At 60.4% G+C, this 50,489-nt stretch carries 33 protein-coding genes; 22 read left to right on the plus strand and 11 right to left on the minus strand.

Annotated features, from left to right (window positions below):
* On the minus strand, positions 1-494 hold a 494-nt coding region (locus P5540_15310; protein HRT66184.1), incomplete at its 3' end, for a hypothetical protein.
* 173 nt (positions 495-667) lie between these two features.
* Between P5540_15310 and P5540_15315 the strand changes: the two genes are divergently transcribed.
* The 9 genes from P5540_15315 (at position 668) to P5540_15355 (ending at position 16,428) form a co-directional block, all read left to right on the plus strand.
* Positions 668-2,947, plus strand: a complete 2,280-nt coding sequence (locus P5540_15315) for a carboxypeptidase regulatory-like domain-containing protein (protein ID HRT66185.1) — start codon at positions 668-670, stop codon at positions 2,945-2,947.
* 67 nt (positions 2,948-3,014) lie between these two features.
* Positions 3,015-4,361, plus strand: a complete 1,347-nt coding sequence (locus P5540_15320) for a Gfo/Idh/MocA family oxidoreductase (protein HRT66186.1) — start codon at positions 3,015-3,017, stop codon at positions 4,359-4,361.
* A 276-nt stretch (positions 4,362-4,637) separates the two neighbouring features.
* On the plus strand, positions 4,638-6,182 hold the full coding sequence (locus P5540_15325) for a hypothetical protein (protein HRT66187.1): 1,545 nt from the start codon (positions 4,638-4,640) through the stop codon (positions 6,180-6,182).
* A 9-nt stretch (positions 6,183-6,191) separates the two neighbouring features.
* Positions 6,192-7,439, plus strand: coding sequence for a beta-ketoacyl-[acyl-carrier-protein] synthase family protein (locus P5540_15330; GenBank protein ID HRT66188.1), 1,248 nt, complete (start codon positions 6,192-6,194; stop codon positions 7,437-7,439).
* A gap of 62 nt (positions 7,440-7,501) precedes the next feature.
* Positions 7,502-10,015 carry an ATP-binding protein gene (locus P5540_15335; protein ID HRT66189.1) on the plus strand — a complete coding sequence of 838 codons (2,514 nt, stop codon included), beginning with the start codon at positions 7,502-7,504 and terminating at the stop codon, positions 10,013-10,015.
* Positions 10,012-11,931: an ATP-binding protein gene (locus P5540_15340; protein ID HRT66190.1), complete on the plus strand. Its 1,920-nt coding sequence runs from the start codon at positions 10,012-10,014 to the stop codon at positions 11,929-11,931. The genes P5540_15335 and P5540_15340 overlap by 4 nt, the downstream gene beginning before the upstream one ends.
* A 139-nt stretch (positions 11,932-12,070) precedes the next feature.
* Positions 12,071-13,444, plus strand: a complete 1,374-nt coding sequence (locus P5540_15345) for a sigma-54 dependent transcriptional regulator (protein ID HRT66191.1) — start codon at positions 12,071-12,073, stop codon at positions 13,442-13,444.
* 86 nt (positions 13,445-13,530) lie between these two features.
* Positions 13,531-14,427, plus strand: coding sequence for a PfkB family carbohydrate kinase (locus tag P5540_15350; GenBank protein HRT66192.1), 897 nt, complete (start codon positions 13,531-13,533; stop codon positions 14,425-14,427).
* Between the two features lie 75 nt (positions 14,428-14,502).
* Entirely contained in the window at positions 14,503-16,428 is a 1,926-nt protein-coding gene (locus P5540_15355) for an ATPase, T2SS/T4P/T4SS family (GenBank protein ID HRT66193.1), read from the plus strand.
* A gap of 86 nt (positions 16,429-16,514) precedes the next feature.
* Here P5540_15355 and P5540_15360 read toward each other — a convergent pair whose 3' ends face one another.
* From P5540_15360 to P5540_15370, 3 genes are all read right to left on the minus strand, one after another.
* Positions 16,515-18,290: a sodium/solute symporter gene (locus P5540_15360; protein HRT66194.1), complete on the minus strand. Its 1,776-nt coding sequence runs from the start codon at positions 18,288-18,290 to the stop codon at positions 16,515-16,517.
* 252 nt (positions 18,291-18,542) lie between these two features.
* On the minus strand, positions 18,543-19,385 hold the full coding sequence (locus tag P5540_15365; protein ID HRT66195.1) for a sugar phosphate isomerase/epimerase family protein: 843 nt from the start codon (positions 19,383-19,385) through the stop codon (positions 18,543-18,545).
* 115 nt (positions 19,386-19,500) lie between these two features.
* Entirely contained in the window at positions 19,501-20,805 is a 1,305-nt protein-coding gene (locus tag P5540_15370; GenBank protein HRT66196.1) for an aminotransferase class I/II-fold pyridoxal phosphate-dependent enzyme, read from the minus strand.
* A gap of 92 nt (positions 20,806-20,897) precedes the next feature.
* Between P5540_15370 and P5540_15375 the strand changes: the two genes are divergently transcribed.
* On the plus strand, positions 20,898-21,296 hold the full coding sequence (locus tag P5540_15375; protein HRT66197.1) for a peptide chain release factor-like protein: 399 nt from the start codon (positions 20,898-20,900) through the stop codon (positions 21,294-21,296).
* Here P5540_15375 and P5540_15380 read toward each other — a convergent pair.
* The 3 genes from P5540_15380 to P5540_15390 all read right to left on the minus strand — a co-directional run bounded on the left by P5540_15380 (position 21,285) and on the right by P5540_15390 (position 24,608).
* Complete coding sequence (locus P5540_15380; protein ID HRT66198.1) at positions 21,285-22,658, minus strand: MATE family efflux transporter; 1,374 nt, start codon at positions 22,656-22,658, stop codon at positions 21,285-21,287. The two genes, P5540_15375 and P5540_15380, sit on opposite strands and share 12 nt — an antisense overlap.
* A 246-nt stretch (positions 22,659-22,904) precedes the next feature.
* On the minus strand, positions 22,905-23,348 hold the full coding sequence (locus P5540_15385) for a thioesterase family protein (GenBank protein ID HRT66199.1): 444 nt from the start codon (positions 23,346-23,348) through the stop codon (positions 22,905-22,907).
* Between the two features lie 9 nt (positions 23,349-23,357).
* Complete coding sequence (locus P5540_15390; GenBank protein HRT66200.1) at positions 23,358-24,608, minus strand: glucuronate isomerase; 1,251 nt, start codon at positions 24,606-24,608, stop codon at positions 23,358-23,360.
* A 184-nt stretch (positions 24,609-24,792) separates the two neighbouring features.
* Here P5540_15390 and P5540_15395 point away from each other — a divergent pair, with 184 nt between their 5' ends.
* The 5 genes from P5540_15395 to P5540_15415 all read left to right on the plus strand — a co-directional run bounded on the left by P5540_15395 (position 24,793) and on the right by P5540_15415 (position 35,401).
* The gene (locus P5540_15395) at positions 24,793-26,613 is read left to right on the plus strand and encodes a M6 family metalloprotease domain-containing protein (GenBank protein ID HRT66201.1); all 1,821 of its coding nucleotides are present in this window, start codon (positions 24,793-24,795) and stop codon (positions 26,611-26,613) included.
* A gap of 70 nt (positions 26,614-26,683) precedes the next feature.
* Entirely contained in the window at positions 26,684-30,349 is a 3,666-nt protein-coding gene (locus tag P5540_15400) for a carbohydrate binding domain-containing protein (GenBank protein ID HRT66202.1), read from the plus strand.
* Between the two features lie 90 nt (positions 30,350-30,439).
* Complete coding sequence (locus P5540_15405; GenBank protein HRT66203.1) at positions 30,440-32,752, plus strand: glycoside hydrolase family 127 protein; 2,313 nt, start codon at positions 30,440-30,442, stop codon at positions 32,750-32,752.
* A 44-nt stretch (positions 32,753-32,796) separates the two neighbouring features.
* Complete coding sequence (locus tag P5540_15410) at positions 32,797-33,978, plus strand: sialidase family protein (protein ID HRT66204.1); 1,182 nt, start codon at positions 32,797-32,799, stop codon at positions 33,976-33,978.
* A gap of 73 nt (positions 33,979-34,051) precedes the next feature.
* Positions 34,052-35,401, plus strand: coding sequence for a hypothetical protein (locus tag P5540_15415; protein ID HRT66205.1), 1,350 nt, complete (start codon positions 34,052-34,054; stop codon positions 35,399-35,401).
* A gap of 14 nt (positions 35,402-35,415) precedes the next feature.
* On the opposite strand, the gene P5540_15420 is transcribed toward P5540_15415, so the two are convergent.
* Positions 35,416-35,745 (minus strand): HU family DNA-binding protein, encoded by a 330-nt coding sequence (locus P5540_15420; GenBank protein HRT66206.1) that lies wholly within the window; start codon positions 35,743-35,745, stop codon positions 35,416-35,418.
* 57 nt (positions 35,746-35,802) lie between these two features.
* Entirely contained in the window at positions 35,803-36,384 is a 582-nt protein-coding gene (locus P5540_15425) for a hypothetical protein (GenBank protein ID HRT66207.1), read from the minus strand.
* A gap of 232 nt (positions 36,385-36,616) precedes the next feature.
* Here P5540_15425 and P5540_15430 point away from each other — a divergent pair, with 232 nt between their 5' ends.
* Together P5540_15430 and P5540_15435 are read left to right on the plus strand one after the other, a co-directional pair.
* Positions 36,617-36,955, plus strand: a complete 339-nt coding sequence (locus P5540_15430; protein HRT66208.1) for a ferredoxin family protein — start codon at positions 36,617-36,619, stop codon at positions 36,953-36,955.
* A 209-nt stretch (positions 36,956-37,164) separates the two neighbouring features.
* On the plus strand, positions 37,165-42,108 hold the full coding sequence (locus P5540_15435) for a leucine-rich repeat domain-containing protein (protein ID HRT66209.1): 4,944 nt from the start codon (positions 37,165-37,167) through the stop codon (positions 42,106-42,108).
* 78 nt (positions 42,109-42,186) lie between these two features.
* On the opposite strand, the gene P5540_15440 is transcribed toward P5540_15435, so the two are convergent.
* Both P5540_15440 and P5540_15445 read right to left on the minus strand, forming a co-directional pair.
* On the minus strand, positions 42,187-43,098 hold the full coding sequence (locus P5540_15440; protein ID HRT66210.1) for a hypothetical protein: 912 nt from the start codon (positions 43,096-43,098) through the stop codon (positions 42,187-42,189).
* A gap of 327 nt (positions 43,099-43,425) precedes the next feature.
* The gene (locus P5540_15445; protein HRT66211.1) at positions 43,426-44,559 is read right to left on the minus strand and encodes an aldo/keto reductase; all 1,134 of its coding nucleotides are present in this window, start codon (positions 44,557-44,559) and stop codon (positions 43,426-43,428) included.
* A gap of 638 nt (positions 44,560-45,197) precedes the next feature.
* On the opposite strand from P5540_15445, the gene P5540_15450 reads away from it, so the two are divergent.
* The 5 genes from P5540_15450 (at position 45,198) to fusA (ending at position 50,352) form a co-directional block, all read left to right on the plus strand.
* A complete protein-coding gene (locus P5540_15450; protein ID HRT66212.1) occupies positions 45,198-45,926 on the plus strand; it encodes an NYN domain-containing protein in 729 nt (242 codons plus the stop codon).
* Positions 45,927-46,160: 234 nt separating this feature from the next.
* Entirely contained in the window at positions 46,161-46,946 is a 786-nt protein-coding gene (locus P5540_15455) for a sugar phosphate isomerase/epimerase family protein (protein ID HRT66213.1), read from the plus strand.
* Between the two features lie 167 nt (positions 46,947-47,113).
* Positions 47,114-47,539, plus strand: coding sequence for a 30S ribosomal protein S12 (gene rpsL / locus P5540_15460; GenBank protein ID HRT66214.1), 426 nt, complete (start codon positions 47,114-47,116; stop codon positions 47,537-47,539).
* Between the two features lie 25 nt (positions 47,540-47,564).
* Positions 47,565-48,038 carry a 30S ribosomal protein S7 gene (gene rpsG / locus P5540_15465; GenBank protein ID HRT66215.1) on the plus strand — a complete coding sequence of 158 codons (474 nt, stop codon included), beginning with the start codon at positions 47,565-47,567 and terminating at the stop codon, positions 48,036-48,038.
* 217 nt (positions 48,039-48,255) lie between these two features.
* Positions 48,256-50,352: an elongation factor G gene (fusA, locus tag P5540_15470; protein ID HRT66216.1), complete on the plus strand. Its 2,097-nt coding sequence runs from the start codon at positions 48,256-48,258 to the stop codon at positions 50,350-50,352.
* Positions 50,353-50,489: the final 137 nt, after the last annotated feature.

The following is a 50,489-nucleotide window of genomic DNA, read 5'->3' on the forward strand; positions in this document are numbered from 1 at the left end:
ACGATGAACGATATGTGTGGGATTGATTCATTGTCGCGCCCTTTCAGGGCGCATGTTGCGCGGTACATTTTTCCCAGTACACCAATGTCGCGCCCTTTCAGGGCTGGCGACGGGAGGATCCGTTCACGTCCCAGGGCGTTGCCCTGGGCTACGATGTCGCGCCCTTTCAGGGCGCATGACGGTGACGGATTTCCGTTTCCCAGGGCGTTACCCTGGGCTACGATGTCGCGCCCTTTCAGGGCGCATGTTGCGCGGTACATTTTACCCAATACACCAATGTCGCGCCCTTTCAGGGCGCATGTTGCGCGGTACATTTTTCCCAGTACACCAATGTCGCGCCCTTTCAGGGCTGGCGACGGGAGGATCCGTTCACGTCCCAGGGCGTTGCCCTGGGCTTTGATGTGTTGGCCTTTCAGGCCAAAATCCGCGTCAATACCGGGAATGGCCGGGCAATGGCGAGTCACAATGTGTTGGTCCTTCAGGCCAAAACCCATGTCAACATGGAGAATGGCGGGGCGATGTTTTGGAAACATGGTAGATGGTTCCGAAGAGCGCCCTAAAAGGGCGCGACCGCATAGCGCAAGGCAAATGCGAACATGGCGAAAAGCCTCTAAGCGAGGAGACGGACAACGGGATGTTTCGCGTTAGACGCGCGAGAGGAGGGGTTATGACTCGCAGACGATGTGAAATGGTCTTGATGATGGCGGCGTTGACGTTGGCCGGGGCTGGATACGCCCAGGACGGCATCTCGAATGCGTTCGAATTGAACATGCGCCCGTATGAAGGAATCTCGAATGCCTTCGACGTGACCATGCTGGCGGGGGACGGCATTTCGGGTCCCTTCGATTTCAACACGTTGCAAAGCGCCGGCGAAGGGGAAGGGGAAGGGGAAAGCGAAGGCGAGGGTGAAGGTGAGGGTGAAGGCGAAGGCGAAGGATCGTTCATTGTTGACGGCACGGTGATGGATGCGCGCAACGGCCAATCGCTGTCCGGCGCGAACGTAACGCTGTTCGATTTCGCGTCGGGCGCGACGCGGGATTCGGCGCAGACCGGCGCCAGCGGCGCGTTCATGTTGTACGCGCCGAACACGACGTTCTACTTGTCGCTGCGCGTCGAGAAGCCCGGTTACGACAGTTTCGACTGGTCTCATTTTCTTGCGCCGGCGTACGTGGACGTTGAACTCTCGCCCGCGGCGCCGCCCGGGCCCGGGAACCTTCGCGCGTTGTCCGGCGCGAACGATATCTTGCTGCTCTGGGACGCGGTTCCCGTATCGGACCTCATGGGCTACCGCGTGTACCGGGCCACGTCCGCGGGCGGGCCGTATACGACGCTGACGCCCGGTTTCGTGGCGGGAACGCGCTACAACGACGCGACGGCGGTCGCGGGGCGCGACTACTGGTATTACGTGACGGCGCTCGACATGCAGACCCACGAGAGCGAGCCGTCTGAGGTGGTTACGGCGCGTGCGGGACTGATCCGGGTATGGATGCCCGGCGTAAACGGCGCGGCCGGCGAACGGATCCGCATTCCGATCAACATCGCGAATACAGCGGGGATCGGTCCGGCCCATCTGCGCATCGTGGTCTCGTACGATGCAAGCCTGATCGAAACGTCGAACATCACGGTCGCGCGCACGCCAATCACGGCGGACGTCGCGCTGAACGCGGACACCGCGACGGCGGGGCGCGTCGTCATCGAAACGTCGGGCGGGACGGCGTTCGCGGGCGAAGGCCGCGTGTTCGATCTGTATGCGACCATCCGGGCGGACGCGCCGAACGGGGCCTGCGGCTTGCTGCGTTTCACGGAAGCATCGTTCCAAAACGCCCTAGGGCAGGCCATTGCGGCGGACATTTCCGCCACGGCGCAGGCGTGTGTGTCGGGCCAGTGCAAACTGGGCGACGTGGACGCCAACGGCGCGGTGCAAATGGCCGACGCGTCGCTTGTGCTCAAGATCGTGGTGAAAAAAGTCGTGCCGCAGGGCTGCCAGACGACGTCGGGCGACATGAACGGCGACGAGCTGGTGGACAGCGCCGACGCGGTGATGATCATGCGCGTGGCGGAGGATCGCCCGATCAATCCGGCCCCGGGCGAGTTGCCGGTCCGCGGGCGCACGGTGCGGGTGTACATTCCGGAAGGGCTTTCGGCGACTCCCGGCGGGAGCATCGCCGTGCCGGTCATGATAGACGACGCGACGGGCTTGAGCGGCTGCGAACTGCTGGTGAGTTTCCCGCCGCAAACCGCGTCGCTCGTGCTCGACTCGGTCGAACCGGGGACGGCGGCGCTGGATTTCGCGTTCGACTACAATGCCGGGCCGGGCTTTGTGCGCATCGCGATGAGCCGCGACCTCGCGCTGGCGGGCGCGAAGACCGATCAAACGCTGGCTGTGCTCCATTTTACGGTGCCGGATACCGCACCGAAGAACGCGGAACTGCCGATCGCGCTCAACGAGGTCAAGCTGGCCGGACCGTTCGGCGAGAATTTTGCCTGGAACAACGACGTGCGCGGCACGGGGGGCGCGATTGCCGTGAACAGCCTCGTGTGCGGCGCGGTGGTCGTGGCGGTCGTGGACGACAAGACCTCGGCGCCCATCACGAATGCGTTCGTGCAGTTGAATCCCGGCCCGCCCTTCGCGATCACCCAAAACACGGGCGGCCTGTACGTGTTCGCCTGCGTCAATCCCGGCGCATGCCGCGCAATCGCGAACGCGCCCGATTACCAGACGGGCGAGGCCGATGTGGTAATCCAGGGCGGCGGCGTTTCGACCGTGACCGTCCGGTTGAAGCAGGGCGGCGGTGGCGGCTGTTTCGGCGGTACGCTCGAAAACGCGGCGTCCCCGTGCGGCGGCGATTGGCTTGTCCCCGTTTGTGCATTGATGGGCCTTGCGGCCATGGCCGCCGCGCGCCGCCAGCGCCTTTTCTCTTGTTTTGGCAGAAGCCCGTTGATATAAAAGTGGAGGATTGTTTGCGGTTGTTGCGCATTTTGTGCCTTGTTTCTTGCCGATAAGGAGCCACGTCATGAATGAATCGAAAACCTCCCGCCGTCGTTTTCTTGCCGCCGCCGCGACCGCCGGCGCCTTCACCATCGTGCCCCGGCACGTTCTTGCGCGACCGGGGACCATCCCGCCGAGTGAAAAGATGAACATCGCGGGAATCGGGCTTGGCAACATGGGACCGCACAACCTTGCGGAATGCGAAACCGAAAACATCGTGGCCCTGTGCGATGTGGATCGCGAGTGCGCCGCCAAGGCGATCGCCAAATATCCGAACGCGAAGTTCTACACCGATTTCCGCCAGATGTTCGACAAGGAAAAGAGTCTCGACGGCGTTGTCATCGCCACGCCCGACCATACCCATGCCGTCATCACCATGGCCGCGATTCAGTCGGGCCTGCACGTTTACACGCAGAAACCGCTGACGCACGACATCCACGAGGCGCGCATGGTGGCCAGAGCCGCGAAAGAAGCCGGCATCACGTCGCAAATGGGCAATCAGGGCCACTCGAAGGAAGGCATCCGGTTGATCTGCGAATGGATCTGGGGGGGCGTGATCGGCGACGTCCGTGAAGTGCAGGCGTGGTGCAGCCTGTCCTATTACCCCTTCGGGCACGCGCCTTGGAGTTCGAAATGGGACCATCGTCCGGCGGACACGCCGCCCGTGCCCGATTCGCTCGATTGGGATCTTTGGATCGGTCCGGCTCCGATGCGTCCGTATCATCCCGCCTACCATCCGATGGTCTGGCGGTGCTGGTGGGATTTCGGTTGCGGCATGATGGGCGACCGGGGCGTCCATACGCTCGACTGCGTCTATATGGCGCTCAAACTCGGCGCGCCGGAAACTGTCGAAGCCTCGGTGATGGGTGGCAACGAGGAAACCCATCCGCTCGCGGCCATTGTGACATTTGGATTCGGCGCGCGCCAAAACATGCCGCCCATCAAAATTACATGGTACGAGGGACTCGAACCGCCGCGTCCGCCTGAACTCGAAGAAAACCGAAAGTTGCCACCGGAAGGCGGGGTCCTGTTCCGGGGCGACAAGGGCACGATCATGTGCGGCGTTTACGGCGACAGTCCGAGGCTTATCCCCGAGTCCGCCATGCAGTCGGCCGATCTGCCGCCGAAAACGATTCCGCGTATTCAGGGATCGCATGAACAAAATTGGATTCAGTCCGCGAAGGAACGCAAACCGGCCTCGTCCGATTTCAGCTATTCCGGACCCCTGACTGAATTCGCCCTGCTCGGCAACCTCGCCCGGCGTTTTCCCGGCCGCATCCTCAAATGGGATGCCCCGTCCATGCAGGTCGTGAACCTGCCCGAAGCCAACGCATGGGTCAAACGTCCCTATCGCGCGGGATGGACGTTGTAACTCCTTTCCAGGGCGTCCGTTTCGTCTGATCCCACCACAGGCGAGTCATGCCGACAAGGCCAACCCAAGATATGCGCCCATCTATGCACAAAGGCCTTGAAAACACAATATATGGTATCAAATCTTTTTTCTTGCATATATATGGGAAATATGCTAGATTTCAAGTCGAAATATAGTGTGTGGTTGATTTGGGAACCTCAATATTTTGTGGTCATTGGGTGTGGCTAGGCATGCGCGGGAAGGCGTAAACAACCTTACCGGCGGCGAGGAGCGACCATGAAGACATGCAGTCTGCTTGTGTCTTTTCCAGCAATTCCGTTTACCTGGCGCACGTTGATGCCCCATCGTCGTCTTGCGGGTCTTGCGGCCGCGTTGGAGTCCGAGGGGCATGAAACGGGCATTTGCGATTACGGTACGCTGGAGACGCTGGAGCGTCTGTATCCCGGCGGTTGTCGTTCTTCCGTGCATGACATGGCAGACCCTTTTTTTCTTCATGCCCCGGCCGCGCCCTTGAAGGCTTTCGCGGCCTATTGGCGCCTACGCAACATGAATCGTGCGATTCGGGCCCGGGAACGGAAGCTGATTGACGAGACGGCCCGGATGATCGCATCACGGAAACCGCTTCATTTTGTGGCGATGATGATTGACGGTCCAGAGACGGTAGCCGGCGCGGTGGAACTTTCGGCGCGGCTTCGCGAATGGGCGCCGTCGGTGCGTCTTGCGGCAGTCGGCGCCTTTGTCGAACGTCATGCGGAATCGCTTCGCGGGGTTTTGTCTTCTTTTGATTGCCTGTGCATGGGAGATCCGGAGTGGAGCCTTTTGCAATGGGCGGAACGGCTGGATCATCCGGGTCTATGGTCATTCATCCCAAATCTTCTTTGGAAACACGGGGGCCGCAAACCCGAGCGGTTCGGCGTGTCCGAATTCGATGATTTTGCCGCGCCGGTGTACGACACCGGTCTGTATCCGGCGTTGGCGCCGGGGAACAAGTTGAACCTGTTCGAGGTGGAAATGGCGCGCCCATGTCCGGGTGACGGAACGCCACGGGCCCGTTCGACTCGTGCGGTATGCGATGAAGCGGGCCGCATTGTTTCGGATCAAGGCGCGCGGGTGTTGTGGTTTTCGGGCGAACCGCCGTCGGCTTCCCATGTCAGCGCCGTCGGCTATGAAATTCTGGCGCGGGGTCTGCAAATCTGGCACGGATGTGAAGGCGCGGTTTCACAATCGCGTCCCGGGACATTTTCGGCCTTGACGGCATCGGGATGCCGTGCCGTCGTGTTCGATATTGCGAGTGGCAGCCAGCGCTTGGCGAGCGATTGTTATGGAAAGACGTTTGGCATCAGCGAGGCCGAAACGGTCCTGCGAGCGAGCAAAAACGCCGGACTGTATACAGTCGCCCGGTTCCGTTATCCCGGCAGACACGATGATTATCATACCCGGGCCGAAACGCTGCGGTTTATCGGTCGCGTGCTGCCGGATGCCGTCGCAATCCTCTCCGCGAGCGACGGGGAATGTCCGGATGGCGGGCGCGGTTGGCGTCAAACGCGATCGGCCTTGCGCGCCCGGACCGGGCTGATCCGCGAGGCCGCCGGATTGGGCGTGTCCGTTTTCGTTGATGCGGAAACAGCGCTCATCGCGCGGGCGCTGGGACATGAAGGCCACGAGGATGACTTCGCTGCGACGAGCCGCCGCCGGTTTTTAACGGGCGATGTCCAGGGCGTCGCGGCGTTGATAGAACGATTCAACCACCGGACCGGCGCCTCGGCCAATACGGTCGCGCTGCGTCCTTATCGTCCGCTGCTGGCAGCGGTTGGAAACTGAGCGAGCGACATGACGGCACGAACGGGAGTGGTGATCACGGGTGTGGGCGTGCTGGCCTGCAACGGCCTTGGACGCGCCGCGTTCTGGGATGCGCTGAAAAAGGGCGAAAGCGGCATTCGAGAGATAGACCGATTTGATGCGTCGGAGTTTCCATGCCGGATTGCGGGTCAATTATGGGACTTCGATCCGAATGATTTCATGAAGCGAAGCGTGGTGGCGCATTGGCATCGCCATGTGCACCAAGCCGTGGCCTGCTCGAAACTGGCCGTCGAAGACGCGGAACTGGGCAAGGCCGGCTACGACGGCGACCGCCTGGCCGTGGCCGTGGGGACGAGCATCGGCAGTCCGAACGAGGCTTACGAGGCGCAGCAACAGGCGTATCTCTCGCAGGGATACCGAAAAGTGAGCAAACTAGCCAGTTCCGCCTTTTCGGGTCATTCGGCGACCGTGCATGTCAGCATCGATCTGGGTTTACGGGGACCGGCGATTACGATTGCGAGCGGCTGCGCCACGGGGATTGACGCGCTGGCTTGGGGCGTTTCGCAAATTCAGTCCGGGCGCGTGGACGCAGCCGTGGTCGGCGCGACGGAATCGCCGGTGTTTCCCATGTCCTTTGCGACGGCGTGTTCGCTGGGGATTCTATCGAGTTGCAACGATGCGCCGGACAAGGCGATGCGACCCTTTGACCGCAATCGTAGCGGCATCGTTCTTGCCGAAGGCGCCGTGGCCGTTGTGCTGGAGCGGATGGATCGCGCCCAGGCGCGCGGCGCCCGCCTGTTCGCGGAAGTCGCCGGCACCGGGGCGGCCGCGGACGCCAGCAATCCTCTGATCTTGGACCGGGAGGGAAAGGCGCTGTCGCGTGCAATTGATGCGGCGCTGCAGGATGCGGGCCTTGGACCGGACGATATTGACCATGTGCAGTGCCATGGCGTTTCACTGGAAATGTACGACCATTGCGAAACCAACGCCTACAAGCGTTCGCTGGGCGGGCGGGCCTACCGCATTCCGATGTCCGCGGCGAAGTCCATGACCGGCCAGGCGTACGCGGCCGGCGGGATGCTCGGCGTGGCGGCGGCGTTGATGGCGCTCGACGAGAGCGTCGTGTCGCCCACCATCAACCTGATGGATCCGGATCCGGTGTGCGACCTCGACTTCGTGCCCAACCATTCCCGGCTCAACGATGTGCGCGCGGCGCTGGTTTCGGCGATCAGTTTCGGCGGAACCTACAGCACCGCCGTGTTGCGGCGGGTCAATTAGATGTGTGGTGTTAGAGGAAACAATCCAGGACGGTCCCCGTTGAAAAAGGCTGAAGGCGGATTATGAATCTGGCCGTGAGCACGTTTCTGCTGTTGGTGTCGGCGGCGCTGAGTTGCGCCCTCGGCGGAATCGTGATTTTCCGCAATCCGTGGAAGCGGACTCACCGGCAATTCGCGATATTGTCGCTCAATCTGATGCTGTGGTCGCTCGGTGTCGTCATGATCATTCACAGCCGAACCGGGGCCGAAGCGCTTTTCTGGCTCAGAACGACCTTTATTGTGGCAAGTTTCCTTCCCGCGACCTTCTATCATTTCATTGTTTTCTTCCCGCATCAGCGTTTTGAGGGGCTTCGCGCCGTGTTGGCGCTGCTTTATGCGGGCGCTTTCGTGCAAATCGCAGGCACCTTCACGCCGTGGTATGTTCAGAGCGTTACGTTGCCGCCGGGCAAGGCCCCGCTGGTGGTCTACGGCCCCGTGTTTCTCGCCTATTCATTCTGGGTTCTCCTGTCCATGGCCTTCTCTTTCTCGGATCTCATCATCAAGCGGAGCAAGGCCACGGGTATCGAACGCCGCCAGATCGAGCACGTCCTGATCGGCATTTTCCTGACGACCACCTTTGCGTCGGCGACCAACGTTCTCGCGCCGGCGCTCAAGATCGGCTCGCTCGAGGCTTACGGCCCCATTTTCACGGTCGTGATGATGGGTTTCCTCGCGTACGCGATGATTCGCTATCATCTGCTCGACATCTGGCTGCTCGTTTCGCGCACCACGATCTACGCCGTTGTCACCGTGTTCGTAATAGCGACTTTTCTCGGCACGGTGTCGGTCGTGCACTGGGTGTTCAGCAGCGGCGGTCGCGCCGGCAATCTCTTCACGACGGTGCTGGCCGCGTTGATTATCGCGCTGGTGTTGCAGCCGCTGAAGGAACGCCTACAACTGTTCGTTGAGCGGACGGTCGTCAAACGGCGCTACGACACCAACGCCCTGTGTGCGCGCATAACGCAAACCGCCGCGAAAATGGTCCGGCTGGATGCGTTGCTGGACGCGATCGCGCGGGATATCCACGCGACGATGGGCGTGGACCTCATCCGGCTCCTGCTGATTGACGGGAAGGATCCCGGCATGCTTGTCACGGAATTCTCCACGCAACCGGGAGAAACAAGGAGCCGAAACGGCGATCAGGCCGCGTTGATCGCGTATCTGAAGCAAAACCCCGCGCCGCTCATCCTCAAGAAACTTCTCCACGAGCGATGCACGCCGGAGACCATGCGCATCGCGCGCCATCTGGCCGAACTCGACGCGTTCGCGTGCATTCCGCTGTGGTCGAGTTCCGGAATGGTCGGCATACTGACTCTCGGCGAAAAAAATTCCGGGGACATCTATTCGGCCGACGACATATTGGTGTTCGAGACCATTGCCGGACCCCTTGGAACGGCCATTGAGAACGCCCAGTTGTACTTCAAGGTCGAAAACGTGAAGATGCATCTTGAGCGCATTCTGGCCAACATGCCCAGCGGAGTGGTCGCGGCCGATGCGTCCGGCGTGGTCACCCATTTCAACGCCGGGGCGGTGGAAATGCTGGGTCCCGTGCGCGCGGGCCAGTCCATTGACGAACTGCCGGCGGAAATAGCCGGTGTCCTGCGTCAAACCATGGCCGATGTGCGCGGGGTGGGCGATTTTGAAACGGTGTTGTCCGGCCCCGGCGGCGAAACAATTCCGGTAGTCATCTCCTCGTCCTGTCTCGAAGGTCCTGGCGGAAGCCACGACGGCGCCTTGGTCATGATTCACAACCAAACCCAGATCAAGCGGCTCGAACAAAACGTCAAGCGCGCGGATCGCCTCTCGTCAATCGGTACGCTGGCGGCCGGCATGGCGCACGAAGTCAAGAACCCGCTTGTGTCAATCAAGACATTCACGCAATTGCTGCCGTCGCGCTTCGACGATGCCGATTTCCGCCGGACCTTTTCGGAAGTCGTGCCGCACGAGGTCGAGCGCATTGACGCGATCGTGAGCCGCCTGCTCAATTTCGCGCGGCCCAAGCCGGTGGATTTTTCGCGCCAGGATCTTCGCCGGATTATCGAGCACGTACTGGCGCTTGTCGAGAACCAGACCCGCAAGGCCGGCATCGAGGTGCGTGCCGATTTTCCGGAAGAATCCCTGTCCGTTTACGGCGACGAACAACAGCTTCACCAGGTTTTTCTCAACCTTTTCCTCAACGCGATTGATGCGATGCGCGCCTCCGGCGAGGGATGCCTGGCCGTTCAGGCCCGGTTCGATCGCGCGCGGTTGCGCGGCAACGGCCACACGTCGTTTCTCGAAACGGACTGTGTCCGCGTGACGGTGTCGGATACGGGCGCCGGCATCCTGCCGGAGCATGTCGAGCACCTTTTTACGCCCTTTTTCACCACCAAGGCGGAGGGCTGTGGTTTGGGTTTGTCGGTTGTTCATGGTATCGTATTGGAACATGGCGGGGAGATTGACGTAACGAGCACGCCGGGGGCGGGGACGTCTTTTACGGTGACGTTTCCGCTGTTGCCGGGCGCGGTCGCGACGCAGCCTTTGGAACTCCAGACATGAATGTCATACTGGTCATAGCGGATGAACGGGCGATTTGCGAGGCCATGCGCGCCGCCTTGCCCGAAACCGACCTGATCCTGTTCGAGGCCGGCGCGGAAAAGGCCGTGCGCCGCCTGAACACGATGCAGGTGGATGCAGTCGTGATAGACGACGGCCCCGGATTGGGCGCGCAAGCCCTTGGCGTTGTGCTTGAAGCCGCGCCATGGGCCGCCGTGCTGGTTTTGTCCGGCCGCGGCGATTCGGAGACACTGGCCAATTACACTTTGGCCGGCGCGCGCGCCTGCCTGCCGAAACCGTTTTCGTGCGAAGCCCTCCGCGCCGCCCTCGACCGCGCCATGCGTCCGCGCGTTCCACTGGCCGCGCGGGAATCCCGGCCGCACCGGCTGCCGGCCTTTGACCATGATCCCGTGCGCGAAGCCGGTGTGGGACGCCATCAGATGGCCTTGCGCTGGGTGGGCCGCGCGTCGAATTATCTCGATGATCCGAAACGTCTCGGGCAAAGTCTCGCGGATGCGCTGGTGGATATTTTCGACACGGTGCGCAGCGCCGTCCTCCTGGAAACCAACAGCCATGTCCGCGTGGTGGCCAGCCAGGGGCTTTCCGCCCAAGTGACGGGATCGTTGCTGCTTGGCTTCGGCAGCGGCATTATGCGCTGGCTGGAGGAGAACGGTTGCCTGTTCGACCGTCTTCTGCAAGCCGGGGCCGCCGAGGCCGCCAAGGAACTTCAAATTCTCGGCGCGCGGTTCGCCGTGCCGCTGGTCTGCGCGGGACGTGTCTGCGGGGCGCTGGCCATAGGCGAAAAGGCGTCAGGCGCCGAATACACGATGGAAGACCGTGAACTGTTTACGGTGCTTGCCCGCTGCGCGTCCGGCATCTTCGAGCGATCCCAGTCGCACCGGGATGCGTCGCACCGCCACCATCGGCTCAACACCGTTTTTGCCCATGTCCCGGCGGGTGTGGTGGTCGTGGCCGCGAACAAGACCGTCGCGATGATGAACCAGCAGGCCGAAAGCATCCTGCGGTTGCGCGCGGTGGACGTGCTCGGACGCAGCGTGCAGAAACTCGGCAGCGGTTTCGCCGACGCCGTTCTGCGGACCTTGTCCGACGGCCAACCCCGCGTAAACCATGCCTTCCACGATCCCGCGGTCAACGGCACCCTGCAATTGAACGTCGCGCCCATGGGCGCCGACGGCGTGGTGGTCCTCTTCTCGAAGGCGGCCGAGCCGACTGTGCAGGCCCGGGAAGTCGCCTACAGCCCCTTCTGGGAGCATCTTGCGGGCCGTGTCGCCCAGGAAATCAAGAATCCGATGGTGGCCATCAACACCTTTGCACAGCTTCTGCCGCGCAAATACGATTCGGAAGACTTTCGCGACGCTTTTTCATCCGTCGTCCAGAAGGAAGTCCAGCGGATCAACAGCGTGGTCGAAACGCTCTTCGATTTCGCACGAAAACCGGAGTTGATCCTGCGCCGGGTCAATTTGAACGAAACCGTTCGCGCCGTCCTGCATTCCTTTGAGGACGAACTGGCGCGACGGGCCATCAAACTCCAAGCGGAATGGGAACCGACCAGTCCCGAAGCCGATCTTGACGTTTCACAATTTCGGCACGCCATCGAACAGGTATTGCGCAATTCGATGGACGCCATGCCCGGCGGCGGCACCTTGAAGGTCGCGACACGCCGCAAGGACGATGCCTGCCAGATCGTCATCAACGACACCGGTACCGGCATTCCTCCCGGCGACGCGCCCAATATTTTCATGCCGTTTTACAGCACAAAGGAGCATGGCATGGGCCTTGGCCTTGCAACCGCCGCGCGCATCGCCCAGGAACACGCGGGGGATATCAATCTGGCCGAAAGTTCGGAAAAGGGAAGCACCTTTGTGATTTCGATCCCCGTGGCCGCGAATGCAAGTTGAAAAATGAAGGATGAAGGATGAAGGTTGAAAAGGGACAGAAGGAAAGAAAGGTTTCCTGTGCCTTTTCGCCCTTTATCCCCTGTTTTTCCCCCTTGCCAATGAATCCAAACGGCATTAGCCCGGGGTTGGCGTAAGTCCCATGCATACCATCCTGGCCATTGACGACGAGGCGGGTGTCCGGCAGTCTTATCGCGTAATGTTGTCGGATCAGTACCGCGTTTTGCTGGCTGAAAATGGGCGGGAGGGGTTGTCGCTTTTGGAGCAACGCCACGCGGATCTGATCCTGCTTGATCTGACCATGCCGCAGATGAGCGGCATCGCGTTTCTCGAGGAACTCGCACGCCGCGGCGAGGATATTCCGGTTATCGTGGTGACCGGGACGGGCAGCGTGGATTCCGCCGTGGCGGCCATGAAACTTGGCGCGCGCGAATATGTCATCAAGCCGTTCAATGTCACGGAAGTCCTGCTTGCCGTCGAACGCCTGCTGGCCGAACGACACCAGGAACTCGAACTGGCCGCGTTGCGCGAGGCCGGCGCGGCAGGCCATGTGCTGATCGGGGAAGCTCCGGCTTTCCTTCAGGCGGTCGAACGCGCCCGCCAGGCCATGGAGGTGGATTCCACCGTCCTGATTACCGGCGAAAGCGGAACCGGCAAGGATGTCGTCGCCCGCGCGATCCATTACGGGAGCAAACGAGCCTCGAAGACCTTTGTGCCGATTTCCTGCTGTGCAATCCCGCCGAATCTCGTTGAAAGCGAATTGTTCGGCCACGAAAAAGGCGCGTTTACCGGCGCCACCGAAAAGCGGCAGGGCAAAATGCGCGCCGCGGACGGCGGCACCCTTTTTCTCGACGAAATCGGGGAAATGCCCCTGGAAGCGCAGGGAAAATTGTTGCGCGTGCTGCAGGACGGCTGCTTTTATCCCGTCGGCAGTTCGAAATCCATCGAAGTGGACGTACGCTTTGTCTGCGCGACCAACCGCGTGTTGCCCGAGGCTATCGCGCAGGGGCTTTTCCGCCAAGATCTCTACTATCGCATCAATGTCATTCCCATCGAAATGCCGCCGCTGCGTCGCCGCCGCGAAGACATTCCAAGACTGGCCGCGCATTTCCTCGCCAAGCATGCGCCGCGCATTGACGCAAAGGCCGTCGAATTCGCGCCGGACGCCATGGCCGCGCTCCAGGCCTATTCGTGGCCGGGGAATGTGCGCGAACTCGAAAACACCGTGGAGCGGATACTGGTCTGCAACCGTGCACGCAAAACGATCGGGCGCGATTGTTTGGAAGGCATGCTGGCGGGCGCGCCCGTCACACCGGCCGCCGACGTGGCCGATTTCGATGGTCTCCCGCTGGACGAGGCCGTCGCCCGGCTTGAGCGCCGCCTAATCGGGCGCGCCCTCGAACGCGCCAACGGCGTGCAATCCCGCGCCGCCGAACTGCTCGGCACGACGCGAAGAATATTGAAATACAAAATGGATCAACTTGGCATGGCCGCGGAAACGGACACCGAAGGCTGAAAGCGAAAGGATGGGCGGGCACGCCGGTCGAGCCTGTCCATCGTGTCCATCCATGCTGCTCAAACCAGTCAAACAAGGAAGAATTCATGAGTCTGACCGTTGTGGGTTCGATTGCGCTGGATACCGTGGATACGCCGTGGGGCCGAAACGAGGAAGGCTTGGGCGGCGCAGCCACGTATTTTTCGCTCGCGGCGTCACACTATACCCGCGTGCATCTGGTCGGGGTGGTCGGAGAAGATTTTCCAGACGAGCATGTCGCATTGCTCCAGGGGAAGGGCATCGATCTGGCCGGTCTCGAAAGGGCGTCCGGCAAGACGTTTCGCTGGACCGGCCGCTATCACCACGATGTGAATCATCGCGATACACTCGACACGCAACTCAACGTCTTTGCCGGATTTCATCCGAAACTTCCGGAAACGGCGCGCAACGCCGAATTTCTGTTCCTCGGCAACATTCACCCCGCCCTGCAACTCGAAGTGCTCGAACAGGCGAAAGCCGCCTTCGTCGCCCTCGACACCATGAACCTGTGGATTCACACGACGCGCGACGATCTCGGAAAGGTTCTCGCCCGCGTGGACTGTCTGATTATCAACGATTCCGAGGTCAGGGATCTGACCGGTGAACACAACGTCGTTTTGGGCGCGGAGGCCGTCCGCGCGCTCGGCCCGCGGATCGTCGTCATCAAGAAGGGCGAGCACGGATGCCTGCTTTTCCACGACGATGGAATCTTCGCGGCGCCCGCGTTCCCGCTGCGCGATGTGATCGATCCGACCGGCGCGGGCGACACGTTTGCCGGCGGATTCATGGGCCATATCGCGCAAATCGGCAATACGGACCCGCAAACGCTGCGGCAGGCGGTTGTCCACGGCAGCGTGGTCGCATCGTATGCCTGCGAGGCGTTCGGCCCCGGCCGTCTGGCCGAAATGACCCCCTCCGACATCGCCGAACGCTTCAACGCGTTCAGGCGCCTCGTCGCTTTCTAAGAATACGCTGCCCGCCCATTGCCATTCCCGCCCGCGCATCGTATAATGCGCCCGACACGTTGGGAGGATGGCGCCATGTCAACGGAAGAAAAGGTTGCGCGCGCCGGCGAAGAACTCGTCAAGCGCGACGTGATTACGCGGGAGGAATTGGTCGAGGCCCGCGAGCGCGAGGCGGCGACCGGCACGCCGTGGTATCGCCAGCTTTTGCAGATGCGTAAAACCAGTTTCGGCATGCTGGAAGAGATCTTCCTGCGCGAATTTCACCCGAAATCCGTGCGGGAAGAACATAGCCGTCTCGGCGACACGCTTGTGGCGATGAAGATCATTTCACAAGAGCAACTGGCCGAAGCCTTGTCGGAGCAAAATCGCAACGGCCGCCTGTTGGGCAATATCCTGCTGGAAAAGGGCACCGTCACGCGCGAGACAATTACCCGCGCGCTGGCGAAGCAGTCCGGTTTGGAATATGCCGAACTGGCGGCGACGCCGAGCGATCCCGAAGCGCTGGAATGCGTGCCCGAAAACATGGCGCGGCGCAATTCGATGCTTCCGGTGCGTCTGGAGGGCGACAAACTGACCGTGCTGATTCCGCATCCGCAAACACGCGACGCCCTGGCGAGCGTGGGTGTCCTGCTGGGCAAGCGGATCTACCCCATTCTCACCAGTTCGGACGATCTCCGCTCGGAGATCACGAAACGATATCACGAGGCAAAACTGCGCATTGGGCGCTCCCATCAGCCCGCGCCGGCCGCCGGCCAGGAAATCAAACCCAAGGAAACGCTGTCAAAGGAAGCGAAGACCATGGAAACTCAAAAATCGTCCGACAAGGCCCGTTTCGAAGAAATCGCCCGCGAAGCCTCCGGTGTCCCCGTCATCAAACTGGTCACGACGATTATCGAGGGCGCGGTAAATTCCGGGGCGACGGATGTGCATCTTGATCCGCAGGAACCGGAGATGCGCGTGCGATACCGCATTGACGGGGTGTTGCACGACGTGATGAGCATTCCGGCGGACGTTCAAAACGCGGTGGTTTCACGCATCAAGATCATGTCCGACATGGACATTACCGAGACGCGCCATCCGCAGGACGGACACATCAGCATGGAAATCGCCGATTCGGAATACGACATCCGCGTGGCGACGCTCCCCACTTATCTCGGCGAACGTGTCGTGCTCCGCCTGCTCGACCAGAGCGCCGTGTTGGCGGGCATCAAGGATCTGGGGCTCGATTCGGAAGACGAACGCAAATTGACGGCTTTGATCAAGCAGCCCTACGGGATGATCCTGGTCACGGGACCGACCGGCAGCGGCAAGACGACGACCTTGTATGCGGCGCTGAACCAGAAGAACGTCATGACCGACAGCATCGTGACGCTCGAAGATCCCGTGGAGTACCAGTTGTCGGGGATCAACCAAGTGCAGATTGACGCGGACATCGATCTGACCTTCGCGAACACGCTGCGCGCGGCGCTCCGCCAGGACATAGACGTGCTGCTGGTCGGCGAAATCCGCGATCCCGACACCGCCCGCATTGCCATCCGCGCCGCCATGACGGGGCATCTCGTCTTCAGCACGCTGCACACGAACGACGCGCCGGAGGCCATTTCGACCCTGCGAAACATGGGCATTCCCTCGTACCTGATCGCCAGTGCCCTCACGGCGGTCGTCGGGCAGCGCCTTGTGCGGAAGATATGCTCCAATTGCAAGGAATCCTTTACACCGCCCAAGACGTTGCTCAAAGAGATCGGGCTACCGGAAAGCACCAAGAAACTGTACCGCGGAAAAGGATGCGAGATGTGTTATCACATGGGAAGCAAGGGCCGGACCGGCATCTTTGAAATTCTCGAAGTGACGCCTGAAATTCGCAAACTGATCAATCTCGACAAGTCCGTGGAGGAAATCGCCAAAACGGCCAAGATGAAGACGATGGCCGATCGCTGCCGGCTCAAGGTCAAAAACGGCATTGTCGCGCCCGAGGAATTTTTGCGCACGATTCGGGTATAGCGCCGCGTGAAACGCGCGCGATACGGCCGTTACTCCATGTAAAACACACCGAAGATTGGGCCATTCCGGCAGGGGGGATCGTTCTTTTACCCTTTCGGCAGGGTTTTCCAATAACCGCGTCCAATTCCAACGAATCCCGCGGCCATGAGCGCGAAACCGAGCACGGCGTCAAGCCAAAAGGCCATGGGATCTTTGACCCACGGCAGCACGCCCAGCATCAACAGGCCGATGGCGACGATGCAAAATCCCACGACCCGGAAGGGCGACATGATGCTCCCCGCATGTGCCATTGCGGCTTTGTCCTCTTCAAGGGCGCCGATGGGCGCCTCGAGGCGTTTCATGAACGCTTCGACGCGCCCGCGATCGGCGGAGGCCATCGGTTTCAGCAGGCTGGCGGCAGCCATGACGGTGAAGGTAACCAGCGCCGTGCCCAGGAACATGACAATCTCCATTTTGATCGCGAAGCCGCCGATGACCAGTTCAGACGCCTTAGGATGCCAGGCCAAGCCCATGAACGCGACTTCACGGTTGATGCGCGAGAGGAAGAAAAGGCCAAGTCCCACGCCGATTCCCGCGAGAAATCCGAGCACCGCACCCGTGTTGGTCATCTTGCGCGAAAGAAGACCGAGTAGCATCGGAATGGCGACGGGGGCCGTCGCGATGCCAAACAGCGTTACCATGATGCGGAACAAGTCCTCGGCTTTTCCCCGGGCCATCAGGAAGGCCGCGCCGAGTCCGATGACGCCGATGATCAGCGTCATTGCGCGCCCGACGGTCACCAGTTCGCGTTCCGCGGCGCGGGGCCGAATCAGGCGGCGGTACACATCGTTGGTGAGCACGCTGGCGCACACATTGTAGTCGCCGCTCAATGTTGACATGGTCGCCGAGAACATCGCAGCGAGGGCGAGGCCGAGCATGCCCGCGGGCAGCAGTTGCGCGCACAGTGTCGGATAGATGTCACCGGCGTCCGCGAGCGTGGGGATGAACTGTCGCGCGGCGATGGCGGGGAAGAACATCATCGGCGGTCCGATGATGTACAACGCCACAACCAGTCCGCCGACTTTCCGCGCGTCCTTTTCGTTCGGGACGCAGTAATAGCGCTGGATGAGCGACCAGTTGATGCTGCTCCATGCAAGGCTGTACAGCAACACGAGCGGAATCACATACGACCAGCCGAATTCCGGCGAGGTCAGGTTGAAAAAGCCGTCGGGCGAATTTTCGAAAATGTTCGAGAGGCCGCCCGCTTTTGAAATGGATAACGGCAACACAATCAGCAGGCCTGCCGCCAGTACGACGAATTGCACGAAGTCCGTGACCGATACCGCCCAGACGCCTCCCATGAACGTGTAGAGGAGCATGACGCCGCCCGCGCCGAGAATGCTGTAATTGATCGGTATGCCCGCGCAAATCGAAATGAACTTGCCTGTGGCGTACAGTTTGATCCCGTCGTCAATGATCTTGACCGGTACGCCCTGCCACGCGAACAGTTGCCGCAACACGGGCCCGTAGCGTGTTTCGAGGTATTCGACAGGGCTGTCAATCCGTGCGCGCCGCCAACGTGCCGCAAACAGGCCCGCGCTGAACAACGCGGCGGGTACGGCCACCCACAGCAACGTCACGCCGACCCAGCCGTGCCGGTAACACAGCGATGGATAGAACACGAATGCGGCCACGCTGAAACTCGTCATGTAGAACGACACGCCGCTCAGCCACCACGGGATCTTGTTCGCGCCCGTGAAGTAATCCTTCATGCCGCGCATGTGCCGGTAGAAGTACAGGCCGATGCCGAGCATGATGACAAAATATCCGCCCAGCATGACGTAATCAGGGCCGCTCAGGTGACTATATCCTTGTGAAGTCATGCTTTCCCCCGCTTCATATCTGACGTTGCAATGCCCGCGGTCTCAGATCTCGTGCTCGTGCTCCTAATCGTAATCAGGATTTGCTTTGTCCCAAATCCGCGAAAACCAAGGCGCTTCAAAGACATCGTCATTCCTTCTCTTCAGCAATTTCGCCGATTTCATTCACTTTCGATTACGAGCGCGACAAGAACGCCGCAAGTCGTGTACGAAGTACTTATTGTCCAATCCATGAAGCATGTCGGCATTCGGGTGCTATTTGAACGCGGCGATGGATTTCACGTACGCCACCGAATCCGCGATGGCCTGTTTTGTTTGCTCTTCAGTCAATTCGACGCCCTTGACGCCCTCGAATTCGATCGTTACGGGGCCGGCGTATTGGTGCTCCTTGAGAATCTTGAAGATGGCGGGAAAGTCCACCTTGCCGGTGCCGAGGGCCGGAAAATTCCACGACTCGAACTCGGCGTTGTGGTCCTTGATTTCAACCGTCGCGACATAGTCAATGATCTTCTTCAACTCGGCCACGGCCGTTGTGTCCTTGTTGTAAAACGTGATGTTCGCCGTGTCGAAGTTGATGCGGACATTCGGGTGATTGATCGCCTTCATGGTTTCGAGCTGGACATCGCCGTTCGTGCAGAGTTCCGGATGTGTTTCGAGCGAGATGATGACGCCGTGTTTTTGTGCGGCGTCGCCCGCACGGCGCAGGCGCTCGTAAACGACGGATTTCTCCGCGCCGTTGCATTTCGCGCTGAGAAACATGTACTTGACGCCCATCTTCCCGCAAATGGCCGCCTGCGCGCCCAGTTCATCCACGCACGCTTCCTTCGACAGGTCTGTGTTGCCGCGAACAACCAGCGGCGTCAGTTTGGCGTCTTTGAGTTTCTGGATCGTAGCCTCGACCTGATCCGCCGCGGGCACGGGAATGAACACGTAATTCAGGCCGATGGATGACATGTGGCTCAATGCCGCGGCCTCGTACTTGCCGTAACTTGCCGTTCGGCACGCGAGCGGCCACGCGGGGGCATCGTCCGCGGCGTTTGCGACAAAAACGGCAAGAAGAGCTGGCATAATTATGCTTAGAGTAGCCAATGATTTCATTTCCTCGATCCTCCGTTTTCTTCATCTTGTGCTCGATGCCATTCGCGGATACGGTTTTCGATTACGCGCACGAGCATGAACGCGAACGCGAGCACAAACTACATGGGAGTACAGATCACGCGAGCTCCTTCCGGTGCGCCCAGACCTTTTCAAACGCCTTCACATACTGTTCGACGAGTTCAGGGACTTCGGTCGTGAAATACGGCAGCGCCAGCGCGGTCGCGTTGGCCTTTTCCGATCCGGGCAATTCCGGAATCACCGGCTTGTGATGCCACCATTCATCCTCGGCATAGATCGCCAGTTTGTGCTGGAGCGTGTAACTCAGCGCGCTGGCGCGCACGCCCTCGGCGGCAAGCGCCTTGACGGCCGCCTCGCGCGTCATGCCCGCCTTCGCCTCATCAATGAACAGCATGTTCCACGAATAGTAGAGCCGCTGTACGTCCTTGCGTCCGCTGGTTTGCTCGGACAATCCGGGGAGTTGCAGGAGGGCGTCGTTGAGTTGGCGCACCTGCTTCGCTCCGGCCTCGTTGCGTTCTTCGAGACCCTTGAGTTGGCATCGCGCGAGCGCCGCCGCGAAGGGGTGCATGCGGAATTTCAATCCGAGCCCCGAACCTTTGTATTTCATGTACGGGCTGTCGGCGGGGATGCCCGGCATGTCGTAATTGCCGAACGCAGTGGCCCGCTCGAAATCCTCGCGGTTCTGGTAGACGCCCAATCCGCCTTCGATGGACGGCAAGGGTTTTGTGGCCTGAAAACTGTAGATGGCCATCCGGCTCCACGATCCCGTGTACTTGCCCTTGAGTTTCGCGCCGTGTGCATGCGCGCTGTCTTCGAGAACGATCAATCCCTTTTCATGGGCCCAGTCGTTGATCTCGTCCATATCCGCCGGAAGGCCGATCCAATGGACCGGCAGGATGGCCTTCGTGTCCTTCGTCAACCGTTTCTTGGCATCGTTCAGGTCGAGGTTGAGTGTCTGCGGGTTGATATCCACGAATACCGGAACCAGCCCGAACAGCCGCATCGGAACGATGGTCGCAAAAAAGGTATAACTCGGAACCATGATCTCGCTGCCGGGCGGCAGGTTCAGCGCAAAGAACATCGAGGCCAGCGCACTGGTTCCGTTGAAATGCGCCTTGGCGAACGGCACGCCGAAATGGCTTTTCCAATCTTCCTCAAGCCCCGCAATCGGATCGTAGGTCGGCCGCCGCACGAGTTCAAGGACCGCCTGTTCTTCCGCTTCGCCGTATCGCGGCCAGCGGGCGGCGTCCGAATCCGGTACGGTCACCGCTTTAGGCCCGCCTTGGATGGCCAGTTTCTCGGTGGAACCTTGGGCGGATACGTTTCCCGCGAAGGCGAGTCCCGCCGCCATTGTCCCTGTTGTCTTCAAAAAAGTTCTGCGCGTTGATTCGACACTTTTCATGGCAATGCCTCCCACCGTAAACAACCCGCGGCCTCTATTTCGCATCGGCCGCTTCCGTATAATAAAACGACGGGTGGTAAGTATCAACTGACATGAGGCATCGCGGAGGCTTGTCGGGCATGGTTCGGTTTGGCGTGACGCCACGGAAGGAAGCGGAATTGCGGGAACGCATGGACGCCTGCGGGCTTCGCGAGGAAGATCTCGACGAATCGTTCATGTCGTCCGGCGGCCCGGGCGGCCAGAAAGTCAACCGGAGCGCCACATGCGTCCGGCTTGTTCATCGTCCGACCGGCATCGAAGTGAAAATGCAGCAGGCGCGCTCGCAGTCGCTCAACCGCTTTTATGCACGCCGCCGCCTTTGTGAACTCGTCGAGGCCGTCCGGCTCGGTTCCGCCAGCCCCGCATCGAAAGAACAAGCGCGCATCCGCAAGCAGAAACAACGGCGCCGGCGGCGGGCAAGACAAGCGAACGGCATGGATTCATCCGCGTGAGGAAAAGATGTCCATTTCGCGCCAGCGGCCGCTCCGAAAACGGCGGAACAAAAGACCGCTCAGGCCGATGATGTAGGCCGTTGCGCCGATCCACGCGCCGACCGCGCCCCATCCCGCCGGAAACGCCAGGATCAGCGACAGCGGCAGAAAGAATCCGTAGGCGAAGGCAAGAGTCAGATAGAAGACATGGCGCGTGTCGCCTGCGCCGCGCAACGCGCCGAGCGCCACGATATTGATGGCGTCGAAGGCCTGAAAAATCGCGGCGAGGATCAGCAGTTTGTGGCCGAGAACGACGACGCCGGGATCCTGCGTGAAGAAAAAGGCGACGAGGCCCTTTCCGAAGAAGGCGAATACCAGTCCCAGAAGAAACATGTACACGCCGGCGATCCGCATGGCGGTGTAGGTGCGCGATGCGGCGGTGTCGTGCTGTCCGCGTCCGACGTACATGCCCACGATGGCCGCGATGCCTTGGTTGATGCCGAGGGCCGGCATGAAGCAGAGGTGCATGAACGCGATGGCCGCGTTGTGGGCCGCGAGCGACACGGCGCCGAAATGGCCGACGATGAAACTCGTGAAGATGGCCCAGTTGGCGACATCCATGAAAATCGTCAGGCCGGCGAAGAATCCGATGCGGCACAACTCGCGCGCGCGGACAATATCGAATCGCCAAACGCGGCGGCTGCCGTATGGTGCATGGACGCGCCCGCTCATGAACAAGGCTTGCAACAGGACGGCCTGGAAGGTCATGGCAAGCACGGTGGCCGTGGCCGATCCGGCGATTTCGAGCCGGGGCAGCCCGAAACGGCCGAATACCAGGCCGTAGTTCAGCACGAGATTCACGACATTGGCGGCAATGGCCGCGTACATCGGCACGCCGGGGCGGCCGATGCCTTGGAAGAATGACGCCAGCGCCGTCGCCCACGCCATCGGAAGGTAGCCGAACAACCGGATGCGGAAAAACGTCAACTCCAGTTCCGTGACTTCGGGGCTGTGGTGCATCGCGCGGAAAAGCGGCCCGGACAGCGGCCACAGCGCCACGGCCATGGCGGCCGCCAGCAATGACAAATAGATGCCTTGCCAGGTGTAGCGGGCGCAATTTTCCTTGTCGCCGCGCCCATAGCATTGCGACACGAAAGTGCTGACACATCCGACGATTCCGAACAGCAGGCATCCGAGCACATACGACCACACGCCCGCAGAACCCATCGCGGCCAATTCGTTTAGGCCAAGCCGAGACACGATGACCTGATCCACAAACTGCATGAGCGTGTACGAAAGCGATCCGAGGATGATCGGACCGGACATTCCCATCACTTCGCGCGCGCCCGCCCAACGGGATTCTGTCGGCGGCAAATAGGTCATGTGATATCCAGAGGTTGAGACCATCTATTGCTCGGATCGCGTGAGCAGATTCAGCACAACGGCCTGTAACGCCGAATTCCGATTCGGTACGGGCATTGGCGGCTCAGCCGAATCGGAATTCGGCGCTACGCTTTCGACTGATCGCTAAATTTACAAGATTTCGAGAGACGATATGGACATTAAGGCCGGGATGGACATGACAAAGAGAAAGATCATTGTGTTAAAGCGATGTCCATAATGTCCCATTCATCCATGCCGTCCGTCCCTCGTTGTTGCGGGCTTTGCGCCATGAGCTTCCGCGCGGAGCGCGGCGGCCAGTTCATCCGGCAGCGGAATGGACTTACGGGACGTCTTGTCCACGGCGACATGGGTGGTGTGGCACTTGGCGGCCAGACGCCCGTCCGGCGCAATCATTTCATACGCCACGGTGTACGATCGGCGGCGAATTTCGGCAATCGCCACGCGGATTTCAACGGCATCACCGATTTTCAGCGGAACGCGATATTCGCAGCCGGTCCGGATGACCGGCAGGATATACGTGCCCGCGTGCAGCATGTCGCCGAAACGGATGCCGCGCGACGCCATCATTTCCTCGTAGGCGTCGTGCGCGAGCGACAGGTAGCGCGCAAAAAACAGGACGCCCGCCGCATCGGCGTCGCGCAGCGTGATGGTGCGCACAACGGTATACATGCAAACTCCTCAGTTGCGTCCCAGGAAATTCCAGAAATTGCCGTCGAGCAGCCGGGCCGCGTCGCGGGCGATCTCGTTTTCTTCAATTGACCAGCCCGTCGCGATTAAATCGGCGTACTTGTCGGCGAGGACTTTCGCGATAATCGCGCGGCTGTGCTCCCATTTGTAGATGACCTGATCGAGCACGCGCGCGTCGGAATGCTGCGGCACGAAACCCAAGCCAAGCAGTTCCATGCGCATGCGCGTCATTTCCTCGATTAGGCTGGGATTGTTCAGGAACCACCAGCATCCGAACGGCATCAGGTTGCGGAACTTGCGCGCCGTGACGCACAACTCGTGCTGGTTTTCGCGGGCCAGCATCGTCGCCATGAACCGGTTGTCCGGGTACTGCGCGCAGATCCGCGCCACCGCGTCCACGTCCGAAAGGCCCACGCCGTCCGCCGCCAGTTTCAAGGCCGGATTCACGTTGCGTTTGACGCCGATCATCATCGCGAACGGCACGCCGTTGTCGCGGCCTGCCGGAAGCACGCACGATTCGATGATTCGCCCGCGCGGCGAATCGTCTGGAAACGCGAAATCCGGCGGAAACGACGCGGCCATATACAGCGCGCCCATCCGCTGCGTCCACTCGTCGAGCAACCGGCGGATTTCGGCGACGGTCTTCGAGCCCAAGCCCGGCTCCGTGTCGTAGCCCCATTCGCGCATCGTCGCACAGGCGCGGCCCCAGTCGTTGAGCAGCGCATCGAGGCGCAGCGCGGCGTGGAAACGCTTGTCGCCGGCGAACCCGTTCATCCACACGGGCCGTTCAAGCGGATCGAACGGGTCGTTGGTCATGACCACGCACTTGAGATTCGCGGTCTTCAGCACGGTATCCACATGATCTTCGGGCCGCCTGTCCATGAAATAGTCGCGATGCGTGTTCAGGTCGCGCTCGGTCATATCGAGGCCCAGCCGGTCGAGGGCCGTCAGCACGCCCCGGCACGCCTCGCTCATCGGTGATCGTTCAATGAACAACTCGCGCCAGATCAATTCGGCCTGCTGCTTCTTCGGGAGCGCCCAATACGCCTCGTACGGCATGTCCGACACGCGAAGGACTTCCGCGGCGAGATAGTGGTACGTCAGCATCTCGTCAATGCCCCACAAGAGCAGCGGACCGAACGCGGGCGCGTAAAGATGCGTATGGAGATCGGTTACCGGCGTCTGCGCGACGACCCGCGCGACGACTTCGCGGATGTCGGCCGTGTTCATGGATTGATTCATGGAATGTTCCCTTTCCTTCCGGGGGGTTATCATACCGGCGCAAAACAGCGGCCCGCAAGGCAAAATTTTTCTTTCCCATTGGCCGCCCTGTGGTGTACAGTATGTACGGCAGGTTTCAATAACGGTGCAATGGCGCAGTGCAAACTTGCCGTCCGTGCGCGGACGGAAGCAAGGAGGACTTCTTATGTATTTCCGCACTATCCATCGAATATGCCTGTTTTGTTGCATGGCGGCGCTGGCAATCCTGGCGCTGACGGGCGGCGCCGCATGGGCGTGCATCGGCGCGGACGGGACGATTCCCCCCTTTGGCGGAAGCCCGCCAAACGGCATTATGTTCGACAAAATCGAGAAGGCATGGGCCGACGCCGCCGCGAAGGGAACGGTTCCCCCGTCCCCGCCGATTTCGGGCACGCACAAGGCCGTGATACTCCTCATCGAAAACGCCGCGGGCGGCGCCGCGTTCGCCTATCCCTCCGCCGCGCTGTGGAGCCAGCGGCTCACGGATATGGCCGCGTACTACACGCAGGTTTCCAACGGCCTTTTCACAATCGCCCCGGCGGAGGAAAGCCACGGCACGGCGAACGACGGAGTCATAGGCCCGATCACGGTGTCCGGGCTGAGTTCCTCTTCGGATATTCAGTCGGGCAATTCGGAAGCGATTGCCGTGCAGGCGATCAAGGCCGCCAACGCCTATATCAATTTTGCCCCGTTCGACACCGATTCGAGCGGCACGATCGAACCGAACGAACTGCATATCCTGATTTATCAGGCGGGCGACGAGACCTCGTATTACCAGAGCGCGGTCCCGCGCGCATGGGCGCACGAAATGTGGCGGACGCCGCGGCTGAGCGGCCTGACGATTGGCAGCGATTCGGACGGTAAAAACATAGTCGGGTACTGCTATTGCGGGTCGGAATTCAACGGCTCGCAAATGGCGAAGATGGGCCCGATGACGCACGAACTGGGCCACGACATCGGGCTTCCGGACCTTTACGACGCGGACGGCAGCGGCAGCGGCGGCAACTGGGCGGGACTGGGCATGTTCAGTCTCATGGCCAGCGGAAGCTGGGGCGGCAGTTCGGGCGACTTGCCCGTCCATGTGGACGGATTTCTCAAAAGTTGGTTGGGGTGGGCGGACGTGACCACGATGACCGCGCCGGGCAACCAGACGGCCAGCCTCGATGCGGCGAACGGCAGCAACGCCGTGCTTCGCATCAATGTGCCCGGCAGCCAGGAATTTTTCATCGTCGAGAACCGCCAGCAGACGGGTTACGACGCCGGATTGCCCGGCACGCAGGGCGGATTGGCGATTTTCCATTGCGACGGTACGATCCTGGTTGACGACAATATCCGGCGAACCAATGCCGTCAACCAGAGTCCGACGGATTTCGGCATCGCGCTCGAGGAGGCCGATGGCATGAACCATCTGCTGAACAACCAAAACCAAGGTCAGGACACGGATCTGTTCCGCTCCGGCAACAACGCCACGTTCAATGCCTCCTCGACGCCGAACAGCAATCTCAAGAGCGGGACGGCGAGCAACGTCGCCCTGACGGGCATCGGCGCCTCCGGCGCAACAATGACGTTTTCCGTCGGTACGCCGGTCCAGATTTCGGTGAGCATCAGTCCGCCGTCCACGGATCAAACCGTCGCGGGGCCGGTTTCGTATACCGTCACGTACACCGGCGCGGCCAATATCACCCTGTCGCCCGCCGACGTGACGCTCGTCGCCGACGGCACCGCCACGGGCACGGTTTTCGTGACCGGTTCCGGCAATGTGACGCGGACCATCACGATTTCCGACATCACGGGAGACGGACGGCTTACGATCCGGGTTGCAGCCGGCACCGCCGACGACGGCGAAGGCCATCTTGCGCCCGCCATCAATTCCGTCACCGGATTCTGGGTCGGATTGAGCGTGCCGGTTGCGGCATGGCCTGTCGTTCCGGCGCTTCTCGCGGCGGGATGGGCGCTGTTGCGGCGAAGCGCGCGGCGGCAACGATGATGCTTGGCGCGTAGGAACCAAATTCCCCGGCCAGAGGCCTTTTTTACTCCATGCCGTGGACGAGGTGGACATGGTGGATTCAGTGGAGTCCATGCGGAAAATGAAGCATTTCGCGGGTCCGTCTCGCCCACGGCGTTTGTATCGTCCATTTGCCGTTTTCCTTGGGATGCTGGTCTTTGCCGCCGCCTCCGCCGGGACGGATTACCGTGCCGCGATCCTTGAGGAGCCGTCCTTGCCCGTGGCCGGCTTTCCCACGCCGGCGCGGACGTTCCGGGACGTGCTGCAATCGCAGGGCATCCCGTTGACGAGTCTCGACGCGGACCAACTGGCCGACGCGGCCACATTCAATGCGGAGTCCTTCGATCTGCTGATTGTGCCGACCGGCGCATCGTTTCCGGCAGCGGCGAGGGATTCGCTGCTGGCGTTTCTCGAAAAGGGCGGCGACCTGTTCTGCACCGGCGGATACGCGTTCGATGCGTTGTGGGTGAAACGCGACGGGCAATGGGTGTCGAGCCGCGACGACTGGCTCAAACAGCGCGAACGGGCGCGTGCCCCGGAAACCGCGCGGATTCCAAACGGCGGGTTTGAAAGCGGCGCGGATCATTGGAAAACCGGATCGCCCCAAGCATGCTCGGTCGTCGCCGAAGGCGCGCCGACCGGCCAATCCTGCGGACAGATCAGCAACGAGGGGCTTGGGCATGGCGTGGCGTGGGAAACGCCGATCGACGTCCAGCCCGGGCAGACTTACCTCATCGGCGCGCACGCGAAAACCAGCGCGGTCCAAGGGCCGGGATTCGCCTTTCTCGCTGTGTACGAGTACGACGCACAGGGCGGCCTTGTGAAGTTCATTGATTTCGCGCAAATCCGCGCCGCAACGGATTGGACGCGCCGCGAAACGTCCGTGACCATCGCGGTCCATACCGCAAAGACCGTCCTGCGCGCGGGCTTTTATCAAGGCGTGGGAACGCTCTGGATTGACGAGGCCACGTGCGCGGCGCTGCCGCCTGAAACACTCATCAACGCACATTACGGCAGGCCGGAAGACGGCCTTGTCCTCGATCCGCGCCAACTCATGCTGTTCAGCCCCGACCAGAAATTCGCCGGTGAATCGCTCGTGTTCGCCCCTGACGGCCCCTTGGCGTCGGATGGCCGTATTTTGGGGCGTGTGGAAGGTTTCGAGGCCACGGCCCAACTCAACGGCACGGCGCGATGGATTCCGATCATCGAAGCCCGCGACGAATACGACCGCTTCTCCGGCGTCCCGGGCGCGATCGTTTTCCATACCGCCGCGCCTTACAAACATTCCGTGTGGGCACTCTTTGGCGTAACCAACCGCGACCTTTTCAGCGGCGGCGAGGGCCGTCAATGGCTCGACAAGGTCATTGCTCTCCTGAAAACGGGCGTAACGGATTCAATGTTGAAAGCCGATGCGCCCATTCCAGAGAACCGTCCGTCCGAAGAAGCGCCCCGGGTGCGTTTCGTGGACAACGGCTTCACGTTGGAGGCGGGCGGGCAATTGCGGCGGGCCTGCCTTTTCGGCACGGACGCCTACTGCAACGTGTTTCTGTCGTCGTCCCATTCGCCGCAAACGTGGCGTGCCGACATGGACGGCATGCGCGATTATGGCCTGCACATGTTCGAAAATCTCCAATTTGCGCCGGCGAACTACGTGTTCACGGATGTGTTTGAAAAACAATTGGACGATTATATCCGCCTTGCGCAACAGACCGGGCTTGTTTATATGGCGGGGCTGCTTATCGGGCAGGATGTTGTGACAAGCGACGAGGAATTGCGGCAACAGTCCGAAATGTGCCGCCATTTCGCCCGGCGGTTCAAGGGCACGCCGGGCTTGATCTACTACCTCAACGGCGATTTCCAGTTGAAATTGAAGGACATCCCGGACATCCGGCGTTTGTGGAACGATTTCCTGCGCGCGCGATATGGGAACGACGATGCCTTGCGCGCCGCATGGAATCCGCCGCCAACCGGATCACTGGGCGATATCCCCGTCGCCGATTGGCCGGCGCAGACGTGGTACGACGTACACGCGCGCGATGTGGCCCTGTTCAAAACGGAATTGATGAAACGCTGGATCGGCGCGTTATGCGGGGCGATCCGCTTGGAGGATCAAACGCATCCCATCACGAGCGAGTACTATCAGCGGCCGTTCAACGGGATAGACCTTCGCCTCACGGTCGGCGACATGGACGTGGCCAACTTCGGCTATTTCGACGAACCGAAACGCGACACGGCGCGGCTGATGGCCACGATCAAGTGGAATGATATGCGCCGTACGGGACACGGCTGCAACATCGGCGAGTTCGGCGTCAAGACACACGACGCATGGGCGCCCGAACGCGGCGGGCGCGACTATCACATCCAACGCACCGACGAGGAACGCAACGAGTTGTTCTGGTGGGTCGTGCATGCGGCGCTGGGCATGGGCGTCAGTAAGATTCAGAACTGGTGCTGGAGCGACGACCCCGATCGTGTGTTCCCGTGGGGCATGGCGTACGCGAATCCGTTGCGCCCGAAACCCGTCCTCAAACTGTACCGCAACCTGCGGATGCTTGCGTCGCAGATCGAACTTCATTATCCGCTTTCGGAAACCGTGCTCGTGTTGCCCGATACATGGCGGCTGGGCGCGCCGGAGGCGATGGCGCATGCGTCGCTCATGAACGTTATTGAATGCTTGCTGGCAAGCAATGTGAACTTCGACGTCGCGAACGAAGCGAATCTCGTCGGCATGGCCGCAACGCCGCCCGAGGCGATCGTCATGCCGCTCGCTTATGCGCTCGACGACGCTTCCTTTGCCGCGTTGCTCGAAGCCGCCGAGCGCGGCGCGAACGTCTACGTGTCGGGCGATCCGGCAATCACCGCGCAGGGCGCGCGCGATCCGACGCGTCTTGAAAAGGCCTTTGGCGTCAAATTTCTGCGAGAAGAAACGCACGCCTCCGGCCTGCCGTTTCCGATTGTCGAGGGCCTGCCCGATAAACTCTCACAACCAGCCCCGTCCGCCATTTATTCGTTCACGCGCGGAAAGGGCCGCCTCTATTGGTCGCCGGAACCGTGGGAAACGCTGCCCGGCAAAGACTCTTTCGTGACAGACGTTGCGTTGACCGGCGATCCGGCGGCTAACGGGTATCTGGGCCTTATGGGCCACATCCTTCCCCATGGCGCAATGCCGCTTCATACAACGGGCGGCCAGTGGCGCGTCATGCAGGAGAACGGTCCGATGGCCTTCTTCCCCCGCGGTCCCATCGGACCCGATGCGCGCGTGGAAACGCATCTTCCCGGCATGAAGCGCGTCCCGCTGACGCTTCAGCCGCGCGCGGCCCTGCCTGCGATCGTCCATTGCAACCGGGACGATCGCATCATGCTTGCCACGGGCGCCGGTGTGTTGACGGCGGGCGACGGCACGTTCGTGGACGGGGCCGGCGCATGGATGATATTCAGCCTCGACCGGAAACCGCTTGGGGAAAGTGTGTGCATGGCCATGGCCTCCACGCACCCAGGCCCCCTTTCGTGGAGCAGTTCGGCGGCGGATCTCCGCGCGTGGATGGTCGAATGGCGAGAGGGCATGGGCCGTGTGGTCGCTCCAGTCCCGCTTGAACGCACCGAAACGGGCTGGACGATCCAGACCGAGCCGAACGAACTCCTCGTTGTCGCCCGCGAAGAGCCGTCCGGCGAAATCTTCGAGACGCTTCGATACGGTCCCGGAAGTCTCGGCCGGTAAGGCGCGAAACGGTCGCGGATGGTTGGGTTGACAAATTCGACATGGTGCGGTTGCTTGCGGCAAAATGCAGGCGAGGAGCGCGATGGCGTCATGAAGCCCGTGAGCGGAGTCGCAATCATGGTATCCATCCTATCGGCCGCGGTGTGCGCGGCGGCGGACCCGGTGGCGATGAAGGCGGAGGCGTTCGAGCCCAAGAATGTCCGGCTGCTTGACGGTCCGTTTCGTGACGCGATGTTGCGCGATGCGGACTACCTGCTGAAACTCGAGGCGGATCGCCTGCTGGCGGGGTTTCGCGAAGACGCGGGGCTGCGTCCGAAGGCGCAGCGGTACGGCGGCTGGGAGGAACAGGGCGTGGCCGGGCACACCCTCGGCCATTATTTGTCCGCGTGCGCGAAGATGTACGCCGCGACCGGCGACATTCACTTTTACGATCGCGTGTCGTACATCGTGGACGAATTGGCGGCGTGCCAGATTGCCAACGGGAACGGGTATGTGGCGGCCATTCCCGAAGGCAAACGTATTTTCGCGGAAATCGCCCGCGGCGACATTCGCTCGAAAGGGTTCGATCTCAACGGATGCTGGGTGCCGTGGTACACGATGCACAAACTGATGGCCGGGCTGCGCGACGCGTACCAGATCGCCGGCTGTTCGCGCGCGCGGAATGTGCTGGTTGGCTTGGCGGACTGGGCGTTTGCGACAACCTGCGGTCTCAGCGACGAACTCGATCAGCGCATGCTCGACTGCGAACACGGGGGAATGAACGAGGTGGCGGCCGACGTGTACGCCATCACCGGCGACCCGAATCATCTTGCGCTGGCGAGGCGATTCAACCATCGGGCCGTGATGGACCCGCTGGCGGCGGGAAAAGACGAATTGAACGGACGCCACGCCAACACCCAAATCCCGAAGATGACCGGCGCCGCAAGGCAATATGAATTGACGGGCGACAAATACTTCCACGACGTGGCCGAATTCTTCTGGAAGACCGTGGTCGCCCATCATACCTACGTCATCGGCGGCAACAGCGACCAAGAACATTTCGGCGAACCGGGCCTGCTCGCGAACCGGCTGAGCAAGAACACGGCGGAAACCTGCAACACCTACAACATGCTCAAACTGACCCGGCGCCTGTTCATGTGGGATGCCGCCCCGGAACGCGCCGATTATTACGAACGGGCGCTGTTCAACCACATCCTCGCCTCGCAGGATCCCGTCGCCGGAGGCGTTACCTACTACGTCGGAATGGCCCCCGGCATGGAAAAGGTGTTTCAGCCGCAGTTCGACCTGTTTACCTGTTGCATTGGAACGGGCATGGAAAACCATGCGCAGTACGGCGACGCCATCTATTTCCACGACGAGGCGGGCGTCTATGTGAATTTGTTCATCGCATCGGAACTCAAATGGGAGGAAAAGGGGTTGACGCTCCGGCAGGAAACCCGGTTTCCGGACGAACCCGTCTCGCGCCTCCGCCTGGCCTGCAAGAACCCGCTCGATTTGACCTTCTATCTGCGCCATCCGGCATGGGCGGATCGCATGCGCGTTTCGGTCAACGGCAACGAGATCCGTGCCGCCGGGCCGCCGGGCCGTTTCATTCCGGTCAAGCGCGTGTGGGGAACCGGCGACATGATCGAAATCGGATGTTCGATGGCGCTGCGCATCGAGGCGATGCCCGACAATCCCAGGCGCGCGGCGATTTTGTACGGTCCTATCGTGCTGGCGGGACAACTGGGCGATCCGGCTGCTCCGATGCCCATCGCGCCTGTGCTGGTGACGGGGAACCGCCCCGTTGCCGAATGGCTGAAGCCCGTCGCGGGCGAACGGTTGGTCTTTGAAACGTCCGGCGTGGGCCGGCCGGGCGACGTGCGCATGATCCCGTTCTTCCGCACGCACCACGTGCGCCACGCCGTTTATTGGGACTTTTTTACCGAGGAAGAATGGAAAAAGAGGCAAGACGAGTATCGCGCGGAAGAGGAACGCCGGAAGGCGCTCGAAGCCCGGACGATTGATTTCGTTCAGCCCGGCGAGATGCAACCCGAACGCGATCACGCCATGGACGGCGAAAATACGCGGTGCGGTGAGCATCTGGGGCGTAAATGGCGCGACGCGGCGGACGGCGGACGGTTCGCGTTCACGTTGAAAACGGCGCCGGACGCGCCCATCGCGCTGATCGTCACGTACTGGGGCAGCGACGCCGGCCCACGTGAATTCGATCTTCTTGTGGACGGAGCGAAAATCGCCACGCAGAAACTCGACAACCTCAAACCGGGCGAATTCGTGGATATCACATATCCGATTCCGTCGGAACTGACCAAGGACAAAGGGAACGCGCGCGTGACGTTTCAGGCGCATCCCGGCATGATGGCCGGCGGCGTGTTCGGCTGCCGCGTGGTGCGCGCGGAATAACCGCAGGGAACCGTGCGCGGGCAACCCCGAAGAAAGGCAGTAAAATGTTGTTGGCAATTGTGCTCGCGGGTCTATCGGCGTCCGGAGACAAACCGGATTTTTCGCTGGTTCCCGGCGTGGTCATCAATCATATCCCCGCCTCCGAACAGCGGTATGTCGGCTCGCCGGCCCTGGCGGTATTGGCGGACGGCGCGTATGTGGCGTCGCACGACGAGTTCGGCCCGAAATCGCAGTACCATTCCAACGCCGTCTCGCACATCTTCCGTTCGGACGACAAGGGCCTGACTTGGCGCGAGACCGCGCGCATCGAGGGCGCGTTCTGGTCGTCGCTGTTCGTGCATCGGGGCGCGTTGTACCTGCTCGGCACGCACAGGGAATACGGCAACATTCTCATTCGCCGTTCGGATGACGGCGGCGCGACGTGGACCGTGCCCCGGGACGCCGATTCGGGCCTGATCGCCCAAGGCGAGTATCATTGCGCGCCGATGCCGGTCATCGAGCACAAGGGCCGGCTCTGGCGCGGGATGGAGGACGCCGCGGGCGGCGACAAATGGGGGCATCGTTTCCGCGCGTTGATGATGTCCGTAAAAACGGAGGCCGATCTGCTCAAGGCCAAGTCGTGGCGGTTCAGCAATTGTCTCGCGCGCAATCCGGAATGGCTGGGCGGCGCCTTCAACGCGTGGCTCGAAGGCAACGCGGTCGTCACACCCAAGGGGGATATTGTGGATATCCTTCGCGTGGACATCACGCCGAAAATGAAAACGGAGCACGCGGCCATCGTCCGCGTGAGCGCCAAGGGCCGGAAGGCTTCCTTCGATCCGGACAAGGATTTCATCCCGTTTCCCGGCGGATCGAAAAAGTTCGCCATACGGTGGGATCCCCAAACGAAAAAATATTGGTCGCTCGTGAATTACATCCCCGAAAAGCACCAAGCGGGCCGTCCCGCCAGCACGCGCAACACGCTGGCGCTGGCCAGTTCGCCGGATCTGCGCGCATGGACCATCCAGTGCGTGCTGCTTTATCACCCGGATGTCGAAAAGCACGGATTTCAGTATGTGGACTGGTTATTCGAGAGCGGCGACATCATTGCCGTGTGTCGCACGGCGTTCGATGACGGCCTCGGCGGCGCGCACAACATGCACGATGCCAATTTCCTGACCTTCCACCGGTTCAAGAACTTTCGGACACTGACGCTCGACGACTCCGTTCCCGGCTGGCGGGACTAATCGGCGCCCCGTGTGACCGTGAAAATGCGTGTCGGCATGTAATACACAAATCGTGTCGCATCGGGAGGAAAAAATGGGCAAGGGCCAACCGCGGGATTGGGCGCACGATTTGGCGCTGCCGGTGCTGTTGTTCGCGGCGCTGGGCGGCATGACATGGGCGGTCCGGGGAAGTTCCGGTTACGGCGCCGCCAACGGGTGCATCTTCGCCGGCGTGACGTGGGGCGCCGCGTGGTGGTTCATCTCCCGAGAGCCGTCCGGCCTCCAATCGCGCCGTTATACGTCGGGGTGGATCGTGTTGGCGCTTGCGTTCGGGATCGGTTTTTCCGGCGGGCGCGGCTGGATGCAATGGCCGAGTTTTTTCGAGGGCCATCTTCAACTCGATGCGTCCAAAGGCATTTTCGCGCCCATATCGCCCGTGTACGGGTTTGTCTGGCTGTTCATCGCGGGAGTCCCGTGGGCGGGCATTGGCGCGTGCATGTTGGCGTGGTGCGGTTCCGAACGCCGGTTGCGCGCCGTGGACTGGTTCCTTCGCATCGCCTGCGGGCTGGCGGGCGCCGCGATTGCGCGCCTGCTTTTCGAGCATTTTCCGGAATTTTTCATGCCCCTGTACAACAATCTCCATGCCCAGTACCAGGATTTTCAGGCAAATCCCAACCTGCGGCGTCTCGCCAACGACAACCGCCTCGCCATTGTGCACCTCGGCATTTACCTTGGATTTCTCGCGTATGAAATCGGACGCCGCGACTGGAAAAATGTGCAACTGATTCTGACCGTCGGTCTGCTGAACGGGGCGGGTTGGGCGTTGTGTCAGAACTGGAAATGGGCGCAGAACTTCTGGCCCAACAGTCATTTCAACTGGTGGCGGTGCTGGGAGTCGTCCGGCGGCATCAGCATCGGCATCGCCTATGGCGTCGCCTATTTCCTCGTGAATCGGCGGGTTTCGGAGGCGCAACGGATGCGGCTGGGAAGTCTGCTGTTGAGCGAATGTCCGAACCTGGAACGTTTCGGCCTTTGCCTGGGGCTTGTGTTCGGCCTTGGCATGTCCGTCAAGTGCGGCCTGAAGGGATGGGCGAACATTTATATCGGCAACGAGGACTATTGGGCCTCAGTCCTGTCCATCGTCCTGTTTCCCGCGATGATCCTTGGCTTGGCGGCGATGGGGTATTGGATTGCAACGCATCCCCTGCCGCGAGGTTGTCCGGGTAATGTTTTCCCCGCCGACTGCAAAATCATTTGGCTGGTGCTGATCGTGCAGAACATCCTTGCGCAATTGGTCACGGGGCCGTATACCCGGTGGGAGGAAATGGCATTCAAAATCTACTATGTGTTGCTCTTCCTGACGACGGCGGTCATCGTCCATCACTATCACTGCCTACGAAAGGCGGGTATGCCCCTTTGTTCCGCTTCCCGACCTACCGGATGAAAGATGCGGCTTTTTTACGCGTCTGACGAGGATTCCGCGTTCTGATCGTCAAATGTGGGACGCGGTCCGGTGCCCTCGACGTATTCCTTGAGCGCCTTGCCGGGTTTGAAGGTGGCGACACGCTTTTCGCCGATGGCGACTTCCTGGCCGGTCCGCGGATTCCGGCCGATGCGGGCATCGCGTTTTTTTACCTCGAAAACGCCGAAATTGCGGATTTCCAGGCGCTGGCCATTGGCCAGGCAATTGGTGACGGTATCCAATGTGGCTTGCACGACGTCGCCCACCATGTTCTGGGTAAAGCCGAGCTTTTCGGCAACCTTGATTACCAAATCCCGCTTTGTCACGATCGTCTCCTTTCCTCCCTGGCCGTCAACCGCACGATATCGTCCTGCGGAATGGCCTCACCGCCCGAAGATGTTTTTGAAGGCATCCACGTACATGTTGCGCAACGGCGGCACGAAATAAATGATCAGGGCCACGGCGATGACGCCCGCCACAATCATCAAATTTTTCTTGGTCTTGTCGGACATTCCCCCGCCACTGATTCCTCCGCCACCCATAGCGGGTCCCATGAGGGGAACCTTTTCGCCGGCCTCGGCGCGGGCCTTCTTGTCTTCGAGCGCGCCGAGGGTTTCATTGATTGAAATAAACGCCCGGTGCCATTCCATGGTCAGTTTCTTTACCGCCACTTCGGATTGGCTGTGAACGCTTTCGAGATCCGTGGCCGACGAGACGATATTCATGAGATTGCCGTCAATGCCGTAGTCGGCCTGCAGTGTTTCGCGAAGAACCCGGTGTTCCCGGGCCAGTTTACTCTTTATCTTGAGAAACTGCGCTTCGAGTTGCGGCTTGTTGGCGCCGGCGTTCGGATATGCGCTGAGAATCTGGTTGAACAACAGCCAGTCGTTCATGAACTCCCGGCATAGTTCGACCCGCCGTTCCAGTTGTTCGACAATTTTGAGTTGTTTCTTGCTCAGTGCCATGGCGACCACGTACTCCCTGCACACGTTATGCCCCAGCAAACATGCGCCTACTGTAGCACAAGGAAGGGGGAATGTCAAACGGTGAAACGCTAAATCACGGCGCGCAAAACGGTTAGAACGTGATGCAATCCATGCGGGCGCTGGTTTTTATTCTGGAATGAAAACCGGTAGACTGGACGTTGAAGAATCGCATCCCGATTGGACAGGGATAGGACCGGAAGGAACGAACGCCATGGCATACGTGGTGGCCGAGCCGTGCATCAAATGCAAGTACACCGAATGCGTGTCGGTGTGCCCGGTGTCCTGTTTTCGCGAGGGGATGAACTGTCTCGTCATAGACCCCAACGAATGCATTGACTGCAACGCCTGCGTCGATCAATGTCCGGCGCACGCCATCTATTACGAGCGGGAACTGCCGGCCCGATGGATCGAATACAAGGAATTGAACGCGAAATATGCCGCTATCTGGCCTTTGATCGAACGATCGAAACCGCCCCTGCCCACGGCAGACGCATTCAAGGATGTTCTTCCGAAGGGCCATTTACTCGATCCGCGCCCGTTCGCCGGGTAAGGCGATCCGCTTTGGGCCAATCGCCGCTTGCCGCCCGCTGTCATGGTTGTCGAAATTCCTACCGGGTTTCCTGACGTTCGGCCCGGGGGAAGCGGGGGATTGACAATTGGCGGATTTGACGGCATCATTAGGGTGTTGATGAGGCCGCGGTGCAGTCTGTAAACGGAACGCGCTATCGGAATGCGCGTATCCGAGGAAGGGGTTTTTCGATGCGTACGGCAAACACACAATGGGGTCGTCTTGATCGAAATAAGAGCGGCCGTCTGGTTGTATCGGCCGTCGGCATGGCCTTGTGTCTGGCGCTGGTGTTGACGGCTGGGTCCGGCGAGAAGGCCTCCGGCGCTTCGGGCGGCTTGAGTGTGCCGGCCGTCGGCATGACCAAACAGGGCCGGGTGGAAAGACTGGGCGGTGTCACGGGCGTGGCCTACGCCGTGGCCGTGGACGGTTCGACGGCCTATGTCGGCAGTTCCGACGGGCTGTATGCCATCAACGTATCCAATCCGGCCAACCCACAGGTGGCGAATTACTTTGCCACGCCGGCCCCCGTCACGGGCGTGGCGCTGGCCGGCGGCAAGGCCTACGTTACTTGGGGAACCTCCGGTTACGGCGGCATGAGTGTCGTCAATCTCGGTACGTTCTTGGGTGTCGCCACAGTGGGTCCGGCCTCCGTGCCTGCGCTGGATGTCGTGGTCAGCGGAAGTTACGCCTACGTCGCGTTGGGCGGGACCGATCTCGAATCGGGCAACTGGCTTGCCGAAGTGGACGTCATCAACATTTCCGGCGCCACGCCGCAAGTGCTGGGTTATTATCTGACGGAAGGCTGGCCGCATCGGCTCGCGCTGGCCAAAAACCGTGTGTTCGTCGCGCTCGAACGGTATGACGCATGGGACGATTTCTATTACGGCGCGGTCGAGTTGATCAATGCGACTACCCCCACGGCGCCGATCTACGCCGGCGAGGTGAATTACATCGAGGGCGGCGTCACGGACATTTCGATTCCGAACAGCGAATTCGCCTATGTCGGGTGGTATCAGTACGAGGGCGGAGGCGGCGCGAAGGGCGCCGCCGGAAGCGCCCCCGATGCCCCGCCGTCGCCAAAGGGCAAAGCCGCGCTTTATTACGGCGGCGTGGACGTGCTGAATATCTCGAATATTGCCGATGTCCAGCGGATCGACACGAGCTATGCGGACGGCGGCCTTGATGCCCTTCACGCGAACAACGACTATCTGTACGCCTTATGGGCGAGTTCGGACACCGACGGCGGCCTGATTGTCGCGGACATCAAGAGCGATCCCGTCTATCCGGACATGCTGGGCTATTACGATACGTTCAATGTCGGATACGATGTGGTGGCTGCGGGCGGCCTGATTTTTGCCGCCAACGGAACGAACGGCCTCGAAATTTTCCGGTATTCCCCGCCCGAACCGCCGGTCGCGGATTTTTACGCGGAACCGCTGTCAGGACCGGCCCCGTTGACGGTTCGCTTTTACGACACCTCAGAACCGGGAGGCGAGCCGATTCACACTTGGGATTGGGATTTCGGCGACGGCGGAACATCGAGCCTCCAGAATCCCACGCATGTGTATACCGTTCCCGGCGACTATGACGTGACGCTCTATGTCGAAACGGACGTGGATGGAAGCGTCGTTACCCTCGAACAGTATATCCATGTTACGGCGGGAGGCGAAGGCGAGGGCGAAGGCGAGGGCGAAGGCGAGGGCGAAGGCGAGGGCGAGGGTGAAGGCGAGGGTGAAGCACCGGTCGTGTTTGCCGATGCCAACCTCGAAGCCGCGGTGCGTGAAGCCATCGAGTTGCCGACGGGACCCATTTATCCACGCGATCTCGACGGTCTCGTCGAACTGTACGCCTTTGGCAAGGGTATTCGAAATCTGGACGGCATCGAATACTGCACCGACCTCGAAATTCTGGGACTGGGTTCCGACTGGGAGACGGAGAGCAAAAATTTCATATCCGATCTGACGCCCCTGAGCGGATTGCTACGGTTACGGGAACTTCAATTGGACAACAACCTGATTGAAAATCTCACGCCGCTTCAATCGCTGACAAATCTCGAGTTTCTGGGTCTGGGCGGCAATCAAATATCGAATATCGCGCCACTGGCCGGTCTGACGCGTCTGTGGGGATTGATCCTTTTCTACAACCCGATAACGACCATTGCGCCCATCGCCGGCCTGCGGGAACTCATCGAGTTGGATCTCGATGGGCTGCACCTGGGCGATATCGGCGCGGTGTCGCAAATGACCAAACTTGAAATGCTCTGGATGGCCCAAAACGACCTGACCGACGCATCGCTCACGGCACTGTCTTCCCTTACGAAAATGAAATATCTTTCGATGTGGGACAACCAGATTACGGATCTGTCCCCGCTGTCCGGCATGACCGATTTGATCGGTTTATATTTGGACAGCAACGCCATCACGAGCCTTGCGCCCCTTGCGAATTGCACGAAACTGGTCGAATTGTTTGCGACCTACAATCTCATTGAAAGCATCGAACCGCTACGCAATCTGACCGATCTGACGATGCTGGCGATATGGGCCAACCTGATCCAGAGCCTGGATCCGGTTGCAAACTTGACCAAACTGGAGTACCTCGACGCCGAATCCAACGCCATCTCGGACGCGTCGCCGTTGAGCGGCCTCACCCGGCTGCACAAGTTATGGCTCGGCGGTAACCGGATCGAATCCATCGCTGCGCTCGCGGCCAATACGGGCCTCGGCTATGACACCGAACTGGACGAGCCGGACTATGTGGGACTTGTGAGCAATCCGCTCAACCAGGACGCGCTGTGCAACGTCATTCCCGCGCTGGAAACCCGCGGGGCATTTGTCGAATACGACGGCTACTGCGGCGCGCTGGGACCGGTCGCCGATTTCACGGCCAACGTGACGTCCGGCGCGGCGCCCCTGACGGTCCAGTTCACCGACACATCGAATCTGAACGGGGCGGAATTGATTGACCGGCTTTGGGATTTCGGTGACGGCACGCCAAAAACCGACGAGGCCGCGCCGTCGCATGTTTACCAGAACGCGGGCGCCTACACCGTGGCGCTGATGGTTACCACAGCCATCGGCACCGACTGGGAGACGCGCGTAGGCTACATCACGGTCACGAGCAACCGGCCGGTCTTGACGGGCGCGTCGCCGAACAGCGGCTCGACGCAGGGCGGGACGGCGGTCGTCATCAACGGGCGGAATCTGACGGGAACGACATCGGTTACGTTCGGCGGCGCCCCGGCCGCGATTTCCAGCGTGTCGGCCACGAGCCTGTCCGTCGTGACGCCGGCGCACGCCGCGGGCCAGGTGGATATCGCCGTAACGACCGGCGCGGGCACGGCGCTGCTTTCAGGCGGATTCACCTACGTCGGCGGCGTACAGGTGACCGGCACGGTCAAGGATGCCTCCTCGGGCAATCCCCTGGCGGGCGCCTCCGTCGTGCTGCGCAACAACGTCACCAACACACAGATTGACGCCGACACAACGGACGGCAACGGGGCGTTTGCCCTCGATGCGCCGAACAGCACGACGGCGCTCAAAGTCGTGGCGACGCTGACCGGTTACGCACAAGCGGAAATCGCCAACGTGCGCGCGCCGATCGCACTGGAAATCCTTATGTCGGGCAACGCGCCGGCGAAACCGGCCGGCCTTACCGCGTGGGCGGGCGCCGCCGAGGTGCGCCTGCGGTGGGAAGCCAATACGGAAACGACGCTCGACGGCTACAACGTCTATCGAAACGACACGAAGATCAACGCGCAGTTGATCAGGGAGCCTTCCTACACCGACACGGCCATTGTGGCCGGCCAGACCTACACGTATCGGGTCGAGGCCGTGAACAAGTCCGGCGTGCCCGGTCCGAAATCCGATCCCGTTACCGCCAAGGCGGGCACGGTCACCGTGTGGCTGCCGGACACCGCCGGCGATCCCGCCCAGCCCGACAAATCCGAAATCCGCCTGCCGATCAACATATCGAACGCGCGGGGATTGAGCGCCAAGAGCCTGAACATTGACCTGCGATACGATGCCGCGCTCGTCAAGGATGTGCGCGTGTTTCCGTCGCAAATTACCAAGGAGGCCAACTTCCTGCCCAATACCCGCGAGGCCGGGCGCGTGCAGATCACCAGCATCGGCAGCTCGAATATCCTCAAGGGCGAGGGCGCGCTGTTCGACGTCTATTTGAAACTCGCGGCGAACGCGCCGGCCGGCGCCTGCGGAGCGGTGACGCTCAGCCGCGTGGCGCTGTACGACAAGGACGCCAACCCGATAACCGTGGATTATTCGGATACCGCGCAGATGTGCATCAAGTCGGGCCACATGCTCGGCGATCTGAACGACGACGGCTACATAGACAGCGGCGACGCGTTGCGCGCCCTCCGGCTCACGGTGCGTCTCGACACCTTCCAGGATTGGCAGCGCGAGGCCGGCGACATGAACGGCGACAGGGCCGTAGATTCCGCCGACGCGGTCATGCTGCTACGCGCGGGCGTCGGATTCCCGCTGAGTCCCGGCATGGAAAAAAGTCTCGAAAAACAGTCGCTTGCCTTCCTGCTCAAAGCCGGGCAACCCGCAAACGTGCGCCTGGGCGAAGCATCCGCGCCACGCGGTGGCATCGCGCGTATCCCGCTGCAGGTTGACGACGTGACCGGACTGAGCGGCAGCGAGTTCGTCGTTTCGTTTCCGCCCGACCTGAGCCTCGACTCCGAGGCGTCCGTCGAGGGCGCGCCGTTGATCAAGGATTTCCTTACGAGCGTCAAGATCGAAACCAGCAGCGTCCGACTCGGCATTGGCAGCCCGAAGGCTCTGCAAGGCAAAGCCGCCAACACCCTATTCTACCTGAACTTCCGCGTTTCCGGCACGGCCGCGCCGGGCGATTTGCCCATCCGGCTCGGTGAAGTCAAACTCAAGGGCCAATTCGGCGACAGTTTCGACTGGTACACCGACATCGTCACATACGACGGCAAAGTGACCGTCGAAGCCGTCGGCGAGGGCGAAGGCGAAGGCGAAGGCGAAGGTGAAGGCGAAGGTGAAGGTGAAGGCGAAGGTGAAGGCGAAGGTGAAGGTGAAGGCGAAGGCGAAGGCGAAGGCGAAGGCGAAGGCGAAGAACCACCGCCGCCGGGCTGTTTTGGAAAACGTTGATAACCGGATTACGGCCGTTTTACATGCGTGATGGAGCCGGTTTCGGGCTGTTGCGATTGCGTTCGGGAGTATCCGCCGTTATGGGCGGGCCGCCACCGCCTCGCGGAACTGGGCCAGCATGGGAAGACCTTCCTTGGGCGTGGCCAGTTTGGCGACGCCTATAACGTAGTTGCCCACGGAGGCCGCCACGACGCCCTTGTACAGGGGATCCACCGCGAGCAAAGTTCTGCCTTCGGGCAATTCTTCCCAGCGATAACGGCCCTTGTTTTGTTCAAGGTGGGCGATGTACCGGTTCAGGGTGTCCCCGGCGTCCTTTGGACTCATGCCCAACACCACGAAGAGCGTAACCGGCTTTGTCGCGACGACCGCGCCGGCCGTCAGGCCCATCGTGAAGAAATCGTATCCGAGCACGCTCTGGGCCACATAGCGCGTGGTCTGCGGTATGACGCCGGTGAAACGCAACAGTTTCACTTCCTCCGGCATTTCCTTGTTGGGCGGCAACACGCGGGAGACCGCCTCCGCGCAGGACCGCAGCGCCTCCCTGCCGTTGGCGGTTTTGCCGCCGAGGCGTATTTTGACGAAAAACCGATCCTGGAAAAACAGAACCTGCGTTGTGCCCATGAATCCTTCCGCGCCGAAAGGTTCGAGGCGCGATCGTTCGTCGCGGTAATTGGAATACACGCCGAAAGCGTCGAGCGGCGTGCCCAGTTCGTATACCTCGACACTTATTTTGCCGCCGGTCTCCGGGGCGGACGCATAGGTAACGGCGATTGTGCGTTTGAATCCATACGGGAAATAGAGTTCCGCCTCGCCGTTGATGAGTTCGAACAGGTTTTTCGCGTCGTAGACCGCCGGCGCCTCGGATGCCTTCCAGTCCGCAGCGAAAATCAAGCCGCCAAGCGACCGGGCGAGATCCTCCTGTCCGAAGACGTTCGGCGCCGCCGCCATCGTGGCCGCCGCCAACAGCATCGTAATTCCAAATCTTTTCATGGCGCCGCACTCCGTTCAATAAACAGGTTTCCGCATAGACGTGGGCGTTGCCCATAACCCAGTTTCTCTTCGTGCTCGTGCTCGCAATTGAAACAAAGAGTTATGAACATCTTTACGCGGTTGCAAGATAACCCATGAAACCTCATTTTCATCTCCCATGGAGAAAGCCGAGGTCTCACTACAACTTGTCATCGTAATCGTAATCGCTCTCAAAACCCCGCGGTTATCGCACTCGCAAAATCATTTGAAATTCAATTTGTTGTGCAAGTTGCCCCGGAATTTCTTGTTGTTTTTGTAGAAGCCGGATTTTAAGGTGCTACAAGGGCGTCACGCAAACAGTGTTCGAGCCTTTTGCATGCGCTCGGCGATGTCGAGACCGTTTGGACACCGCGCCGTGCATTCCGAGCACCTTTCGCAGGCCGACGCCGACGCGCACGCCGGAATCGCGCGATAGGTCGAACGCGCCAGCGCCATGTCGCGGTATCCTTCCGCGTACATGAGGCTTCGGTTGATTTCCGGGATTTGGATGCCGGCGGGACATCCCCCGCGGCAGACGCCGCACCGGTGGCAATAATACGGGGCAATGGCCCTGCCATACCGTTCGAGCAATTCGAGGTCCGCCCGCGTCAACGTCATACGCATCACCGCAACGCATTCCTCGACCTGCTTGAGATCCGTCATGCCCGGAATCGCGAAGGAAACATTGGGGTCGCGCAGGACGTATTTGAGCGCGGCCTGGTGCGGGCTGATGTCGCCCAGTTCCCGCGTTTCGTAGCCGCCGGCCTGCGTTTTCATGGCGATGATGCCGACGCCCGCTTTCGCCGCGCGTTCGATGGCCGCCTTCGTGGCCGGCGGACTCTTGAAGTTGTAGGGAATCATCATCGTGTCCCAGAACTTTTCCGGATCCGAAACGACCGCATCGAGCACTTCGATTTCGTTCGAATGGCTCGTCACCCCGACGAATTTCGTCTTCCCTTCCTTGCGCAGCCGGGCGAAAAAGGCCCGGTAATCCTTGTTGAACACCTCGTCCCTCGAATTGAGATGGTGCAACTGCATCAAATCCACGGACTCCAAGCCCAGCGCGTCGAGGCTCTCCGCGACAGAGGCTTCCATCTCCTCGATGGGTCCCGGAACAACCTTGGTCGAAACATACACCTTGTCGCGATAGCCTTTCAGCGCCTCGCCGACCAGACGCTCGTTGCGTCCGTCCATATAGACGCGCGCCGTGTCCACCCAATTCACACCCCGGTCGAAGGCCGCCTGAAACACGGCCGGCTCGGAAGTCTTCAGCGATCCGAAACCGACCACGTTGACCTTGAGACCCGTGCGGCCAAAGACCCGGCACACCGGTTCGGGCGCGGCCTCCTGTGCCGGGATTGCGGGGGTCATGGCCGACGCCGCTCCCAAGGTTCCGACCTTCAGAAACGTCCGGCGATTCATGCGATGCCGCGAGGATTGCATGGCGATAACTCCTTGTTCGTTTGACGACACATCGGGGAGAGTCTACCATCTTTATCCGCCCGTTTTCTGCTTTTTCCCGCCTCGCATACACCCGTTTTGCCTTCGCCGCCGCAGGCGTATACACTGTGCGGGAAAGGACAATCCACGGACGGCAGGAATTGAAAGAAACCCGTGGTGGCCAGATGTGATATCGAGGCGATAAAAACACCACGCTGTAACATTTATATTACGACAAGGCGCTCGGCGTTCTTGTAGAAAAGACTCGCGATGCCGCTGCGTATTGTCCGTTCGTGCGTGAGGCGGCTTTGCGGAAACGATAAGCCGGCGACAGCGAAGATTGTTCGGCGTAAGCGGAAGAAGAGGCGATTTCTGATGAAACTCGGAATGGCGACGTACAACATGGGCAAGGACATGATTCGAGCTTTACCAAAATAGAGCGCGGCGGGAAGGTGAAGATGAACGGGCAGATGCTAACAAGACCCCGAGCGGGGTCCTGAAAAGAAATTGGTTTTGGGGGATTGAAAGATGGGCTGTGGCGTGTTACACTCTATGCAGATTAAACAATCCCTTGGCAGTAAGCGCCTCCAAATTCATTGCGAGGTGGCCGAGCCCAAGGGGTTTTCTTTTTCAGGAGGCGAATGATGCCAACAGCGTTTCTGATTGACGGGGATTTCTTTCTGAAAAGGCACCAGCGTCTCCGCGGCAATTCGTTCCCAAAGCAGGTTGCCAGAGACCTGCAATGGATGTGCCGGCAGCATCTTGAGAAACTGAATAGGACGTCAGGAGATCTGTATCGGATCTTCTTCTACGATTGCCCGCCCTTGGAAAAGAAGGTCCATAATCCGGTAACGAACCGGGCGTTGGATTTCTCGAAAACGGCGACTGCAATTTGGCGGCGTGATTTTCATGCCGAACTGAAGAAGACGCGCAAGGTTGCCCTGCGGTTGGGTTATCTGAACGACCGGTCCGGAGCGTGGGTTCTTAAAGGCGATAACTTGAAGAAGCTACTCAAGGGCGACATTGCCGTTCAAGATCTGAAAGAAGACGACGTGCGTTATGACGTCAAACAGAAGGGCGTGGATATGCGCATCGGTCTTGATATCGCATCACTGGCGTTCAAACGGCAGGTTGATCAAATCGTGCTGGTCGCTGGGGACAGCGACTTTGTGCCTGCGGCTAAGCTGGCGCGGCGTGAAGGCATCGACTTCATCCTGGATCCCATGTGGGCTCCTATCCGCCACGACCTCCATGAACATATCGATGGTCTTCAGTCGGTCTTTCGGCAAGGCAACGTGGATCAGCCTCAGCCTCAGGACGAGGGCGGAAAAATGATCGAGACCATGACAGATCCGGCTGAGGAAGCATAAGCCTTTCTGTTAGAGACTTGTTTGTTTCTTTGTTCGCAACTTCTGTGCATGGTACACAGAAGTTGCGAACAAAGAAATCATATCCTTGATTGAGGCATTGCGGCTGAGCCGCGTTAGATTTTTAAGTGAAAAAGATGCAAAATTGGTTGGAGTTTGGCGATCGTTCGGCTGAAAACTCACAACCAGATTCAAGCATAAACCCTTTTCTTTGAGCTAGATAGGAGATAATCTCTGATGAAACTCGGAATGGTGACGTACAACATGGGCAAGGACATGGATTGTCCCACGCTGATCAAGTTCTGCAAGGAGACCGGATTGCAGGGCGTGGAATTGCGGACGACGCACGCGCACAAGGTCGAGGTGGACCTGTCGAAGGAGGAGCGCGCCGGGGTGAGAAAACTGTTTGCCGATTCGGGCATTGAAATCGCCGGACTTGGTTCGGCATTCGAGTTCCATTCGAAAGATCCCGCCGAGGTCAAGAAGAACATTGACGGCGCGATCCAGTATGCGCAGTTGGCGGCGGATGTCGGCGCGCCCGGGATCAAGGTCCGGCCCAACGGGCTGCGCGACGACGTGCCGCCCGAACAGACCTGCGAGCAGATCGGCAAGGCGCTGAGGCAGGTCGCGGTGTTTGCCGGGGGCATCGGCGTGCAGGTGCGGCTCGAAGTGCACGGCAAGGATTCCTGCGACCCGAAATGGATCCGGCTGATGATGGACGCGGCGGATCATCCCAATGCATTAGTCTGCTGGAATTCCAATACAGGAGAACAGGACGAAAATGGCAGTATTCAGGCGAACTTCGATCGGTTGAAACACAAGATCGCGCTGGTCCACATCACAGACATCGGCATATACCAGTATCCTTGGCGGCAGTTGTTCGATTTGCTCGGATCGATCGGCTACGAGGGATATTGCCTGGCCGAGATCGCCTATAATCCGGAGCCGGAACGGTTCATGAAGTACTATAAAACCCTGTTCGATTTGTACACGGGCCGTTATGTTTATCCACAGCCGAAATAGCCGCGCGCTTGGGGATTGCGCGTGGGGCGTTTTAGGGCGCCTTTTTTCGCGCTGAAATTTTGCTTGACATACGCGTCGGCGTATGCTACACTTTCCGTCCGTTGTCCGCGTAGGGTGTTTTGTTGCCTCACGACGGCGTGAAAGAAAGCAAGTTAGGGAGACCCCTGGTGCCAACGATCAATCAACTTGTGCGCAATTGTCGCAAGAAGGTGACGTCGAAAACGAAGAGTCCGGCGTTGAAGGCGTGCCCGCAGGCGTCGGGCACGTGCACGCGCGTGTTCACGATGACGCCGAAAAAACCGAATTCGGCGCTGCGGAAAGTGGCGCGTGTCCGCCTGAAGAACGGGATGGAAGTGACCACCTACATTCCGGGCGTCGGGCACAACCTGCAGGAACACTCGCAGGTAATGATTCGCGGCGGGCGCGTGAAGGATCTGCCGGGCGTTCGTTACCACATGATCCGCGGGGTGCTGGATGCCAGCGGCGATTGCGGCGGAACGAGCGGAACGAAAGACGACGGCGGCAAAAAAATCCATACCGGCCGTTGGGTCAGCCGTTCCAAGTACGGCGTGAAGCGGGCCAAGAGCGCATAGGGTCGCGAGGAGTCGAGAAAGAACCATGCCGAGAAGACGCGAAGTAGCGAAGCGGAATCCATTGCCGGATCCGAAGTACCACAGTACGCTGTTGACCAAGTTTGTCAACACCGTGATGTTGTCCGGCAAGAAAAGCATCGCCGAATCCATTGTTTATGGCGCCTTGGACGTCATCAAGAAGCGCCGTCCGAACGAGGATCCCTTGGCCATATTCAACCAAGCCATTGACAACGCCAAGCCCGTTTTGCAGGTCAAATCCCGCCGGGTCGGCGGAGCGACCTACCAAGTGCCGGTGGAAATCCCCGCCATGACGCGCACGGCGCTGGCGTTTCGTTGGGTCATCGAATTTTCCCGCAAACGGGGTGAAAAAACCATGGCCGAGCGTCTGGCGGGCGAACTGCTGGATTGCCACGCCAATCAGGGATCAACCATCAAGCGCAAGGAAGATACACACCGAATGGCCGAGGCCAACAAAGCGTTCGCCCATTTTCGGTATTAGCATATTTCGACGTTTTGCCGATGTTCGGCAAGGCGATGAATTCAGGCCCCGCGGGGCCGCAACCACAGTTGAATCGTGAGCGTGGGCCCAGGATTTTGGGCGGAAAGCGAACGACGAAGATGTTCATGGAAGCGATTTACAGGTTAGGCCGGGTAGCGGCGGATGCGCCAACGCATTCGCCGGGTGCTTGCCTGTAATTTGCGGAAGGGAACACAACGTGCCAAGACGCTATCCGCTTGAAAAGACCCGGAATATCGGGATTATGGCCCATATTGACGCCGGCAAGACCACCGTTACGGAACGCGTCTTGTACTACTCCGGTCGGGTGCACCGTGTGGGCGAAGTCCACGACGGTACGGCGACCATGGATTACATGGTCCAAGAACGGGAGCGCGGCATCACCATCACCTCAGCGGCCACCGCCTGTGAGTGGAACGGGTACCGTATCAATATCATTGATACGCCGGGCCACGTGGATTTCACGGCGGAGGTCGAACGCAGTCTTCGGGTGCTGGACGGTGCAGTGGGAGTATTTTGCGCAGTAGCGGGGGTTCAGCCGCAGTCGGAAACCGTCTGGCGCCAAGCCAATCGTTATCACGTTCCGCGCATAGCCCTGATCAACAAAATGGATCGCGTGGGCGCTGATTTTCAGCGTGCGGTGCGAAGCATGCGCGAGCGGCTGGCGGCGGTGGCGGTTCCCATCCAACTTCCAATCGGATCGGAAGACACGTTTCGCGGGATTGTGGACCTTGTCCACAACCGCAGCGTGATGTTTGTGGGAGAAGGCGTTGATTTGGATGCTGTAATCGGCGAAATTCCAGCCGACATGCGCGCGGAGGCCGAACAGGCCCGGCATGATTTGATTGAAGCCGTGGCCGAGGTTGATCCCCTGATCATGGAAAAATACGTCCATGAGCAGGAGATCAGCACAGCCGAGTTGAAGGCCGGCATTCGCAAAGGTGTTCTGGCCGTGTCGCTTTGCCCGGTGTTGTGTGGCGCAGCCCTCCGAAACAGAGGAATACGGCCAATGCTGGATGCGGTAGTGGATTATCTGCCGTCACCGGTTGACTTGCCGCCAACCCAGGGCACGGATCCCGATCATCCGTCCAAGACGATCGAGCGCAAGGCTTCCGACGATGCGCCGTTTTGTGCGCTGGCATTCAAAGTCCTTACGGATCAACACGTTGGACGGCTGACATTCATCCGGGTGTACTCCGGGGTGGCCAAGGCCGGTTCGATGGTGTTGAATTCGCGAACGGGCCGAAAGGAACGCCTGGGACGCTTGCTGGAAATGCATGCGGACGAACGGACGGACATCGAAGAGTTTCGGGCGGGCGATATTGGCGCGGTAATTGGCCCCAAGGACACGACGACCGGTGATACGCTGTGCGATCCGAAACATCGGATAGCCCTGATGGCGGTCGAGTTTCCAGAACCGGTGGTGCATATCGCCATCGAACCGCGGACCAAGGCCGATCAGGATCGGCTGAGCGAGGCGTTGCGGCGCCTAAGCGACGAGGATCCCACGTTCCATGTCAAGTCGAACGAGGACACCGGGCAGATGATCATTGCCGGGATGGGCGAACTTCATCTCGAAATCATCGTGGACCGGTTGAAACGCGAGTTCAACGTGCAGGCAAACGTAGGACGCCCCGTGGTGGCGTACCGGGAAACGATCCGGCAGCGTTGCGAGGCGGAAGTACGGTTCGTGCGACAAACCGGCGGACGCGGGCAGTACGGGCATGTGGTGTTGGCCCTTTCGCCCGGCGAAACCGGATCGCACTTTACATTTGAAGACAAGACCGTGGGCGGATCGGTTCCCAAGGAATTCGTGCCGGCGGTTCAGCGCGGCGCGCGGGAAGCCCTCGAAAGCGGCGTTGTTTCGGGATACCCGATGGTGGATGTGCACGTCGAATTGCTCGACGGATCGTTCCACGAGGTGGATTCGTCGGAGTTGGCATTCCAGACGGCGGCCTCGATGGCGGTGCGCGAGGCGGCCCCCAAGGGACGCCCGGCGCTTCTCGAACCGATGATGAAGGTCGAGGTGACATGTCCCGACGAATACCTGGGCGACGTGCTGAGCGATTTTACGCGCCGGCGCGGGCGCATCGAAGGCATGGATCAGATAGCCGGATTGCGCGAGGTTCGCGCGGTGGCGCCGCTGGCCGAAATGTTCGGGTATGCGGGCGACTTGCGCGGACGGACGCAGGGCCGGGCGTCGCACGTGATGGAATTCAGCCATTACGAGGAAGTGCCGCCCCACGTGGCAAATGAAATTATGCAGCACACCGGAAGCAATTACCGGTTTAGTTGAGTGTATTGAACGATTAGGTAACGAAAAGGATCTGGTTGTCGGCGGCGCGCAAGGCGCGCCAAGGCCCTTGAACGAGGAGATTGACATGGCAAAGGCAAAGTTTGAGCGGACAAAGCCGCACGTGAACATTGGCACGA

The sequence above is a fragment of the Candidatus Hydrogenedentota bacterium genome (assembly GCA_035450225.1).
GTDB lineage: Bacteria > Hydrogenedentota > Hydrogenedentia > Hydrogenedentales > SLHB01 > DSVR01.

Excerpts from the sequence above, each read along its gene's own strand:
- P5540_15315 (HRT66185.1), top strand. The coding sequence starts at position 668 with ATGACTCGCAGACGATGTGAAATGGTCTTGATGATGGCGGCGTTGACG.
- P5540_15320 (HRT66186.1), top strand. The coding sequence starts at position 3,015 with ATGAATGAATCGAAAACCTCCCGCCGTCGTTTTCTTGCCGCCGCCGCG.
- P5540_15325 (HRT66187.1), top strand. The coding sequence starts at position 4,638 with ATGAAGACATGCAGTCTGCTTGTGTCTTTTCCAGCAATTCCGTTTACC.
- P5540_15330 (HRT66188.1), top strand. The coding sequence starts at position 6,192 with ATGACGGCACGAACGGGAGTGGTGATCACGGGTGTGGGCGTGCTGGCC.
- P5540_15335 (HRT66189.1), top strand. The coding sequence starts at position 7,502 with ATGAATCTGGCCGTGAGCACGTTTCTGCTGTTGGTGTCGGCGGCGCTG.
- P5540_15340 (HRT66190.1), top strand. The coding sequence starts at position 10,012 with ATGAATGTCATACTGGTCATAGCGGATGAACGGGCGATTTGCGAGGCC.
- P5540_15345 (HRT66191.1), top strand. The coding sequence starts at position 12,071 with ATGCATACCATCCTGGCCATTGACGACGAGGCGGGTGTCCGGCAGTCT.
- P5540_15350 (HRT66192.1), top strand. The coding sequence starts at position 13,531 with ATGAGTCTGACCGTTGTGGGTTCGATTGCGCTGGATACCGTGGATACG.
- P5540_15355 (HRT66193.1), top strand. The coding sequence starts at position 14,503 with ATGTCAACGGAAGAAAAGGTTGCGCGCGCCGGCGAAGAACTCGTCAAG.
- P5540_15360 (HRT66194.1), bottom strand. The coding sequence starts at position 18,290 with ATGACTTCACAAGGATATAGTCACCTGAGCGGCCCTGATTACGTCATG.
- P5540_15365 (HRT66195.1), bottom strand. The coding sequence starts at position 19,385 with ATGAAATCATTGGCTACTCTAAGCATAATTATGCCAGCTCTTCTTGCC.
- P5540_15370 (HRT66196.1), bottom strand. The coding sequence starts at position 20,805 with ATGAAAAGTGTCGAATCAACGCGCAGAACTTTTTTGAAGACAACAGGG.
- P5540_15375 (HRT66197.1), top strand. The coding sequence starts at position 20,898 with ATGAGGCATCGCGGAGGCTTGTCGGGCATGGTTCGGTTTGGCGTGACG.
- P5540_15380 (HRT66198.1), bottom strand. The coding sequence starts at position 22,658 with ATGACCTATTTGCCGCCGACAGAATCCCGTTGGGCGGGCGCGCGCGAA.
- P5540_15385 (HRT66199.1), bottom strand. The coding sequence starts at position 23,348 with ATGTATACCGTTGTGCGCACCATCACGCTGCGCGACGCCGATGCGGCG.
- P5540_15390 (HRT66200.1), bottom strand. The coding sequence starts at position 24,608 with ATGAATCAATCCATGAACACGGCCGACATCCGCGAAGTCGTCGCGCGG.
- P5540_15395 (HRT66201.1), top strand. The coding sequence starts at position 24,793 with ATGTATTTCCGCACTATCCATCGAATATGCCTGTTTTGTTGCATGGCG.
- P5540_15400 (HRT66202.1), top strand. The coding sequence starts at position 26,684 with ATGGTGGATTCAGTGGAGTCCATGCGGAAAATGAAGCATTTCGCGGGT.
- P5540_15405 (HRT66203.1), top strand. The coding sequence starts at position 30,440 with ATGAAGCCCGTGAGCGGAGTCGCAATCATGGTATCCATCCTATCGGCC.
- P5540_15410 (HRT66204.1), top strand. The coding sequence starts at position 32,797 with ATGTTGTTGGCAATTGTGCTCGCGGGTCTATCGGCGTCCGGAGACAAA.
- P5540_15415 (HRT66205.1), top strand. The coding sequence starts at position 34,052 with ATGGGCAAGGGCCAACCGCGGGATTGGGCGCACGATTTGGCGCTGCCG.
- P5540_15425 (HRT66207.1), bottom strand. The coding sequence starts at position 36,384 with ATGGCACTGAGCAAGAAACAACTCAAAATTGTCGAACAACTGGAACGG.
- P5540_15430 (HRT66208.1), top strand. The coding sequence starts at position 36,617 with ATGGCATACGTGGTGGCCGAGCCGTGCATCAAATGCAAGTACACCGAA.
- P5540_15435 (HRT66209.1), top strand. The coding sequence starts at position 37,165 with ATGCGTACGGCAAACACACAATGGGGTCGTCTTGATCGAAATAAGAGC.
- P5540_15440 (HRT66210.1), bottom strand. The coding sequence starts at position 43,098 with ATGAAAAGATTTGGAATTACGATGCTGTTGGCGGCGGCCACGATGGCG.
- P5540_15445 (HRT66211.1), bottom strand. The coding sequence starts at position 44,559 with ATGCAATCCTCGCGGCATCGCATGAATCGCCGGACGTTTCTGAAGGTC.
- P5540_15450 (HRT66212.1), top strand. The coding sequence starts at position 45,198 with ATGATGCCAACAGCGTTTCTGATTGACGGGGATTTCTTTCTGAAAAGG.
- P5540_15455 (HRT66213.1), top strand. The coding sequence starts at position 46,161 with ATGAAACTCGGAATGGTGACGTACAACATGGGCAAGGACATGGATTGT.
- rpsG (HRT66215.1), top strand. The coding sequence starts at position 47,565 with ATGCCGAGAAGACGCGAAGTAGCGAAGCGGAATCCATTGCCGGATCCG.